Source organism: Achromobacter sp. UBA5777 (genome assembly GCF_002418565.1).
GTDB classification, from domain to species: Bacteria; Pseudomonadota; Gammaproteobacteria; order Burkholderiales; family Burkholderiaceae_B; genus Achromobacter; species Achromobacter animicus.
Genome location: NZ_DIEJ01000279.1, coordinates 1 through 43,485, shown reverse-complemented (window position 1 = coordinate 43,485; position 43,485 = coordinate 1). Strand labels below are relative to the sequence as shown.

General features: G+C 65.0%; 44 protein-coding genes and 1 tRNA gene. 28 read left to right on the top strand and 17 right to left on the bottom strand.

The features are described 5' to 3' along the window. Positions 1 to 232: 232 nt before the first annotated feature. Entirely contained in the window at positions 233 to 1,828 is a 1,596-nt protein-coding gene (gene ggt / locus B3446_RS24010) for a gamma-glutamyltransferase (protein WP_291385942.1), read from the bottom strand. 24 nt (positions 1,829 to 1,852) lie between these two features. Further along, on the bottom strand, positions 1,853 to 2,827 hold the full coding sequence (locus B3446_RS24005) for a Bug family tripartite tricarboxylate transporter substrate binding protein (protein ID WP_291385940.1): 975 nt from the start codon (positions 2,825 to 2,827) through the stop codon (positions 1,853 to 1,855). A 215-nt stretch (positions 2,828 to 3,042) separates the two neighbouring features. On the opposite strand from B3446_RS24005, the gene B3446_RS24000 reads away from it, so the two are divergent. Further along, entirely contained in the window at positions 3,043 to 3,699 is a 657-nt protein-coding gene (locus tag B3446_RS24000; protein WP_291385938.1) for a GntR family transcriptional regulator, read from the top strand. A 303-nt stretch (positions 3,700 to 4,002) separates the two neighbouring features. Here B3446_RS24000 and B3446_RS23995 read toward each other — a convergent pair. Beyond that, positions 4,003 to 4,078: transfer RNA gene (locus B3446_RS23995), tRNA-His, on the bottom strand. Positions 4,079 to 4,295: 217 nt separating this feature from the next. Between B3446_RS23995 and B3446_RS23990 the strand changes: the two genes are divergently transcribed. Further along, positions 4,296 to 5,753: a phospholipase D-like domain-containing protein gene (locus B3446_RS23990; protein WP_291385952.1), complete on the top strand. Its 1,458-nt coding sequence runs from the start codon at positions 4,296 to 4,298 to the stop codon at positions 5,751 to 5,753. 67 nt (positions 5,754 to 5,820) lie between these two features. Here B3446_RS23990 and B3446_RS23985 read toward each other — a convergent pair whose 3' ends face one another. Further along, entirely contained in the window at positions 5,821 to 6,249 is a 429-nt protein-coding gene (locus tag B3446_RS23985; RefSeq protein WP_056563788.1) for a PaaI family thioesterase, read from the bottom strand. A 196-nt stretch (positions 6,250 to 6,445) separates the two neighbouring features. Here B3446_RS23985 and B3446_RS23980 point away from each other — a divergent pair, with 196 nt between their 5' ends. Further along, positions 6,446 to 7,318: an NAD(P)-dependent oxidoreductase gene (locus B3446_RS23980; protein ID WP_191579344.1), complete on the top strand. Its 873-nt coding sequence runs from the start codon at positions 6,446 to 6,448 to the stop codon at positions 7,316 to 7,318. A gap of 57 nt (positions 7,319 to 7,375) precedes the next feature. Here the strand turns inward: B3446_RS23980 and B3446_RS23975 are convergent, their stop codons facing one another. After that, positions 7,376 to 8,647 carry an MFS transporter gene (locus B3446_RS23975; protein ID WP_291385933.1) on the bottom strand — a complete coding sequence of 424 codons (1,272 nt, stop codon included), beginning with the start codon at positions 8,645 to 8,647 and terminating at the stop codon, positions 7,376 to 7,378. 342 nt (positions 8,648 to 8,989) lie between these two features. Between B3446_RS23975 and B3446_RS23970 the strand changes: the two genes are divergently transcribed. The 7 genes from B3446_RS23970 (at position 8,990) to B3446_RS23940 (ending at position 16,387) form a co-directional block, all read left to right on the top strand. After that, on the top strand, positions 8,990 to 9,763 hold the full coding sequence (locus B3446_RS23970; RefSeq protein WP_291385931.1) for a response regulator transcription factor: 774 nt from the start codon (positions 8,990 to 8,992) through the stop codon (positions 9,761 to 9,763). A 478-nt stretch (positions 9,764 to 10,241) separates the two neighbouring features. Next, complete coding sequence (locus tag B3446_RS23965) at positions 10,242 to 11,120, top strand: Ig domain-containing protein (protein WP_291385930.1); 879 nt, start codon at positions 10,242 to 10,244, stop codon at positions 11,118 to 11,120. A gap of 262 nt (positions 11,121 to 11,382) precedes the next feature. Next, complete coding sequence (locus tag B3446_RS23960) at positions 11,383 to 12,906, top strand: ATPase domain-containing protein (RefSeq protein ID WP_291385928.1); 1,524 nt, start codon at positions 11,383 to 11,385, stop codon at positions 12,904 to 12,906. Between the two features lie 16 nt (positions 12,907 to 12,922). After that, complete coding sequence (locus B3446_RS23955) at positions 12,923 to 14,581, top strand: ATP-binding protein (protein WP_291385926.1); 1,659 nt, start codon at positions 12,923 to 12,925, stop codon at positions 14,579 to 14,581. A 150-nt stretch (positions 14,582 to 14,731) separates the two neighbouring features. Beyond that, positions 14,732 to 15,124, top strand: coding sequence for a phage holin family protein (locus B3446_RS23950; RefSeq protein WP_191579350.1), 393 nt, complete (start codon positions 14,732 to 14,734; stop codon positions 15,122 to 15,124). Beyond that, positions 15,099 to 15,689 carry a hypothetical protein gene (locus B3446_RS23945; protein ID WP_191579351.1) on the top strand — a complete coding sequence of 197 codons (591 nt, stop codon included), beginning with the start codon at positions 15,099 to 15,101 and terminating at the stop codon, positions 15,687 to 15,689. The genes B3446_RS23950 and B3446_RS23945 overlap by 26 nt, the downstream gene beginning before the upstream one ends. 110 nt (positions 15,690 to 15,799) lie before the next feature. Further along, on the top strand, positions 15,800 to 16,387 hold the full coding sequence (locus tag B3446_RS23940; RefSeq protein WP_291385950.1) for a TetR/AcrR family transcriptional regulator: 588 nt from the start codon (positions 15,800 to 15,802) through the stop codon (positions 16,385 to 16,387). A 49-nt stretch (positions 16,388 to 16,436) separates the two neighbouring features. On the opposite strand, the gene B3446_RS23935 is transcribed toward B3446_RS23940, so the two are convergent. Further along, positions 16,437 to 16,907 (bottom strand): low affinity iron permease family protein, encoded by a 471-nt coding sequence (locus B3446_RS23935; RefSeq protein WP_291385924.1) that lies wholly within the window; start codon positions 16,905 to 16,907, stop codon positions 16,437 to 16,439. Between the two features lie 117 nt (positions 16,908 to 17,024). Here B3446_RS23935 and B3446_RS23930 point away from each other — a divergent pair, with 117 nt between their 5' ends. Then, positions 17,025 to 18,110 (top strand): calcium:proton antiporter, encoded by a 1,086-nt coding sequence (locus tag B3446_RS23930; RefSeq protein ID WP_291385922.1) that lies wholly within the window; start codon positions 17,025 to 17,027, stop codon positions 18,108 to 18,110. An 11-nt stretch (positions 18,111 to 18,121) separates the two neighbouring features. On the opposite strand, the gene B3446_RS23925 is transcribed toward B3446_RS23930, so the two are convergent. The 6 genes from B3446_RS23925 to B3446_RS23900 all read right to left on the bottom strand — a co-directional run bounded on the left by B3446_RS23925 (position 18,122) and on the right by B3446_RS23900 (position 22,210). Continuing rightward, positions 18,122 to 18,430 (bottom strand): hypothetical protein, encoded by a 309-nt coding sequence (locus tag B3446_RS23925; RefSeq protein ID WP_291385920.1) that lies wholly within the window; start codon positions 18,428 to 18,430, stop codon positions 18,122 to 18,124. A gap of 42 nt (positions 18,431 to 18,472) precedes the next feature. Beyond that, entirely contained in the window at positions 18,473 to 19,567 is a 1,095-nt protein-coding gene (locus B3446_RS23920; protein WP_291385918.1) for a mechanosensitive ion channel family protein, read from the bottom strand. 223 nt (positions 19,568 to 19,790) lie between these two features. Beyond that, positions 19,791 to 20,090 carry an acid-activated periplasmic chaperone HdeA gene (gene hdeA / locus B3446_RS23915; protein WP_056563757.1) on the bottom strand — a complete coding sequence of 100 codons (300 nt, stop codon included), beginning with the start codon at positions 20,088 to 20,090 and terminating at the stop codon, positions 19,791 to 19,793. 192 nt (positions 20,091 to 20,282) lie between these two features. Further along, positions 20,283 to 21,140, bottom strand: a complete 858-nt coding sequence (locus B3446_RS23910) for a ZIP family metal transporter (protein ID WP_291385948.1) — start codon at positions 21,138 to 21,140, stop codon at positions 20,283 to 20,285. Positions 21,141 to 21,516: 376 nt separating this feature from the next. Further along, positions 21,517 to 21,768 (bottom strand): hypothetical protein, encoded by a 252-nt coding sequence (locus B3446_RS23905; protein WP_291385915.1) that lies wholly within the window; start codon positions 21,766 to 21,768, stop codon positions 21,517 to 21,519. A gap of 217 nt (positions 21,769 to 21,985) precedes the next feature. Then, on the bottom strand, positions 21,986 to 22,210 hold the full coding sequence (locus tag B3446_RS23900) for a CrpP-related protein (RefSeq protein WP_291385913.1): 225 nt from the start codon (positions 22,208 to 22,210) through the stop codon (positions 21,986 to 21,988). Positions 22,211 to 22,667: 457 nt separating this feature from the next. On the opposite strand from B3446_RS23900, the gene B3446_RS23895 reads away from it, so the two are divergent. The 4 genes from B3446_RS23895 (at position 22,668) to B3446_RS23880 (ending at position 24,535) form a co-directional block, all read left to right on the top strand. After that, on the top strand, positions 22,668 to 22,925 hold the full coding sequence (locus tag B3446_RS23895; protein WP_175124320.1) for a DUF1488 family protein: 258 nt from the start codon (positions 22,668 to 22,670) through the stop codon (positions 22,923 to 22,925). A gap of 132 nt (positions 22,926 to 23,057) precedes the next feature. Then, complete coding sequence (locus tag B3446_RS23890; protein WP_291385911.1) at positions 23,058 to 23,621, top strand: DUF4142 domain-containing protein; 564 nt, start codon at positions 23,058 to 23,060, stop codon at positions 23,619 to 23,621. A gap of 153 nt (positions 23,622 to 23,774) precedes the next feature. Further along, positions 23,775 to 24,281: a ferritin-like domain-containing protein gene (locus tag B3446_RS23885; protein WP_191579358.1), complete on the top strand. Its 507-nt coding sequence runs from the start codon at positions 23,775 to 23,777 to the stop codon at positions 24,279 to 24,281. A gap of 107 nt (positions 24,282 to 24,388) precedes the next feature. After that, positions 24,389 to 24,535, top strand: coding sequence for a hypothetical protein (locus B3446_RS23880; RefSeq protein ID WP_191579359.1), 147 nt, complete (start codon positions 24,389 to 24,391; stop codon positions 24,533 to 24,535). Positions 24,536 to 24,583: 48 nt separating this feature from the next. On the opposite strand, the gene B3446_RS23875 is transcribed toward B3446_RS23880, so the two are convergent. Next, entirely contained in the window at positions 24,584 to 24,871 is a 288-nt protein-coding gene (locus tag B3446_RS23875; RefSeq protein WP_191579360.1) for a hypothetical protein, read from the bottom strand. A 155-nt stretch (positions 24,872 to 25,026) separates the two neighbouring features. Between B3446_RS23875 and B3446_RS23870 the strand changes: the two genes are divergently transcribed. The 12 genes from B3446_RS23870 (at position 25,027) to B3446_RS23815 (ending at position 38,238) form a co-directional block, all read left to right on the top strand. Continuing rightward, complete coding sequence (locus B3446_RS23870) at positions 25,027 to 25,506, top strand: hypothetical protein (protein WP_191579361.1); 480 nt, start codon at positions 25,027 to 25,029, stop codon at positions 25,504 to 25,506. Positions 25,507 to 25,574: 68 nt separating this feature from the next. Then, a complete protein-coding gene (locus B3446_RS23865; protein WP_291385906.1) occupies positions 25,575 to 28,289 on the top strand; it encodes an ATP-binding cassette domain-containing protein in 2,715 nt (904 codons plus the stop codon). A 154-nt stretch (positions 28,290 to 28,443) separates the two neighbouring features. After that, the gene (locus B3446_RS23860; RefSeq protein ID WP_291385946.1) at positions 28,444 to 29,715 is read left to right on the top strand and encodes a glycosyltransferase family 4 protein; all 1,272 of its coding nucleotides are present in this window, start codon (positions 28,444 to 28,446) and stop codon (positions 29,713 to 29,715) included. Between the two features lie 12 nt (positions 29,716 to 29,727). Then, the gene (locus B3446_RS23855; RefSeq protein WP_218344438.1) at positions 29,728 to 30,456 is read left to right on the top strand and encodes an SDR family oxidoreductase; all 729 of its coding nucleotides are present in this window, start codon (positions 29,728 to 29,730) and stop codon (positions 30,454 to 30,456) included. Further along, positions 30,447 to 31,034 carry a D-glycero-alpha-D-manno-heptose-1,7-bisphosphate 7-phosphatase gene (locus B3446_RS23850; protein WP_191579365.1) on the top strand — a complete coding sequence of 196 codons (588 nt, stop codon included), beginning with the start codon at positions 30,447 to 30,449 and terminating at the stop codon, positions 31,032 to 31,034. The genes B3446_RS23855 and B3446_RS23850 overlap by 10 nt, the downstream gene beginning before the upstream one ends. Then, complete coding sequence (locus B3446_RS23845; protein ID WP_291385901.1) at positions 31,031 to 32,155, top strand: glycosyltransferase family 9 protein; 1,125 nt, start codon at positions 31,031 to 31,033, stop codon at positions 32,153 to 32,155. The genes B3446_RS23850 and B3446_RS23845 overlap by 4 nt, the downstream gene beginning before the upstream one ends. Then, positions 32,143 to 33,882 (top strand): carbamoyltransferase, encoded by a 1,740-nt coding sequence (locus tag B3446_RS23840; protein WP_291385899.1) that lies wholly within the window; start codon positions 32,143 to 32,145, stop codon positions 33,880 to 33,882. Before B3446_RS23845 ends, B3446_RS23840 begins: the two co-directional genes overlap by 13 nt. Then, complete coding sequence (locus B3446_RS23835; protein ID WP_291385897.1) at positions 33,879 to 34,865, top strand: glycosyltransferase family 2 protein; 987 nt, start codon at positions 33,879 to 33,881, stop codon at positions 34,863 to 34,865. Before B3446_RS23840 ends, B3446_RS23835 begins: the two co-directional genes overlap by 4 nt. Then, entirely contained in the window at positions 34,862 to 35,926 is a 1,065-nt protein-coding gene (locus B3446_RS23830) for a glycosyltransferase family 9 protein (protein WP_291385894.1), read from the top strand. The genes B3446_RS23835 and B3446_RS23830 overlap by 4 nt, the downstream gene beginning before the upstream one ends. A 201-nt stretch (positions 35,927 to 36,127) precedes the next feature. After that, a complete protein-coding gene (locus B3446_RS23825) occupies positions 36,128 to 36,889 on the top strand; it encodes a glycosyltransferase (RefSeq protein ID WP_414632419.1) in 762 nt (253 codons plus the stop codon). After that, complete coding sequence (locus tag B3446_RS23820) at positions 36,886 to 37,908, top strand: UDP-glucuronic acid decarboxylase family protein (protein ID WP_409558252.1); 1,023 nt, start codon at positions 36,886 to 36,888, stop codon at positions 37,906 to 37,908. Before B3446_RS23825 ends, B3446_RS23820 begins: the two co-directional genes overlap by 4 nt. A gap of 147 nt (positions 37,909 to 38,055) precedes the next feature. Next, positions 38,056 to 38,238, top strand: coding sequence for a hypothetical protein (locus B3446_RS23815; protein WP_291385892.1), 183 nt, complete (start codon positions 38,056 to 38,058; stop codon positions 38,236 to 38,238). 61 nt (positions 38,239 to 38,299) lie between these two features. Here the strand turns inward: B3446_RS23815 and B3446_RS23810 are convergent, their stop codons facing one another. The 4 genes from B3446_RS23810 to B3446_RS23795 form a co-directional block, all read right to left on the bottom strand. After that, the gene (locus B3446_RS23810) at positions 38,300 to 39,193 is read right to left on the bottom strand and encodes a manganese catalase family protein (RefSeq protein WP_175124313.1); all 894 of its coding nucleotides are present in this window, start codon (positions 39,191 to 39,193) and stop codon (positions 38,300 to 38,302) included. An 80-nt stretch (positions 39,194 to 39,273) separates the two neighbouring features. After that, complete coding sequence (locus B3446_RS23805; RefSeq protein ID WP_291385890.1) at positions 39,274 to 39,795, bottom strand: ferritin-like domain-containing protein; 522 nt, start codon at positions 39,793 to 39,795, stop codon at positions 39,274 to 39,276. 88 nt (positions 39,796 to 39,883) lie between these two features. After that, positions 39,884 to 40,348 carry a DUF2269 family protein gene (locus tag B3446_RS23800; protein WP_191579373.1) on the bottom strand — a complete coding sequence of 155 codons (465 nt, stop codon included), beginning with the start codon at positions 40,346 to 40,348 and terminating at the stop codon, positions 39,884 to 39,886. Continuing rightward, positions 40,336 to 41,733, bottom strand: a complete 1,398-nt coding sequence (locus tag B3446_RS23795; RefSeq protein WP_409558253.1) for an SDR family oxidoreductase — start codon at positions 41,731 to 41,733, stop codon at positions 40,336 to 40,338. The genes B3446_RS23800 and B3446_RS23795 overlap by 13 nt, the downstream gene beginning before the upstream one ends. An 11-nt stretch (positions 41,734 to 41,744) precedes the next feature. On the opposite strand from B3446_RS23795, the gene B3446_RS28520 reads away from it, so the two are divergent. Then, the gene (locus B3446_RS28520; RefSeq protein ID WP_313491979.1) at positions 41,745 to 43,322 is read left to right on the top strand and encodes an SDR family oxidoreductase; all 1,578 of its coding nucleotides are present in this window, start codon (positions 41,745 to 41,747) and stop codon (positions 43,320 to 43,322) included. Positions 43,323 to 43,485: the final 163 nt, after the last annotated feature.

Genomic DNA, 43,485 nt, shown 5'->3' with positions numbered 1-43,485 from the left:
GTTGCAGGGTCAGAAGAAAACGTTGCGCCGAGCGCGCGCGTTTGAGGCGGGGCGGTGAAGCCGGGTGGGGCATTTCGGTCCTTCATGCAGCGACGCGGCAGTATCGGGCGGCGCTGCTGCAGGGATGTGACGGCGCGCAAAGGCGGCTGGCTGCCAGCGCGCGGGCGCGCGCCGGCAGGTCACGGATTGTCGCCGAACTTCCGCAAGGGACGTCCCGCGTGCCCCGTCAGCGTCAGAAGCCGACGGCTTGCCCGTCACGGCGCGAGTCCGACGCCGCCACGTAGCCGCCTTGCGGCAGGCGGCAGATGAGCTGCGCCGAGCCGAACTCCAGGCTGTCCACCGGGGCCACCGCGACGTTGTGGCCACGCGCGCGCAGCGTGTCGACCACGTCGGCCGGCAGGTGCGATTCCACGTTCACGACCGGGCCCTTCTCGACGCGGAAGCGCGGCGCGTCGCTCATGGCCTGCGGGTTCTGGCCGAAGGCCGCCAGACGCGTGACCATCTGCAGATGGCCTTGCGCCTGCATCGAGCCACCCATCACGCCAAACGACATGACCGGCTGACCGCCGCGCGTCACGAACGCGGGGATGATGGTGTGCATCGGCTTCTTGCGCGGCGCGACCTGGTTGACGTGGTCGGGCGTCAGCACGAAATTCAGGCCACGGTTGTGCAGGCTGATGCCGGTGCCCGGCACGACCACGCCCGAACCAAAGCCGTGATAGTTGGACTGGATGAACGACACCATCGTGCCGCTGGCGTCCGCCGCGGTCAGGTAGACGGTGCCGCCGGTGGCGGGCGTGCCCGCGGTGGGCACGCTGGCGCGGTCCATCGAGATCAGGCGGGCGCGCTCGGCCAGATAGGCGCGGTCGAGCAGGGCGCGCGCGTCGGTGCGCATGTGGCGCGGATCGGCGACGTGATGGTGCAGGTCGGCAAACGCCAGCTTCATGGCTTCGATGCTGACGTGGTAGTAGTCGGCGCTGTCGCGGCCCATGCCTTCCAGGTCGAACTGTTCCAGCATGCCCAGCGCCATCAGCGCCGAGATGCCTTGGCCGCTGGGGGGGATTTCGTGCAGCTCGTAGTCGCGGAATGACTGCGAGATGGGCTTGACCCATTCGGCCTGATGTTCGGCCAGATCGACGGCGCTGAGCGCGCCGCCCGTCTTGCTGGCGAAGTCCGCGATCTTGCGGGCCAGTTCGCCGCGGTAGAAGCTTTCACCACCGGTTTCGGCGATGTCGCGCAAGGTCTTGGCCTGGTCGGGAAAGCGCCACCATTCGCCCGCCTGCGGCGCGCGACCCTGCGGCAGGAAAGCCTCGGCAAAGCCCGGCTCGGCCGCGAGCTTAGGCGCCTGGTTGGCCCATTGGCGCGCAATGGTGGGCGACACCGCAAAGCCTTCCTCGGCATACGCGATGGCGGGCTCGAACAATTTGGCGAAGGGCAGCTTGCCGAAGCGGTCGGACAAGGCCTTCCAGCCCGCGATCTGACCCGGCACCGTGACCGTGCCCCAGCCGGTGCCCGGCATGGCGTCGCGGCCCTTGAAGTACTCGGGCGTCCACGCGGCCGGCGCACAACCGCTGGAGTTCAGACCGTGAAGCTGGCCGTCGTGCCAGATCAGGGCAAACATGTCGCCGCCGATCCCGTTCATCACGGGCTCGACGACGGTCAGGGCGATCGCGGTGGCAATGGCGCTGTCAACGGCATTGCCACCGGCCAGCAGCATGCGTAGTCCCGCTTGCGCAGCCAGCGGCTGGCTGGTCGCGACCGCGTTGGCGGCCAGGACCGGCATTTTTCGGGAAGCGTACGGAAAAGACCAATCGAAGGGGGAGGACATGGGTGCTGGAACTCGTTGGAAAAATTACTGCGGGGTGATGCCGGCCTGGTCGATCAGCTGCTTGGTGCGCGGAATCTCGGCCTTGATGAACGCGGCGAATTCCTCGCGGCTGCCGCCACGCGGCTCGGCGCCGGCTTCGGCGAGCTTACCGCGCAATGCGGGGTCGGCGAGCACTTTGTTGACGGCTTTGTTGAGCCTGTCGAGGATCGGTGCGGGCGTGCCTTGGGGCGCGACCAGACCGTACCACGGCGCGATGTCGTAGCCCGAAAAGCCTTGCTCGGCGATCGTCGGGATGTCCGGCGCCAGCGCCGAGCGCTGCGAATTGGACATGCCCAGCGCCAGCAGCGAGCCGCTCTTGGCCTGGGGCAGTCCGGTCATGATGGTGTCGAAGTACATGGACACCTGACCGCTCAGCAGGGCGGGGATGGCTTCGCCGGCGCCCTTGTAGGGCACGTGCAGGATGTCGATGCCAGCGACGGACTTGAGCATCTCGCCCGCCATGTGCGAGGTCGTGCCCGTGCCGAATGAGGCATAGGTCAGCTTGCCGGGATTGGCGCGCGCATAGGCCACCATTTCGGGCAGCGTCTTGAACGGCTGCGAGGGATTGGCCAGCAGGATATTCGGCGTGTAGGCCACCATCGACACCAGTTCGAAAGCGTCGGGGTCGTAAGCCAGGCGCTTCTGCAGGAAGCGGTTGGTGACGACGGCAGCCGGACCGCCCATCAGCAATGTGTAGCCGTCCGCCGCCGACCGCGCGACCGACGCGCTGCCGATCGCGGCCGCGGCGCCCGGGCGGGCCTCGATGACGAAGGGCTGGCCCAGTTCGGCGGACAGCGCCGCGCCAAGCTGGCGCGAGATCAGGTCCGTGGCCGAGCCAGCCTGGAAGGGCACGACGATACGCACGGGATGCTGCGGCCAGTCCGTGGCTTGCGCGGCCGCTTGCGCCCCGAAGGCCATCGCGGCGGCGCCTGCCAGCGCCCGGATGAGACGAAATTTCATGGATTCCCCTTGATCGCGTTATGGAAAGCGTATGCGCCGGGTCGGGTCTGATGCCCGTTCCGGTCGAGCGGGCGCGGTCTGCCGCGTCCTGCCCTGGATTAAACGCAACGCGCGAACCCCCGGCCATAGGGATTTGCATCCATGGATCATTGGATCCAATTTGTGTTATTTTCGCCCTTATCTATCATGGCGGCTTTCCAAGCCCGGGGACGTCAGTGCTGCAATTCCAGAAGACAGCCATCAGCGCCGAAGACGAGGCGTACCTGCATTTACAGCGCGAAATCCGCCTGGGCCGCTACGCGCCCGGCCAGCGCCTCGTGCCCGACGTGGTGGCCGCCGAGATCGGCACCAGTCGCATGCCCGTGCGCGGCGCGCTGCGCCGCCTTGCGTCGGAAGGTCTGGTCGAAATCCGCGCCAATCGCGGCGCCGTGGTGCGCGGCTTGAATCAGCAGGAGATGCTCGAGGTCTTTGAGATGCGCTCCGTGCTCGAAGGACTGGCCACGCGCAATGCCGTGGAAAACATGGGCCCCGAACACATCCGCCGGCTGACCAACATGCTCGAGCAGTTGGACCAGGGGGCAAACGAAGACCTGGACTGGACCGCCGCGCACCGCGAATTCCACGAATACCTGTGCAGCTTCTGCAAGCAACCGCGCCTGCTGAACCAGATCTCGGAACTGCATTCGGTTGTCGAACCCTACATGCGCCTCTGGGCTGCCCAGCCCGGCCGCGTGCTGCGCGTGCGCGAATCGCACCAGGAACTGATCGACGCGCTACAGACCCGCGACGCGGCGCGTTGCGAGGCCGCGATGCGCCAGCATGTGCTGAATACGGTGCCCGCCTTGCAGGCGTTTCTGGAGCAGGCGGGCTGATCTACGTGTCGCCGCGATAGCATTCGCGAGGCGCGACCGCGCCGTGGGTTTCACACCCCGTTCATTCGTAACTTCGGCCGGCAGCGGGGCGCGCGGTCAAACTTTGCCTCGCGGTGCGCTTTGACGTGCGATTTGAAATGCGATTTGAAATGCGATTTGACGAGCGCTTAGTGGAGCACTTAGTCGCGCATTTTGGCCTGCGACTCGATACGCAAATTTATTTTCCAGCGCCTGGATTATTGAATTTAATTAGCGCCAGAAAAGAAAAAAGCCGCTAAAAGCGGCTGATTTCAAATGAATTCTTGGGGTGGCTGATGGGGCTCGAACCCACGACAACCGGAATCACAATCCGGGACTCTACCAACTGAGCTACAGCCACCTCTGGTACTGCTTTGCACTTCAGTTTCCTTCAGTGCTTTCGTCGTTTTGCGTCTTTGAATTTTGTTTCGAAAGCTGCTCAACAACGAAGAGGCCGAATTCTAGCACGTTTTTTTGAAGGGTGTGAAATCGCCTTTAAAAAGTAGTCTTGCCACAGGCGGCAGCCTTGCTATTCTTGCGCTGGTTAACCACCGGAGGCCGTGTCTCAAGCCATCGCCATGGATCGCGTACACGCATTTTTGATCGAATACTGGCCTCATGTCGCCTTTGCCATCAGCATCGTGGCGGGCACGGGCGCGGCGGTGCATGCCGCGATGACCAAGCAGGACGTGCGGGCGGCCATAGGCTGGGTGGGGGTGGCGATGTTCTCGCCGATCCTTGGGGCGCTTTTCTATTTCGTGGCGGGGATCAACCGCATTCGCAAGACGCGGGTGTCGCAGCAGCGGGACGACGCGATGCTCGAGGACGCTGGGCAGGTCGCGACGGCGCCGGTGGATGTGGTGCCCATATCGGGCGAGCAGTTTGCGTCATTGAAAGTGCTTGGCGACCGCGTGAGCCGGTTCGAGCTGCTGGGCGGCAACCAGGTGCGGCCGCTGGCGGGTGGCGACGAGACGTATCCCGCGATGCTGCAGGCCATCCGCGAGGCGCGGCACACGGTGGCGATGCAGAGCTACATCTTCGATAACGATCCGATCGGGCGCGAGGTGGCCGAGGCGCTGATCGAAGCGCAGGCGCGCGGTGTGCAGGTGCGGGTGCTGATCGACGCCGTGGGTTCCAAGTATTCACGCCCGCCGATCGTGCGCATGCTGGCGAAGGCGAACGTGCCGGTGGCGCGGTTCATGACCAATCCGCTGGGCGTGCTGCGCATGCCCTACGCCAATCTGCGCAGCCACCGCAAGGTGCTGGTGGTGGACGGACGTGTTGGGTTTACGGGCGGCATGAACGTGCGGGCGGCGTTTGTCAGCGCGCTGGCGGGGGAGGCCACCAACCACGACACGCACTTCCGCGTGGAAGGGCCGATCGTGACGCAGCTGATGTCGGTGTTCGCGCATGACTGGAATTTCACGACGCACGAGTCGCTGTCCGCCAAGCCTTGGTTCGATCCTGACTACCTGCCGCCGTCGGGCCGTGTGCCGATCCGCTGCGTGCCGTCCGGCCCAGACCGCGCGATCGGCAGCACGCACAACATGCTGCTGGGCGCGTTGGCGGTGGCGCGGCATCACGTGCGGATCCAATCGCCTTACTTCCTGCCCGACCAGACGCTGATCGGCGCGCTGGCCACGGCGGCGCGACGTGGGATCGTCGTGGACATCGTGATTCCGGGCAAGAACAACCTGCGGCTGGTGGACTACGCGATGACGGCGCAGCTTGATCAGGTGGTGCGAACGGGCTGCCGCGTCTGGCGGTCGAGCGGTGCGTTCGATCACTCCAAGCTGATGACGGTGGACGGCGCGTGGACTTACGCCGGCTCGTCGAACCTGGATCCGCGCAGCCTGCGATTGAATTTCGAATTGGACACCGAAATCTACGATCCCGAGGTGGCGCGCTGGATCGGCGCGCGCGTTGATGCGTTGATCGCCAATGCGCACCGCGTGACGCTGGAAGATCTGCTGCAGGCGCCTTTTGCGAAGCGCCTGCGCAACAAGGTGATCTGGCTGGCTACGCCTTATTTGTAGCGTGGGTCCCTTGTAGCGCGGGTCCCGGCCGGCAAGCCTGTGCCGCCGGCCATGCCCGCTTCGTCGATCAGCCGTCCGAAGCAGGCACCGCCGCATGGCGCACCGCGAACACGGCGCTCGCCTTGAGCATGACGCGGCCCTCCACCTGAAGGCGGCAGGTCGCGTAGATGAGCCGCTTGCCCTGCTTGTCGATCTGCACGTGAGCTTCGAGCCAATCGCCCGGATTGACGGCATTCAGAAACTCGACGGACATCTGCGCCGTGACGACGGAGACGTGGGCGTCTTCGGAAATGACGAGGCCCAGCGCACTGTCGGCAAACGTGGCCAGGAATCCGCCGTGTGCCATGCCGTGCATGTTGCCGTGCGCCGTGGTGACCCGCAGGGCCAACACGTTGTCGGCCTTGCGGCGGTAGAACGGGCCCAGGTCGTTCAGGTGGCGCATGAACTGGCTGCTGGGATACCAGGGTGTGAAACCGGCGGGAAGGGAGTCTGTCATGGCTGGCGATGCAAGAGTCCCGTAGGACGATTCGTGAAAGTATTCCAGACGCGCCCGCGCAGGCATAGTGCGGTGATCGGGGCGCGGACGTACGCGAAATTGTCACCACGCCGTGCAACCCCCCGGCCCAGCGCTCATCTTCTGAGGGTAAGATTTACGGCACAACAATCACCCTACATGGCAGGAGCATTTGAAGATGGCGAAAGTCGGCATGGTTGGTATCGGCCTCATGGGCCACGGCATTGCAAGCAACCTGGTCAAGCATGGTCACGCGCTGACCGTGCTCGAACACCCGGGCAACCAGCCGCTGGACGCGCTCAAGGCCGCCGGCGCGGTCAGCGTAACCAGCGGGGCCGAGCTGGCTGCGCAGTCGGATGTAATCATCCTGTGCGTCACCGGCAGCCCGCAGGTCGAAGCCGTGCTGCTGTCGCCGGCCGGTGTGCTAGAGGGGCTGCGTCCCGGCACCGTCATCATCGATTGCTCAACGGCCATTCCGTCGTCGACCGTGAAGGTCGCACAGGCCGTCACCGAAAGCGGCGGACGCTTTCTGGACGCGCCCATGACGCGCACCCCGAAAGAAGCCGCCGAAGGCCGCCTTAACCTGCTGGTGGGCGGCGACGCGGCGTTGTTTGACGAATGCAAGCCGCTCTTGGCCTGCTTTGCCGAAAACATCACGCATGCCGGCCCGGTGGGCGCCGGCCATCGCATGAAGTTGCTGCACAACTATGTGTCGCTGGGCGTGGTGGCGCTGCTGTCCGAAGCCGCGGCGTGCGCGCTGCGTTCGGACATCGACCCGGCCGTCTTTGCGGAAGTGCTGGCCAAGGGCGGCGGCGGCGGCGTGGCGTTGGAGCGCATCAAGCCGTATCTGCTGGAGCAGGATCCGTCGTCCCTGCGCTTTTTCATGTCGAACGCGCAGAAGGACCTTTCGTACTACAACACCATGGCCGCCGAGGCCGGGGCGGTCCGCGAGATCGGCGCCGCCGTGCAGCAAACGTTCGATCAGGCCGTTGCGCAAGGCGGCGGCGAACGTTATGTGCCCGAGCTGGTGTCGTTGCTGAAAGACCGTTAACGCCTGCGGGCCGGGGGGGGCAGCGCACCCTCGGCATATCGCCTGCGCGCGGGCGATTCAGCGTCCGGCGGCAGGCACCGCGCGTGGCGCGCGCAGGATTCCGCGCGGCGGCAGGCGCATCGAGATGAATGCGGCCAGGAACAGCAACGTACCGGCCGACCCGAAGGCCACCCAGTGGGTGCCAAAGGTCTCGAACGCCCAGCCGCCCAGCCACGAGCTGATCATGCCGCCGATCTGGTGGCCCAGATACGTCAGCCCGTACAGCACGCCGACCAGACGGATGCCATACACGTCCGCCAGAATCGCCGAGGACAGCGCAATGCTGCCAGCCCAGACGATGCCGCCGATGGTGGCGGCCAGATACAGTTCCCAATGCGCGCCCACCATGACCAGCGCGAAGAATCCCAGTCCCCGCACCAGATAGATGGCGGCAAGGATGTTGCGGCGTTCGACCTGATCGGACATGCGGCCCAGCACCAGGGTGCTGAAAATGGCGACCAGGCCAATCAGGCCGATGCCCAGCGAGCTGGTGGTGGCGTCAAAGCCGTGGTCCATCAGCATGGGCATGCCGTGCGTGCCCAGCAGGTTCATGCTGAAACCACAGGCAAACAGACCCAGCGCGACCTGCCAGAACGGCAACGTGCGCAGGGCATCACCCAGCCCCGGCGCGGGCGCCTTGGCTGTCGGCTTGGCCGCGCCGGTCTTTTCGATGATCTGATGGGGCAGCAGGTCGGTGTGCTCGGGCGCCTCGTCACGCATCACGAAAAGCGCGACCGGCACGGTCAGCAGCGCAAACAGCACGGCGAAGCCCAGCAGCGTTTCCTGCCAGCCGACCGCCGAGATCGCATAGGTGAGCGTCGGCGTCATCAGTGCGATGCCGGCCATCGACCCCGTGGACAGAAAAAAGAGCGCCATACCGCGCTGCCGCGTGAACCAGCGGCTGATCACCGGCGTCAGCGCGACCGGACTCGTGAAGGCCAGACCCACCGATAGCGCAACGCCAAAAGCCAGCAAAAATTCGAGGGGCCCGCGCGCGAAAACGGTCCAGATGGAAGCCAATACCACGATGGCCGTGCCGGTCAGCAGGACGAAGCGCGTGCCGCGGATGCTGACCAGATAACCGGCCAGCGGCATGCCCAGGCCATAGCACAGCATGCCGATGGCGACGATGCCCGAAAGCAGGCTGCGCGAAAAGCCCAGGCTCTCGGCCATGGGCAGAAAGAACGGTCCGATGCCCATGCGCAGGCCGACCGTAAACAGGGTGAGTACCGTGGCGGCGCCGACGATGTTCCAGCCGAAATACCAGCCGCCCGACTCTTGCTTGTCCAATCCGCTTCTCCTCGATGTCTTTTTATGGCCGCTTGTGCGCCAGGACTTGCAGACACCGAGGGCAGGCACGGAGGGATGCTCCGCTGTCGACAGGGGTGGGAAGGACCAGGCGTGAATCGGCTTGCTTGCGCCGGCGGGTTTGACGCCAGACGCGTCATATTACTCCTGGCTATAAGTCGATAGCGGCAAGATTGAGTAATCCTGTCCGGTGAACGGTCACCCAAGTTTTTAATAAATTTCCGATTTCGGGACGGGGGCTGCATACCTATACTCGCCTGCGCTGCGTGCAGGCAATTTGCCGGCCGTATCGGACACTTTTCAATTCTTCCTGGCTGTTCAACGATGCCGTATTCCGAACAACCGCTGCGGTGGAGGCAGTACCAATACCGGTCCCTTCCGGACGAGTTTCTGGCATCGCGCGATGCGGAATCAGTCATTGGCCAAGCCAGCGCATTGCCCAGCGGCTCCAAAGCCTACATCGTGGACGAGGACGAGTCTTCGGTGTGGGCGGTCCGCCGGACGCTCGCCGACTTCTCCATCGAAGTCGTGCAAAGCCGAACAGTCCGCGAATTCCTGTCCATTTATTCGGCGGGCGAGTGCGACTGCCTCATCATGGATTTCGGGAAGGCGGCTGCCGATACCGCGGTACAGCGCGATCTGGTCCAGGCCAACGCGGCGTTGCCAACCATCTTCATCAAGGCCGAGCCCGAATTCGGAGATGCCGTCGAAGCCATGCGGCGCGGCGCTGTCGATTTCTTCGCCAAGCCCTTGAACTCAAGCCGGCTCTGCCAAGCCATTCATTATGCGCTGCGCCTGAGCCGCCGTGCTCACCTGAATCGGCTCCGATCAGCCCAGGAAGAAGCACGCAAAGCCATGCTCACGCCGCGCGAACTGGTGATCGTCCAAGGCGTCATCGCCGGACATTCCAGCAAAGAGATCGCCGAGCATCTTCATATTTCAGTCCGTACCGTCGACAACCACAAGGCGCGCATTTACTCGAAGTTGAACATCAACACCTCGCTCGCCTTGGCCCGCCTTTTCGTTGGTCTGATAAAGCCGGTCAGCGACGGCAGGCCCACTGAGGCTTACCGCCATTTTGTGCCTGCAAAGAGGTAGTTCTACTCTGCATTTCGGCCGGTTGATCTTGAAATAATGTGACGCCCAGTTTCCAGATTCGTTGACGCAGAACGTGACCTGCAGCCTTGCGCGGCGCCGTGATGTAAATGCAAAGCGGCAAAGCGGCGCATCAAGGTCTGAATGAAGGGCACGAGGTAATTGGGGTCTCGCACGCCGGGCTGCCGCGCCTGGCCTGTAGAGAGACGTGTAATGCGCACTGCGCATCGTTGATTAAGTCACAAGGACCGTTATGAATAAAAAGTTAATCTCCCGATTCGCGTGTCTGGGAGCCGCTGTTGGACTGATCGCAGTCACGCCCGGCCAAGTCATCGCTGCCGAAGACTTCAAACCGCCCGTTGGAAAAATCACTCAGCGTGCCGCGCCCGCCAAGGGGGCTCCTTCATCCGGCACCAAGGCGCCGGCAGCTTCCGCGGCGTCCACGAGCGGTCAAGAAATCACCCGCGCCCGCCCGGCTGCCGTGGCACCGGACAGGGGGCTCTCCATCACTTCGGGCGCAACGCTCAATTCCCAGTTGATCCGGGTGCGCACGTCGGGCGGCACCGGGGCGTTGAACTTCCACCTGCTCGACACCAGCGGCAAACCCGCCGAACTGCCGGCCGGCCTGGTGTTCGGATCCGACGGTTCACTGTCTGGCGCCGCGCCCTCCGTGGCCAGCCCCAAGACGTTGACGTATCTCATCCAGGTCGAAGACAGCGGCGGCGGTAAGGCCAGCCGCACCGTGCAACTGACCATCAATCCGCCCTTGAACGTTGAGGGCGGCTCCATTCAAGCGACGGCGGGCGGGCGCATCAAGAGCCCCGTCAAGTTCATCAACGTCAGCGGCGGCACCGGCAACTACGCCGTTACCTATTCCAATCCCGACGGCAGCGCCATGCGCATTCCTTCCGGGCTGGTGCTCGACGGCAGCGGCCGTGTCAGCGGCGCGGTGCCCAAGTCCCTGGAAAAAATGGCGGGGCTTACGGCCACCATCAGCGACGAGGGCGGCGCCCGCGTTTCCATTCCCGTCGATTTCAACCTGGCGCCCGCGCTGGAGGTCTCCACTCTTCCGATCGAACTCACGGCGGGCGCCACGATGCCGTCGGCGGTGCCGGTGGTCAACGCCACGGGCGGAAGCGGTGCGGTGCGCTACACGCTTTTCGACAAGGACGGCACGACGCCTGCCCGGCTTCCGGAAGGCCTGAAGTTCGACGAGGCCACCGGCACGCTTCGGGGCCTGGTGCCGCCGACCCCGCAAGAAGGCCGGTATGTGGTGTTGGCCCAGGACGCCGGCGGCGGCGAGGCCAGCGCCCGATTCGAATGGAAGATCAATCCTCAACTTCAGATTTCGTTCGAATAACGGTTTGACCCGCAAGACGCCCGCCTTCTGCATTGCGATGCAGAAGGCGGGCGTTTCTTTTTTGGTTGACCCCCGTCCTGTTACAAGGCCGCCGGCATGCCAAGCCAGGCAGCCCTTTCCGGGCGTTCCACCGTGCGAGCGTCGGCCGTAAGTTCCCCTGAGAGCAGGGCGATTCAGTACGTAACATATCTTTCCGGCTGGATGCCATTGCGAATTGACGATAGCGATATGCTTCATGTCTCACTCGTATTACGGGAAAGCCATGAGCGCAACGACTGAAGAACAGACTGCGGCTTTCAAGCCAGACGCCCGAATCTCCACCGGAAATACCGGCATCGACGACATTCTTGGCGGCGGCTTGGATCCCAACAAAATGTATCTCTGCGAAGGGAAGCCGGGAACGGGAAAGACGACCATGGGAATGCAATTCCTGATGGAAGGCGTCCGCCAGGGCGAGCGCGCACTGTATGTCGCGTTGTCTGAAAGCCCGGCTGAGCTGAGCTTGGTCGCTCACCGCCACGGATGGTCGTTGGACGGTGTCGAGATCCTTGAACTGGTGTCTGAAGACGTATTGGATCCGGAGCGGGAGCTCACCGTCCTGCACCCCGCCGAAATGGAGTTGACCGAGACGACTCGCCTCATCCTGGACAAGGTCGAATCGCTTGATCCGGCGCGCGTCGTCATTGATAGCCTGTCGGAACTTCGCCTGCTGGCGCAGGGCTCCTTGCGCTATCGCCGCCAGATCCTGGCGATGAAGCACTTTTTCGCCAATCGCCGGTGCACGGTGATCCTGCTGGACGACCAGGCGGCCAAAGAGGACGACCTGCAATTGCACTCTATCTCGCACGGCGTCATCGCCCTTGAGCAATTGGCGGTCGACTACGGCGCCCAGCGACGGCGGCTGCGCATATTGAAAATGCGCGGCATGGATTTTCGTGGTGGCTACCACGACTTCACGATCAGGAAGGGCGGGCTGGAGGTTTATCCGCGGCTCGTTGCGGCGGAGCATCACAAAGCGTTTGCCCCAACGCCCACACCCAGCGGCAACGCCGAACTGGATAGCCTGCTGGGCGGCGGGTTGGACCGCGGTACGAATGTTCTGCTGATCGGCGCGGCGGGGGTGGGCAAGTCTTCGCTTGCGGCGACCTATGCGCTGGCATCGACGCAGCGGGGCGAGCACGCAGCCATCTTCGCGTTCGACGAGTCCCGGGCCACGTTCTTCGCGCGCTCACGTGCGCTGGGAATGCCGCTGGAATCCGCGCTGGAGGCAGGGCTTCTGACCTTCAAGCAAATCGACCCCGCGGAGATGGCGCCGGGCGAATTCACGGCGATGGTTCGCCGCGCGGTCGAAGATGATGGCGCGCGCGTGGTGGTGTTCGACAGTTTGAACGGCTATCTGAACGCCATGCCCGACGGGCGCTTTTTGATTCTGCAGATGCACGAATTGCTGAGCTACCTGGGGCAGCAGGGCGTGACGACGGTGATGATCCTGGCCCAGCATGGGGTGGTGGGGCCGATGGAGACGCCGATGGACATCAGCTATCTGAGCGACACGGTCATCATGCTGCGGTATTTCGAGTTTGATGGAAGCGTCCGGCGCGCCATCTCTGTCGTCAAGAAGCGCAGTGGCGCACACGAGCATGCCATCCGCGAATTCAGCATGTCCGAAGATGGCCTGGTCGTTGGGCCGCCGTTGACCTCGTTTCATGGAATATTTTCGGGAACGCCGCAATACACGGGCGATGACTTGCGCCTTCTGCTGAACAATCCCGATGCATCGACCTGAGGACGCCGAAGCACGCGTGCTTGTCCACGCACCGATAGGCCGCGATGGGGAGGCTGGCGCGAGGCTGCTGCAGCGCGCAGGTTTCGACACGTACGTCTGTCGGGATATCGAGGACTTGCTTGCGCAGATGGACGCTGGTGCCCTCACCGTCTGCCTGACCGAGGAAGCCCTGTTCGGCAAAAACCTGGAACGGGTAGCCGGGTGGTTGCAGGCCCAGCCGGCGTGGTCGGGGCTGCCCTTTGTCGTATTGACTGGCAAGACACAGAGCGGCCCCGTCGTGCGCTGGCGCGAGCGGATGACCGAATTGTTGGGCAACGTTTCGCTGCTGGAACGTCCCGTCCAGAGTCTCGCGTTGACCACGACGGTTCAAACGGCCGCGCGGGCCCGGACGCGGCAGTACGAAATCCGCTCGCTGCTTCAGGCGGAGAAGCAGGCTGCCCAGGCCCTTGAGTCCATCGTGGCAAGCCGAACGCGCGAACTGGAACTGGCCAATGCCGAACTCCAGCAGCAGATGCGCGAACGCAGCAGGATCGAAGAGTCGCTGCGCCAGGCGCAGAAACTCGAAGCGCTGGGTCAGCTCACCGGCGGGGTGGCCCACGACTTCAATAACCTGCTGATGGTCATCTCCGGCGGGCTGCAGATGCTGCAGCGTCCCATCGACGAAGCCCGGCGAACCCGGCTGTATGGCTCGATGCGGCAGGCCGTGGACCGCGGCGCGTCGTTGTCGCGCCAATTGCTGACGTTTGCGCGCAGGCAGGCCTTGCGCCCGGAGGTCCTCAACCTGAACACGGTCGTTCAAAACATGCTCGAGATGCTCGAGCGCAGCCTGCGCGGCGACATCGTCATTGCGCTGGCGCTGGCCGACGATCTCTGGCCGGTCGAAGTGGACCCTGGCGAGTTGGAACTCGTGATTTTGAATCTGGCGGTCAATGCGCGCGACGCCATGCCGGAGGGCGGCGTAATCGAGATCCGGACCGAGAACGTGGTCGCATCGGGAAAGGGTGAGTTGACCGTCGACCACATCGCCTTGCGGGTGTCGGACACCGGAACAGGCATGAGCCCGGCGGTGGCTGAACGCGTATTTGAACCGTTTTTCACCACCAAAGATGTCGGCAAGGGATCGGGCCTGGGACTGGCGCAAGCGTACGGCTTTGCCAAACAGTCGGGCGGCGCCATCGAGCTTTCCACGGAAATGGACGTCGGCACCACCGTTTCTGTCTGCCTGCCGCGGTCGAAACGGCGGCTGGCTGCGCCGGGCAGGTCGGCAGAGTCCGGCTCGGTCCAGGAGCAGCCTGCGGCACTGAACGTGCTGCTGGTGGAAGACGATGCGGAAGTCGCGACCCTGACCGCCAGCATGCTGGAAGAGCTGGGTTATGTCGTGACGCCCGCCGCCAGTGCCGCCGAAGCCTTGGACATCTTGAATGACGGCGCCGCCATCGATGTGATGCTGACGGATGCCATGATGCCCGGCGGCAAGAGCGGCATTCAACTGGCGCGGGAAGTGCGCGCCCAGAGGCCCGATCTTCCGGTGGCATTGATGACCGGCTATCTGGGCGAGGAAGTGAAAAGGGCGGGGCAGGAGGGGATTCCGCTGTTGTCCAAGCCTTACCGGCTGGAGCAGCTGGCCGGGCTTCTGCTGCGCCTGACGGGAAGACGCGCCGCCGGGCGGTCTTAAGACTGCGCATCCCTTCAGCAAGGCGGTGGTGGGGGGCCAAAAGTCGAACCTGGTGGGCCGTCCTGACCAGCTTGGCAAGATTTCCGGCCTGCGCGCGTTCCTGCCGGAATGCAAATTGCTGACTGGGGGGGCCAAGCCCAAGGAGACGCCATGATTTCAGAACGATTGCGCAGATTGCGCCGCATCGCGGCCTTTGCCGCCGAACGCTCGGGAGACTACGTAGAGTTGGTGGGTATCGAGTTGTCCCTGTACCGGGCGGCACTGGTCGCCACGGTGATCAGTAGCGTGGCCCTGGTTTTCTGCGGTCTGGGCACGTTGGGGTTTGTGTCGGTGGCCGCCATCGTGAGCTTTTGGGACACCGAGCACCGCAAACTTGCCGCGTGGCTCGTTGCCGGCGCGTGGTTGCTCATCACGCTCATTTCGCTCGCCATTTCGACACGTAGCGCACCGAAGGGATCGCCCTTTGCGGAGCTGAGCCACCAGGTGCGCCTCGATACCGCTGCTGCACGGAGCCACTATGCCCAAGATGACCACGTTAGCTGACAAGGCGGCCCTTCTGGCCAAGATGGAACGTGACCGCCAGGCGCTCTCCATTCCCATGGCGCGCAGCGCGCCTCGCAGCAAGGTCGGCGGGGCGTGGGCGCGGACGGCCGCACTGGCCGCGGGAGCGTCGCTCGGATGGCCAAAGTTTTTACGGCAGCCCCTGCGCGCGATGGCTGCCGTGGCGCTGCGCGATCGCGTTAACGAGTTGATGGGCCGCATGCAGGTGCGGCGCGTCAGCAATCCATTGCCTGATCCGGACATGGCGCGGCTGGAAAAGATGGTCGAGGAGGTGCGCGCCGCCGCGGTGCGCTCGGCCGATGACGCGGAGATCGAGCGCCTGCGGGCGCAGCTGGACGACCAGGTGAGGCGGCTGCGGACGGCGCGGGCGTTGCAGGCCACGCAAGCCTCGCGCGCGTGGCGGCCTTCGGATCCGGCGAGTGTGTCACGTTCGGGACGTCCGCCGATTCCTTCGACTCGGTCGAGTCCGGCGCAGTTGTCGCGGCCGGCGCATCCTTCGGGCAGTCTCGAGGCGCCTACTGGCCGGGACGTGTCAGCGATTCCATAGTCGGAGACGATCAAGGCGGCACAATCGCCGTCTTGACACGCAACCGACCAACTAGTAGATTGGCGCGCATTCGCATCGACTTGCCCCCGCCAATCGGAGTCATTTTGGCCATGAGCCCGGAACTTTCTACCCGCGCAGCCGAGATCGTCGCGCACACGAAACTGTTGCTCGCTGAAGGCGGTTATCACGGGTTCAGCTATGCCGACGTGTCAGAGCGTGTGCGCATCGGCAAACCCAGCATCCATCATCACTTTCCCACGAAGGCCGAACTCGTCCTGACCGTGGTGGTTCGCCATCGCGAAGAAGCGCTCGCGGGACTGGCAGCGCTGGATCAGCACGTGGCCGATCCCGTGGATCGCCTGACCGCCTACACGGACTACTGGGCCAAGTGCATCCGCGAAGGCAGCGCGTCGATGTGCATCTGCGCGATGCTGGCGGCGGAGGCGCCGATGATTCCCCAGGAAGTCGCGGCCGAGGTGCGGGCTTATTTCACAGATTTGACCGCGTGGCTCGCCTCGGTGCTTGAAGCCGGGGAGAAGGCTGGGCAGTTTCAATTGCGCGACAGCGCGCAGGTGGAGGCGCAGGCCTTCATGTCCACGGTGCATGGCGCCATGCTGACCGCGCGTGCGTTCAACGATCCGAAGGCGTTTGCCGCAATCACCCAGGCCGCGATCCGGCAAATGGCTGTGCGGGCGTGAAAGCAGCACGACGCGTGCGAAAGTGCGCGGCCGACGGCGCGGTAATGAGTCAATCGCGCCGTCGGCCGCGTGCCCGCTGACGATGTTGCTTGCGGGCGCGGGCCGTCAATGCGGACGCCAAGGCAAGCAGCTTGTCTTCATCCAGACGCTCGGCGTCGACCAGTTGCTCGTCGGCCCCCTTGACCGCAATCAGCAGCTCGTCCAGTTTCAGATGCAGCGCCTCGCTGTCCTTGTTCTGGCTTTGCTGAATCAGGAAAACCATCAGGAAGGTGATGATGGTGGTGCCTGTGTTGATAACCAGTTGCCAGGTCTCGGAAAAGCCGAACGCGGGCCCCGAGATCGCCCATACCACCACCGCGATCAGCGCGATGCCGAAAGCGACGGGTGAGCCCGCCCACTTGGTCACAAGCGACGCGAAGCGGTCAAAAAAATGGGAAACCGGATTCGGTTTGCCGGTCTTCCCGGATCGTGATTGCGGCCGGGATCTCGTTTGCCGCTTTGCTGCGTTCCTTTTCGGCATGGCGCTCCATCCATACATGCACGGACCCTATGGACAGCAAGCCGCATGCCCGATCCCGCGCGCCGCGGCTGGAACGGTGCGTGCTAGGCTCTCGGTGTTCCGGCCCGCCTCGTTGCGATGAAATCCCTACTGCATTCCGAAAAGTTCCTGCTGCTCGCCTGCGCGCTTGCGATCGCGGGGTTCATGATCGACCCGCAACTGGAGGGTCTGGGCCAAGCAGCAAGCCTGGCGGAAACGGCCGTGCTGATCGCGGCGATCCTTGCCGCCTCCCTGAGCGTTGCGCGCCATGCGGAACGCATCGCGCAGAAACTCGGCGACCCGTACGGCAGCATGATCCTGACGCTGTCAGCGGTGTTGGTGGAAGTGATCGTGCTGGTGATCGTGTCGTCCAAGGCGGGCTCGCCGACGCTGGTTCGCGACAGCATCTATTCGGCGGTCATGCTGGATATCAACGGCATTCTTGGCGTGGCCGCCCTGATCGGCGGGTTCAAGCACGGCGAACAGGCATACAACGACGACTCGGCGCGCACGTATAGCGTGATGATCCTGACTGCTGTCACGGTGTCGATGATCATTCCCGAGTTCGTGCCGCAGCCCAGTTGGCGCGCCTATAGCGCCTTCACCGTGGTGTCGATGCTGCTGATGTATGGCGTGTTCGTGCGCATGCAAACCGGGCCTCACAGCTATTTCTTCAGCTACAGCTATCCCGAAAAAAAGACGCGCACGTCAGTGCCGCCCGGCGGCGGTCCCGGCTGGCGCCAGTCGGCCGCCGTGATGGCGGTCGGGATCGTGGCGGTGGGCGCGCTGGCCGAGCTGATGTCGCATGCGCTGAACCGCAGTCTGGAAGGAATGGACGTGCCGGTCGGGCTGATCGCCCTGGTGGTGGCGGGCATCTCGGCCGCGCCCGAGATGTTGACGGCTTTCCGGGCGGCGCTTGCCAACCGCATGCAATCGGTGGTCAACATCGCGCTCGGCGCGTCGCTGTCGACCGTGATTCTGACCGTGCCGGCGATGGAGGCGATGGCCCTCTTCACCGGACAGCGGATCGACATGGCGATGACGCCGCTGCAGACGCTGATGATGCTGGTCACGTTGATCGTGGCGGCCATCAACCTGAATGACGGCCAGACCAACGCCATCGAAGGCCTGACGCACTTTGTGCTGTTTGGCGCGTTCCTGATGCTGCTGACCTTGGGGCTATAGCGACGGAAGGTTTATTCTTTCGGCCCGGATTTCTCCGGCAGCACGGCCGGCGTGTCGTCGGCCGGCTTGAACATGCCGCCTTCCACGTCGGGTTGCGGCGCGGGATTGCCATCAATGGCCTGTTGCTCCACTGACGCCTCTTGTCGGGCGCGCTCCCGGTCGTTGGCCTTGGCAAGATCCTTCTGCACACGATCCGCGATATCGACTTGGTCTTCGGTCGACGGCTCGGGGGCGGGATTGCCGTCTGCGTTCGTGGCGGCGCGCGCCGGATCGTGGGCGTCTGCGGCCGGATCGCGGCCGCCGGGATGGTTGGCATTCATGGTGTTCTCCTTGAAAACGCATTGCGGCTGCAAGCGGCGTGCCTATCCGCGCGCCGACGCCAACACCGGCTCGGCCGGTTCATCGGTTTCGGGCGCGTTGACGTGGACGATGCGCTCCGGCAGCGCCAGCGTGATGCCCGCCGCTTCGAGCGAGCGCATGATGCCTAGGTTTATCGCCTGCTGCGTGTCCATGTAGCGGTTGTAGTCCGCGCTCATCAGGTAATACACGGCCTCATACTCCAGCGCGCTGTCGCCGAATCGCGCCAGATGCGCGCGGTCGAATCGCACGTCGGCCTGCTCGTTGATCCGGTCGCGCAGGATGCCCGGGACGGTGGCGGCGCGTTCGACGTCGGTCTTGTAGCTGATGCGCACCGAGAAGACGATGCGCCGCTGCTGCATGCGCTTGTAGTTCTGGATGGTCTGCTTGAGCAGTTCGGTGTTCGAGCACACGATCTGCTCGCCGCCGAGGCTGCGGATGCGCGTGGTCTTCAGGCCGATGTGTTCGATGCTGCCTGCCACCGCGCCAAACACGATGAAGTCGCCCACTTCAAACGGCTTGTCCAGGCCGATGGAGATGGAGGCGAAGAGGTCGCTCAGAATGGTCTGCACCGCCAGGGCGACCGCGACGCCGCCGATGCCCAGGCTGGCGACCAGCGCCGTGATGTTCACGCCCAGGTTGTCCAACATGGCCAGCAACGCGACCGCCCACACGAAGGTGCGCAGCAGCAAGCCGAGGAGGGTGGCTGTGACGAGACTGGCTTCGCCACGCGCCAGGACGGCGCGGCGCACCATCACGTCCACGGCGCGTTCCAGCCACAACGCGCCTTGCAGCGCCATCAGCACGAACCACAGATGACTGATCGTGGCGCCGCTCCACGGCATGGGCGCATCGCTGATGTCGATGCCGGCCATCAGGCACAGCAAAGCCAGCAGCACCCAGTTGGTGCGGCGAAGGATCTGGGACATGGCATTGGCAAAGCCGTGGCCGGGCAGTTGCGCGCGCGCCTCCAGCCGCGCGCGCACCACCTTCAGCACGGTGGCGAGCACCGTGAACAGCACCGCGCCCACGCCCAGCGCGATGATCCACAGCGCCAGCGGATGTGCGTTGATCCAGTCACCAAAAATCCATGAATTCATCGTCGGGCCTCCAGTTGCAGGAAGCGCGACCGCAGCAAATGTTGTTCCTTGCAGCGCAGCACGGCGCGCACGGGCACCTGACACGGGGCGCGTGGGTTTAAGAAACAGGGGATATTGCGGAGCGCCGGACGGGCGCGGAAGGAGGGGAAGCGCAGTAGAAAAGCCGAGCAGCCGCCGATGCAGCCAAATCCCCTGGAGCGCAGGCTCCAGGGGAGCAGAGGCATTACTTCTTCAGACCCGCCAGGGCGTCACGCAGCATTTGCTTGGGATTTTCGTTGCACTGCTTGACCAGCATCGGGGTGCGGGTGCTGATGCCCTCGACGTCAAGCACGGCCTCTTCGGGCTTGCCCTTGTTGTTAAGCGCTTCTGCATAGCTGACGACGACGGGGCGATAGGTCTCTTGGACGCCCAGGAAATCCTGGCATTGCCATAGGGCGAGAGGCTTTTTCGCATCAGCTGCCTGGCCGGTGACCGCGAAGGTCATTGAGCCAATAAGACCAATCATCAGTAGGTGCTTCTTCATATTCGAGCTCCTGGGGTTGGCTTGCAGACGAAACGGCTTACTGAAAAACGGACAAAAACGGCATATACAAATACCGTGAGCGCAGGCTCACCGGCCTAAATTACTGAAAACGGATGAGCGTCGTCAACGCGTCATTGCGCTAAAGGGCGGAATGACGCGTTTATACCGGTTAAGCCGTGTCTGCGCCGGGTGTCACTGCAGGGCGGTGTCCAGCACCATCATCAACACGAATCCCAGCATCAGGCCGCAGGTGGCGGGCACCTCGTGCCCTTTCCGATGGGTCTCGGGAATGATTTCGTGGCTGATGACGAACAGCATGGCGCCCGCGGCAAAACCCAATCCCCACGGCAGCAGCGACGCCGACCAGCCGACGATTGCCGCACCCAGCACCGCGCCAAGCGGCTCGACCAGGCCAGAAGCCATGCCGAATCCCACCGCGAACGCGCGCCGGTAGCCGGCGGCCAGCAGCGCGATGGCCACCACCAGGCCTTCAGGCACGTCCTGAATCGAGATCCCCATGGCCAGCGAGCCGGCCTGCACGGGGTCTGCACCGGCATAGCCGACGCCGATCGCCAGGCCTTCGGGAAAGTTGTGCAGCGTGATCGCAAACACAAACAGCCACGTGCGCCGCAGGTTGCGGGCGGGCTTGCCTTCCTTGCCCTTGATGAAGTGCTCGTGCGGCAGGACGCGGTCCAGAATCAGCAGCGCCGACGCGCCGAACAGGATGGCGCCGGCGATGGAGAGTCCGGCGCCCCATGGCCCTCTGCCGAGCTCGCGGGCGGCGTCCAGGCCGGGAATGATGAGAGAAAAGGCGCAGGCGGCCAACATGATGCCGGCGCCGAATCCCAGCAGCGTGTCCTGGACCCGTTCGGGCACTCGTTGCGAAAAGGCCACCGGCAACGCGCCCAGCGCGGTGGCGCCGGCGGCAAGCAAGCCGCCCAAGAGCGCCGCACCCACCGCCGGATGCGAGGCGTCCAGGTATCGCCACAGCGCGAAGACGCCGAACGCGCTGAGGGCAAACAGACAGGTTCCGAGCAAGCCCTTCAGCATGGACGCGCGCGGATCAGGGAGGGTTTGGCCGTCCTGCACGGCGGGGCGGGGCACTTAAGGCGATCCCGGAAAACGTCGCGGCGTCAGCGCCCAGGATGGCCATGCGTATGCCGTAAGCGCTGAATCTTTTTGCGTGCGGTGGCGTGGCCGTTTCATGATGCTCCTCGGTTTGAAGGGCCGGCACCTCGTTGCTGGGGCTGCCGGCCATATCGTGCTGTGGTCCTGCGATGGTGCGACAGCGCACTGACGCTACAGGCCCGTGACGCCAGAGCAATGCGCGTGCCCGGGCCCCGGGGCGGGGGCAGGGTCAACGAAAAAGAGCGCCCGAGGGCGCTCCAGTAGGCTTACGCGCGCAATGCGCCGGGTCTTGCAAAGATCAGGTCAGGCAGAATTGCGGGGCGCCGCTGGCGTCGACGCGCCGGATGCCTTTGAGGATCCATCTGGCGTGACGCTCGGCCTCGTGCTGCGCCGAGAAAAGCTTGCCGCTCGGGATGGGCCAGACGGCCTTCCCGTCGTGTTCGCCGTCACGCCGGGTCGTGACGTCGAGCCGATACTTGCCGCTCGGCAACTCAATGACATCGCAGTGGACTTTGAATCCATCTACGCAAATACCCGTTTCAGTATTCATCGTGCGCTCCAGAGCGTGGTGTTCGGAAAATTTCCTGCCCGGGATTTTCCAAAAAGAGCCTCCGTGCGGGTGCAACAAAGTGCAAGAATTCCCGACCAAGGCCGGCAGGCGCTTTCTTACCATGAACAACGCGCCACCAAGCCGCCGCCGGTTCTCCAAATGAACGGGCCCTGGACGATGTCCAGGGCCCTGGCGGGACATGCACCGCAGGCAGTGGCTACCTGCGGGTGATCGTGAAGGGGGATGACGGCGCGCGGCCGACGACGCGAGATCTGACGCCGTCTTTCCAACCGGCCTTCCACATCTCGACGCGGTTGCGCCATTCATGGACTGATTCGCCGGTCTGCGCAGGCATGGCTGCGGTGCGAAGGTAGGGGCAATCCAAAAGGGTCAACCCTTGGCGCGCGGCGTCTGCTCCCAACTTCTGGATATCCACTTGCATGGCAACTCTCCCAAAAGATGCGAGCAGCTAGTGTGCCGATGGCATTGCGCTCGCGCAACGGAGGGCGTGTAACGCTGCGTTTCTTTGTTACATCGCCGTAAAACTCGCTATTTCTGACGCAAAAAAGCGCCCCGCGCGATGCGGGGCGAAGACTCACGGTCCAACAAAACGCAAAGGTCACAGCGACGTGGCGAGGCCGTGCCAGCCACCGGACTCCCCAACCAGAGACCGGTAACCCTGCCGCTGTGACACCCGGATCGCCGCAACTATTGTTCCCGTCGCGCGTGGCGGAAAGATGACGGCGCGTCGCGCGTGTTGATGCGCACGCACTGATGCGATTTCTACACGATCGGAAGATTTGACGTGCGCGGTGTGACGGAACACGACTTGCTGCCTTTGCCGCAAGCGCGCCGCCGTGCGGCGCGTCTCCGACAACCACGCGCGAGGAGGGACCGAAATGAAATTCACCAAAGCGACCAACGCGAAAGCACAAGGCGATGCCATCGTTTTCGAGATGGAAACGGCCGGTGTGACGCGGCAGTTCGAGATATCGGGCGATGTGCTGCGCCAGCGGTTCGGCGCAGCGGATGACACCGCGCCGGAATTGCTGCGCGCATTCGAAAGCGGCGCCGACGCGTTGCGCGAATTGGCGCACCGCACGCAGTGGGTGCCGACCGATGGCCCCATCCAGGTGGGCGAGGGCGATTTCGGCTGATGGCGAACGTGGTCACGTCGCTTGCTGAGCACGCTTCGCGGCTCCTATGGGCATGACGTTTGCTGGATGTTCCTTGTTCGCCGGGCGGCATCAGGCCGACAGCCGGCGACTTATTTTCTACTGGAGGTCCGAATGAAAAACCGTCTTTTGAAGGCAGGGCTTGGCGCTGCGATTGTCCTCGGCATGAGTTCGGTGGCGCTTGCGCAAACCCCGGCAGCCCCTGGCGCCCAGGTGCCCGCTGCAACGAACAAGCTCGACAGCGAGGCGCGCGGCTTTCTGACAGACGCCGCGGAGTCCGGCCATCTCGAGGTTGCCGGCAGCAAGATGGCGCTGGAAAAGTCGCAGAACGCCGAGGTCAAGCAATTTGCGCAGAAGATGATCGACGATCACACCAAGGTGGCCCAGCAGCTCGAAGCCTTGGCCAAGAGCAAGGGCTTCGAGCCGCCCAAGGATCCTTCGATGATGCAGACCGCCAAACTCAAGGCTTTGGGACTGCGTGACGAAGGGTTCGACAAGGCGTACGCCGACGAGATCGGCGTCGACGCGCACGAAGACGCGGTCAAGCTGTTCGAGAAGGCCTCGAAGGAAGTGAAGGATCCGGAGGTCAAGCAGTTTGCGATCGAAACGCTGCCCAGCCTGCAGCAGCATCTGCAAGCGGCGAAGGCGTTGCAGCAAAGCGTGTCGGCCAAGAAGTAAATACGTTGAGACGCGCCGGTGTCCGCACCGGCGCCTGATTGATCAAGCGGGCCTGCCCGTCCGCTATTGCAGCAGCGCTCACCGGCATGCGCCTTGCTGTTCACCGCACGGGCAAGGCCCGCTTCCCACATCGATCCACACACAGGAGTGATCATGAGCCAGAAGACGTTGAAGGACCTGTTTATTCACGAGCTATCGGATGTGTATAGCGCCGAAAAGCAATTGACGCGCGCCCTGCCGAAGATGGCTCGCGCCGCCACTGACCCCACACTTGCCGAAGCCTTCACCACGCACCTCGAAGAGACACGCGGACAGATCGAACGCATCGACAAGATCGTCGAAGGTGCGGATTTCCGGCTGAAGCGCATCAAGTGCGCCGCCATGGAAGGCCTGGTGGAAGAAGGCAAGGATGTCATCGAAGACGTTGAAGAGGGCCCGGTGCGCGATGCCGCGTTGATCGCGGCGGCGCAAAAGGTGGAGCATTACGAGATCGCCAGCTACGGCACGCTTTGCACCTTTGCCAAGCAACTGGGCGAAACCGAAGCGCTGACGCTGTTGAAGGAAACGTTGGCTGAAGAAAAGGCCACCGACGAGAAGCTGAGCATGCTGGCCCTGCAGCAGACCAACGCTGAAGCGGCCAAGGCGGGCAAGGCAAAGTAAGTGCAACCTGCATGAAGCCGGTAGCGATACTGGTGCGGCCCTGTGTCCTTCGTGGTTCAGGGCCGTCATCGCGTCACCGGCCGGGCTCGGATATCCGGGAGCGAATCATGAAACCTGTTGACGATACTTCCACCCGCGCCCGCCCGGCGCGGCGCGGCGCCAAGACTGGCCGGGGACCCTGGCTGATGCTGGCCGTCTGGATTGGCGCCGTGGCCGTGCTTTTCATTGTTGGGCTGTTGATTCGCGGGATGTAGCTGCGAGTCCGCGCGAGGCACGCCGCAATCAGGCGCGCCCCTCGTGCCCTATTGGCAGAGTCTCGACGCCACCATCGTGACGATCGTGCCATCCGGCAGCTTGTAGTGCCCATCGCCTTCCCATGTCACAAGCTGCCCGTCGGGCAGGCAGCAATAGGAACTGGTTTTCGCATCGCCCGGGGGCTGCGAGCAGTATCTGTCTATACGGTATGTGCTGCCATCGGCGGCGGCCGCCACCACCTCCATGACACGCTTGTATGCTGGGTTCGCCATGTGAGCCTCCTGTTCGCCGTTCGGGGTATTGGTGCATGCGCGCTGTACGTGGTCAATACGCATCGCAGCATCCGCCGTTGACGCGCGCGAAGCAGCAAGCTTCGTTCCGAAGCGCCGGCCTGTCCTGCAGGGGCTGGAGCGGCGATTTGCAGGTATGCAGTTTGCTGCATGCGCTCCGCTTTGAATCCTACAGCGGCATTCACCAGGAGAAAGTCCCCATGCCAGCCACCCCTTTGCCAGCCTATTGGGAGCGCGATGCCGCGCAGGAGGCCGTGCAGCTCGCGCGCCCCATGCTGGATGCCGCGCTGTCCAACACCAGCGTCGGCGAAAGCGGCTTTCTGCATGTAGTGGTCATGAATCCGCTTGCGCAGCCCGGCAGTTGCGACTTCGCAGACGCGATTCTGTACGAAGAGAGCATCGGTGATCCTGCGGGCTGGGACGCGGATTATGGCGCCTACGCACGCGGGAAGGCGCGCGTGAGCTGGCGCACCGGACTGGCCACGCACGAAGTCATGGCGCTCAAACCGCATCTGTTGCAGGCAAAGGACAGTCAGGTCTGGGGCAGCGTGTGCCTGGACGGGATCGTCGTCGCGGTCAGCGGCGCCAACCCCTGGTTCGATGAGGCCTTTGCCGCCGCCGTGGCATCGCTGTTCAAGGCGGTGGTGCAGGGGCGCCGCGACCGGTTGCGCGCGCGCTGACGTCGGCATGGCCGGCTGCCCGGTACGCCAATTGCTGGCCCGCCGGGCTTCGCAGGAGGGCGTGCACCATGAGCGAGCCGGACACCAGCACCAGTGATTTCTCCCGCAAGGAGGTCAATCGGACCATACTGCGGGCACTATGGAAATACCGCGGCCGCACTGCCGCCGCCATTGCGCTGCTGGTCGCGGCCAAGCTGTTGATGGTGGCGGTGCCGGCGGTCCTGAAGGCCATCGTCGACCTGTTCAGTGCGCCGGGCCCGCTGGTGCTGCCGGTGTTCCTGCTGCTGGGTTACGCGCTCATGCGGTTTGGTGGCGGGGTATTCACCGAACTGCGCGATGTGGTGTTTGCGCGCGTGGCCCTGCGCACCGTCGCCGATTTCACCGTCAGCGTGTTCTCGCGGCTGCAACAGCTGGGCGCCCGATTTCATGGCGGCCGGCCTACCGGCGCGCTGGCGCGCGACGTGGAGCGTGGCACGGCCGGCGTGGGATTCCTGATGGGCACCGCGCTCTTCACCTTGCTGCCAACGCTGGTGGAAATCGTATCGGTGGTGCTGATCCTGGTGATGGGCTACAGCGTCTGGTTGGCGCTGATCGTGATCGTCTCTTTTATTGCCTACTTTTCCTACACGACGGTGCTTGTGCGCAAACGCGTCGCTTATCAACGGCGACTCAACGAACTGGATTCGCGCGCCAGCGGGCAGATGGTCGACAGTCTGCTCAATTACGAAGCCGTCAAGCTCAACGCCAACGAAGGGTTGGAAGCAGACCGCCTGTCGCGCGTGCTGAACGAATGGACGCGTGTCGGCGAACGCAATCAACGCTCGCTGTCGCGCCTGCATGTGGGGCAGAGCGGCATCATCGCGTGCGGCGTGGCGTCTGTGATGCTGCTGGCCGGACAACAGGTCGTGGGGCGCGAGATGACCGTGGGTGATCTGGTGCTCGTCAACGCCTACATCATCCAGATCTGTCTGCCCCTGAATATGCTGGGGCTCATCTTTCGGCAGGCAAAGGAAGCGTTCGTCAACGCCGAGCGCGTCTGCGACCTGTTGCGCTATCCGGCAGAAACAGGCGACGACGACAATCTGCCTTCGCTGCAAGCCGGTCCGGGAGAGGTGCGCTTTGAAGGCGTGGACTTCGGCTATGACCCGGGACGGCAGATTCTGTGGGGTGTCGATCTGACGGTGCCGGCCGGCACGACGCTGGCCGTCGTGGGCGGCAGCGGCTCGGGTAAGTCGACGCTGGGCCGGCTGCTATTGCGCTTCTATGACCCCGACGCGGGGCGGGTGCTGATCAATGGGCACGACCTGCGTGCGGTCAACGTGCGCAGCGTGCGGCGATCGGTCGGCATCGTGCCGCAGGACACGATGTTGTTCAACGAGACCATCGCCTACAACATCGCCTACAGCCGGCCCGAGGCCACGCGCGATCAGATCGTCCAGGCGGCGCGGGGCGCGCGCATCCACGAGTTCATCGAGAGCCTGCCCGGCGGCTATGACACGCCGGTGGGCGAACGTGGCGTAAAGCTGTCCGGGGGCGAGCGCCAGCGCGTGGGCATCGCGCGGGCGATCCTGAAGGATCCCGCGATCATGGTGTTCGACGAGGCGACCTCGGCGCTGGACACGCGCACCGAGCGCGCAATCCAGGCGGAACTGGAGCGGCTGTCGCGGGGCCGCACGACCCTGATCATTGCGCACCGGTTATCCACCATCGTGCATTCGGACAACATCATCGTGCTCGACCGCGGCAGGGTGGTCGAGCAGGGCCGCCACGAAGACCTGCTCAAGTTGCAGGGCATCTACGCGCAGATGTGGACGTTGCAGCGCCAGCAATCGGCCCTGGAGGAAGCGATGGGCCGCGACACCCGGCAGCCTGTCAATCTGGTGGCCGTGGTGGCGGGCGTGCTGGACGGCTCGCGCGAACTGGCGCAGGAAAAGGGCGTGAACGTGTACACGCTGATCGGCAACGAGGCCGCGCGCATCACGGGCGATCCCAGCGCGTTGCAGCAGTTGGTGTGGGACCTGTGCCTGCATGCGATTGCGGTCACGCCTCCGGGCGGGCGCATCGAAATCAGCCTGCGCCGCGAGGGACCGTTGGCACGCCTTGCCGTCACCGATGGCCGCACGGAGCACGAGGCCGATCCTGCGATTGCGGATGAGGACCCCTTGGTGAACCCGACCGACGGACTGCGCGTGGCGGCCGCGCTGGATCCTGCAGAACTCGCTGTGCGCGCGCAGCGGCAGGGGGGCGCGTTCCACAGCCTGGCCGCGCCTTCGGGCGGCCTTTGCTATTGCGTCGACTTCCCGGTTCGCGCCGTCGAGCCCACGCCGCTGCGGGTGGATGTGGATTTGCCGAACCTGACGGGCGCGCACGTCATGCTGGTGGACGACCAGGCCGAGGCGCGCGAAATGGTCGCCGAAATCCTGAAGGAAAACGGCGCGCAGGTGACCGAGTATGGGGACGGGGGCAATGCGATCGCCGCGTTCGCGTACGAGCCGGCGGCGCAATGGCCGCAGGTGCTGATCTGCGATCTGTCGCTGGGGGACGTGGACGGCTACGAAGTCGTGGCGCGTGTGCGTGCGATGGAAGCGGAGCGCGGTGCGGCGCTGTCGCATCGTTTGCCCGCCATTGCACTGTCGGGCCATGTCAGCCAGGAGTACCGCCTGCGCACGCTGTTGGCCGGCTTTCAGGTGCACTTGTCCAAGCCCGTCGATCCGAACGAATTGCTGGCAACAGTCGGTGCGTTGTTGCCGGCCACGCGTGCGCAGCGGCGACGCGAGACCTGATGACAGCGCGGCCTCGGCACTTCTTACGTGCGCTTGTAAGAAGTGCCGGATAGAAGCGCTGTTCCGCATGCGTTCTGGCAGCAGCGTCTCGGCACACCACTTGCTCTCGACGATGTGTATGCCGGGCACCCGCTCGACGAACGGAGTTGCCCTCATGAAGAAGATTGCCATCATCAGCGAACACGCCTCGCCTTTGGCGCTTGCGGGCAGCGTGGATAGCGGTGGACAGAACGTGTACGTCGCGCATGTGGCGCGCGAGCTGGCCCGCGCCGGCATGGAGGTCGATGTCTTTACCCGCAGGGACAATGCGGCGCTGGAAGCCGAGTTTCGGTGGATGCGCGGCGTCAAGGTGATCCACGTTCCCGCGGGACCCGCGAGCTTTCTTCCAAAGGAACAGATGCTTCCATACATGGACGAATTCTCTGCCTACCTGATGCGCTACTTCAACCGGCAGGTTGTGGGCTATGACGTCATTCACGCAAATTTCTTCATGTCGGCCATGGCGGCCCTGCCGGTGGCCCAGCAACTTGGCGTGCCGCTCGCAGTAACGTTTCACGCGCTGGGCAAGGTGCGCAGACAGTATCAGCAGGAGGCGGACCTGTTCCCGGATTCACGCTTCGGGATCGAAGACGACATCGCGCGGCGCGCGGATCGCCTGATCGCCGAATGCCCGCAGGACCGGCGCGATCTCATCGAACTGTATGGCGCGGATCCGCGCCGCATTGACATCGTGCCTTGCGGTTATGACGCCGCCGAAATGACGCCGCAGCCGATGGCGGCGGCGCGGCGGGCACTGGGGTGGAACGACGACGTGTTCACCGTGCTGCAGCTTGGACGGATGGTGCCGCGCAAAGGCGTCGACAACGTCATCCGGGCGCTGGCGCGCTTGCGTCAGCGGCATGGCGTCGAAGCACGGCTGTGCGTGGTTGGTGGAAATACCGAGGATGCGAACGTGCAGGCCACGCCGGAGATCGGCCGCCTGCGCGCCATTGCCGCGCAGGAAGGCGTGGCCGAGTGGGTCGAATTCGCGGGGCGTCGCGGTCGAGAGGCCCTGGGCGCTTACTACAGCGCCAGCGACGTGTTCGTGACGACGCCGTGGTATGAGCCGTTCGGCATCACGCCTGTCGAAGCCATGGCGTGCGGCAGGCCCGTGATCGGCGCGGACACCGGCGGCATCCGCAGCACCGTCGTGCATGGAAAGACAGGATTTCTCGTGCCCCCCAAAGATCCCGACAGCTTGGCGGACAGGCTCGCCGAACTGGCGGCGGATCGGACGTTGTGCGCGCGGATGGGTGGGGCGGGGCGCATGCGCGCGCGTCGCCTTTACACGTGGAAGCGCGTGGGTCAGGACCTGCTGTCCGTCTATGGACGCATGGTGGCCGATGTGCCTCGGGAAGATCGGATCGCCGCACGTATCGCGGCTTAAAGGAGCGGAACCATGCACGAATTCGAGAGCCTGGACGGGCGGGTAATCCTTGTGACCGGCGGTGGCAGCGGGCTGGGCGCGGCACTCTGCGAGCAGCTTGCAGCGGAAGGCGCGCGCGTCGCGGTCAGTGATATCGACGAGCAGCGCGCGCACTCGGTCGCAAGCAAGCTCAAGGAAGGTGGCGCCGACGTCATGGCCTGCGTCATGGACGTCGGCGTGGCGGCTGACGTGGCCGAGTGCATGGACGCCGTCGTGCGGCAATTCGGCAAGCTGGACGCCATCGTGAACAGCGCGGGCGTCGATGTGACGGCGCCCATCGATCAGCTCGACGCGGATGTCTGGGAGCGCGTGCTGCGCACCAATCTCACGGGGCCATTCTTGATGGCAAAGCTGGGCAAGAACCGGCTGAGCCCCGGCGGTCATATCGTCAACGTGGCGTCCACCGCGGCGCGGCGCGCCTGGCCCAATGCCAGTGCCTACCATGCCAGCAAGTGGGGGCTGATGGGCTTGTCGCATGCGTTGCACGCCGAACTGCGCGGCATGGGCATCAAGGTCAGCGCGGTCATCGCGGGCGGCATGCGCACCCCGTTTCTGCTGGATCGGTTTCCGGATATCGACACGGGCACACTGCAAGACCCGGCCAACGTCGCGCGCGCGGTGCGCTTTGTGCTGACCCAACCGCCGGAAACCGTGGTGCCGGAAGTCATGGTGCTGCCGATGAAGGAAACGTCATGGCCTTGAGGCCGGCCGTGTTCCTCGACAAAGACGGGACCGTGTTGGCGGACGTGCCCTATAACGTCGAGCCCGAGCGCATGGCTTACGCGCCGATGGCGCTGGCCGGGCTGTCGCGGCTGGCGCAGACGGACCTGAGTCTGGTGGTGATCAGCAACCAGCCGGGCGTCGCGCGCGGGCTGTTCGCCGCCGACGCGCTCAACGCCGTCAGTGTCAAGCTCGCGGCCATGTTCCATGCGGCTGGCGCGCATCTGGACGGCTTCTACTGGTGTCCACACCATCCCGAGGGCGTGGTCGAGGCCTATGCGATTGCGTGCGACTGCCGCAAGCCTCAGCCCGGGCTGCTGCTGCGGGCTGCACAGGAACTGGAACTGGATCTGCCCGCGTCCTGGTTCATCGGCGACATCCTGGACGATGTGGAGGCCGGCAATCGCGCCGGCTGCCGCACCATCCTGCTGGACGTAGGCAATGAAACCGAATGGCGCACCGGCCCGCACCGCGAGCCGACCTGCCGCGCCCCGGACCTCGACGCAGCGGCGCAGATCATCACGGCCGGCGCGACGCTCAGGCCCGGAGCGCAATCATGAATACCGATCCGGCGTGGCCGCGTGACGCGCACGTGCTCTGCATCCGGCTGGACAACATGGGCGATGTGCTGATGTGCACGCCGGCGATGCGTGCGCTGCGGCAAGCGGGCGCGCACCGGATCACACTGCTGACGTCGCCGTCGGGCGCGCGCCTGGCGCCCTTCATGCCGGAGGTGGACACCGTCATGGCGTACGACGCCGCTTGGGTGAAGAACGGATCGCAGGGGCGGGATCAAGACATCGACGCGATCGGCCGGTTGCGCGCGCTGCGGCCGGATGCGGCCGTGATCTTCACGACCTTCAGCCAAAGTCCGTTGCCGGCGGCGCTGCTGTGCCATCTGGCGGGCGTGCCGCGCGTGCTGGCGCATTGCCGCGAAAACCCATACCGGCTCATCACCGACTGGGTGCGCGAGGTCGAGCCGCAGGACGGCATCCGCCACGAGGTGCAGCGCCAGCTTGATCTTGTGGCCACCGTGGGCGCGCGCAGTGAAGATGATGTGCTGTCGTTCCGGGTGCGCGAGGCCGACCGCGCGTCGCTGCGTGAAAAACTGCACCACGCGGGTGTGACCGAAACCGATGGCTGGATCTGCGTCCACGCGGGCGCCACCGCATCGTCGCGCCGCTATCCGGCCGAACTGATGGTCCAGGCGCTGATCGACCTGCGCGGCGATGGCCGCCGCATTCTGCTGCTGGGCGGACACGAGGACCCGGCGCTGTCTGCGGCGTTGGCCAGCGGGCGGCGTCTGTTGCCGGGGCTGATCGACCTGTCCGACGGCCTGACGCTCGGCGAATTGGGCGCGGCGCTGGAGGGCGCGGCCGTGGTCATCTGCAACAACAGCGGCCCGGCGCATATCGCCGCGGCAGTGGGCGCACCGATCGTGGACCTATACGCCTTGACCAATCCGCAGCATACGCCCTGGCGCACCGACGCTCGGGTGCTCAGCAACGATGTGCCGTGCAAATACTGCTACCGCAGCGTTTGTCCGGAGGGACACCAAGCGTGCCTGTCCGGCGTCAGCCCCGAGCGTGTCGCGTTTGCGGCCCGGGAATTGCTGGGGCGAAGCCACAGGTTTCAGACGGGCCCGCGCGCCGTCAAGGAGAAGATTTCATGTTCACGCTAGGCATCAATGCGGCTTATCACGACTGCTCTGCCACGCTGGTTCGCGACGGCGTGGTGGTGGCGGCGGCCGAGGAAGAGCGCTTCACCCGCGTCAAGCACGGCAAGCGACCGGTCCCGTTCACGACGTGGCAACTGCCGTACTTCGCGATCGACTACTGCCTGTCCGAAGCGGGCATCCGGCTGCGCGACGTGGATCACATCGTGTACTCCTATGACCCGTCGCTGCTGGCCAACGGCGCGGCGCTGCCGCAGGAGATCGTGCTGCCGCTGGAGCCCTCGCGCGCCGGCGCCGGCGCAGAAGGCGCGTCGCCATGGGATCCCCTGTTTCTGTCGTACCTGGTGAACGCGCCGCGCCAGTTGCTTGACGGCGCCCCGCTGCACCTGAAGTCGCCGCGCTTTGACGATCTGACGCTGCAGCACATCATGGATCGCTGGATCTACCTCGACCATCACCTGTCGCACGAAAGCAGCGCCTTTCTGGCGGCGCCGTGCGCGGAGTGCGCGGTGCTGACCATGGATGGCCGCGGCGAGCGCACGACGACCAGCTACGGCCACTTCTCGGGCGGCGAGTACGCGCGGCTCAAGCAGATCGACCTGCCGCATTCGCTGGGCCTGCTGTACGAAGAGGTCACGACCTGGCTGGGTTTCCTGCATTCGTCGGACGAGTACAAGGTGATGGCGCTGGCCTCGTTCGGCAAGCCCGAGTACCGCAAGGAATTCCGAGAAATCCTTCGCCTGGAGGAAGAGGGCGGGTACTCGTTGCAGCCGGCCCGCCTGACCGAGCGATTCGGCCCGCCAAGGCGGCGCGGCGCGCCGTTCGAGGACCGCCACAAGAACGTGGCCAGCTCGCTGCAATACGTGCTGGAAGAAACCGCGCTGCACATGGCGCAGTGGCTCTACGAGACGACCGGCGCCAAGAGCCTGTGCATGGCGGGCGGCGTGGCGCTCAATTGCGTAATGAATGCGCGCATCGCGCGGGATGGCCCCTTTGACGAGGTGTGGGTGCAGCCGGCCGCCGGCGACGCGGGCACGTCGCTGGGCGCGGCGCTGTACGTGGACTACCACCGGCGCGGCGGCAAGCGCGCGTGGACGATGGAGCATGCGTATCTGGGGCCGTCGTACTCGGATGATGAGATCGAACGCTTCCTGGACAAATCGCATCTGACTTATCGCCGGCTGGACGACGTGGCCGGCGAGGCTGCGGCGCTGCTCGCCGATGAGAAAGTGCTGGGCTGGTTCCAGGGGCGCATGGAGTTCGGCCCGCGCGCGCTGGGCGCCCGCTCGATCCTGGCGTCGCCGCGCGACAGCGCGATGCAGGCCCGCCTGAACGGCCTGAAGGACCGCGAAGACTTCCGCCCGGTGGCGCCCGTGGTAATGGAAGAGCGCGCGGCCCAGTGGTTTGACGGCCGCGGTGCGGCGTCGATCTGCGCGCCGTTCATGCTGTTCGTCTATGACGTGCTGCCGCACCGTGCCAGGCAGATCCCCGCCGTGCGCCACATTGACGGGACGGCGCGCGTGCAGACCGTGCGTCGCGACCAGAACGAACGCTACTACGACCTGCTGGCCGCCTTTGAGAAGCTGACCGGGGTGCCGGTGCTGGTCAATACGTCGTTCAACACGCGGGGCGAGCCCGTGGTGTGCACGCCGCGCGATGCGATCGAGTGCTTCTGGACGTCGCCGCTGGATGCGCTGGTGATTGGCTCCTACCTCGTCGAGAAGCCGCGATGACGGCCCCTGGAGAAACGATCGCCGTGTCGGTGGTGGTGCCGACGTACAAGCGGCCCGACCTGCTGGCGCGGTGCCTGGACGCGTTGGTTCGGCAGCAGTTGCGCGCCAGTTACGAGATCCTGGTGTGTGATGATGCGGCCAGCGAGGCCACGCGCCGTCAGGTCGAGGAATTTTCGCGGGGTCGCGTGGGTGCGCCCGCGCTGCGCTATCTGGCCGTAACCGGCACCCGCGGCCCCTCCGGCGCGCGCAACCTGGGCTGGCGCAGCGCCAAGGCCGAGATCATCGCCTTTACGGACGACGACACCATTCCCCGTCCGGACTGGCTGGCGCAGGGATTGCGTGGGTTCGGGGCGGATGTGGCCGCGGTGACCGGGGTCACGGAAATGCCCATCCCCGACCCGCCCAGCGACTACGAGCGCGACGCGTCGGGGCTGACGCGCGCCGAGTTCATTACCGCGAACTGCTTCGTGCGGCGCTCGGCGTTGCTGGCGGTCGGCGGATTCGACACGCGCTACACGATGGCGTGGCGCGAGGATTCCGACTTGCAGTTTGCGTTGCTGGACTCGGGGTTTCGTATTGCGCGGTGCGAGCGCGCGCGGGTGGTGCATCCGGTTCGGCCCGTGCGCTTCGCGGCGGGGCTGGGCATGCAGAAGAAGGTCATGTTCGACATGCTGCTGCGGCGCAAGTACCCCACGCTGTATCAGGAGCGCATCCGCCGCCACGGCCCGCGCTTCTACCTGAGCGTGACCGGCGCGTTCGTGCTGGCTGTGGGCCTCTTAGCCACGGGTCATTCGACGGCAGCGATACTGGCTGCGGGCGTCTGGGCTGCGTTGACGGCGCACTTTTTCATGCGGCGGCTGCGCGGAACCAGCCGGACGGCGCGCAATGTGATCGATCTGGCGATCACGTCGGTGTGCATCCCGCTCTTGTCCATCTTCTGGCGCACGGTGGGTCTGCTGCGCTTTGGCAGGAGCGCCGCATGAACGCCCCGCTGCTTGCATCGTCGCCCGCACCCGCGAGCATCGCGGTTTTCCGGGCACTGCAACTGGGTGACATGCTCTGCGCCGTGCCCGCGCTGCGTGCGCTGCGCCAGGCGTTTCCGGATACGCATATTGCGCTGATTGGCCTGCCGAACGCACGGGAGTTCGTCAGCCGTTTTCGCGCCTACGTGGACGAGCTGATCGAGTTTCCGGGGGTGGAAGCGTTTCCCGAGCAGGCTGCCCGCGAAGACGAACTGCCTGGGTTTTACACCTGCGTGCGCGGCGCGCAGTTTGATGTGGCGCTGCAGATGCACGGCAGCGGCGGGCAGAGCAATCCCATCGTGGGACAACTGGGCGCCAAGCGATGCGGCGGCTTCGTCGCGCGGGCCGATCAGGGCGTTCCCGGACAGTGGCTGCCCTGGCCGGACGAGCTTCCTGAGCCGCATCGCTACCTGGCGTTGCTGCGGCATCTGGGGCTGCCTGCGGAGGACGACGCGCTGGAGTTCCCGTGTTCGGAAGACGACCAGCAAGCCGCCGCCGACCTGCTGCGCGAGCACTCGCTTGATCCAACGCGCCTGGTGCTGATGCATGTCGGGGCGCGCCTGCCGTCGCGGCGATGGCCACTGGAGCGCTATGCGCGGATGGCCACCGCGCTCTTGCTACAGGGCTGGCAGGTGGCGCTGACCGGCACCGCCGCAGAACGGCCGCTCACGGCCGACGTGCGGCGCCTGTCGGGGCGCAACCTGCCCGACCTGTGCGGCAAGACCACGCTGGGCAGCCTGGCCTCGCTGGTGCAGGCGAGCCGGCTGCTGCTCTGCAACGACACCGGCATCTCGCACATTGCGGCGGCCGTGCGCGCGCCCAGCGTCGTCATCGCCAGCGGCAGCGACGCGCGGCGCTGGGCGCCAACCAACCACGACCTGCATGTTGTGCTTGCCGGCGATACACCGTGCCGGCCCTGCGCGCATGAGCACTGTCCCATTGGCCACCCGTGCGCGCTGGCCGTGACGGTGCCCCAGGTGCTCCGCGAAGTGAACCGCCAGCTAGCAAGGGGAAGACAATGACGCCCGCCGCCCGCCCGCAGCGCCGCCTGCGTATCCTGACGTGGCACGTCCATGGCAATTATCTGTATGCGCTGAGCCAGGCGCCGCATGATTTCATCGTGCCCGGCTTGCCGGGCCGCGTGCCGCATTACGGGGCGCTGGGCAGCCGCATCCCCTGGGGACCGGGTCTGACGCAGGNNGTCCGCCTATGCGTTGCGTGACATGCAGTTCGATTGCGTGCTGTACCAGTCCCGCCAGAATCTGGAGGATGCGCGGCTGCTGCTCAGCGACGCGCAGCGCGCCTTGCCGTCCGCGTACCTGGAGCACGATCCCCCCATGCCGCATCCCACGGAAACGCGCCATGTGTTCCGCCACGACAAGGGCATGATCGTGCACGTCACGCCGTACAACGCCGTGATGTGGGATTGCGGGGACATGCCCAGCCGCGTGGTGGAGCATGGCGTGCCCGTGCCGTCGGTGTCTTACGACGGCAGCTTCGAGAAGGGCATTGCCGTGGTGAACCATCTGGACCGCCGCGGCCGGCGCATCGGGGTCGACGTGTTCGAGCACGTGCGCGCGCGCACACCGCTGGATCTGATCGGCATGGAGTCCGAGAAGCTGGGCGGGTTGGGCGAGGTGCCCAACATGGAGGTGGCGGCGTTCATGACGCGCTATCGCTATTTTTTCAGCCCTATCCGTTACGCGAGCCTGGGCTTGTCGCTGATCGAGGCCATGCTCTGCGGCGTTCCCGTCGTGGGGTTTGGCGGCACGGAGCTGCCCGTGCTGATCCGAAACGGCGAGAACGGCTACGTCGACAATCGGCTGGACCGGCTGGTGGAGGTGGGCCGCCAACTGCTGGCCGAGCCGGAGCTTGCCCGCGCCTGGGGCGCGGCCGGACGTGACATGGCGCTGCAGCGATTCGGCATGGATCGGTTCGTGTCGGATTGGGTGGACGTATTCGAGACGTTGATGGAGACGGCATGATGGATGCAATTCCCCGTACCGGCCGCGCGCTGGTGGCCGGCGGCGCCGGCTTCCTGGGATCGAATCTCTGCGCGCGGCTGCTGAACGACGGTTGGCAGGTGGTCTGCGTGGACAACTTTCAGACCGGCAGGGCCTGCAACGTTGCGGCGCTTGCGTCGCATCCGCGCTTCACGGTCATCCGGCATGACGTGGTGGACCCGCTGGGCGACATGGAGGTGGACCGGATCTACAACCTGGCTTGCCCCGCGTCGCCCGTGCATTACCAGGCCGATCCGCTGAAGACGCTGCGCACCTGCGTCCTGGGCGCGATGCAGTTGCTGGAACTGGCGCGGCGCACCGGTGCGCGCGTGTTGCAGGCATCCACCAGCGAGGTCTACGGCGATCCGCGCGAGCATCCGCAGTGCGAGAGATACTGGGGCCACGTCAACCCCGTCGGCCCGCGCTCCTGTTATGACGAAGGCAAGCGTTGCGCCGAGACGATATTCATGGAATACGCCCACCACGAAGGCGTGGTCGTCAAGATCGCGCGCATTTTCAACACCTATGGTCCGCATATGTCGCCGGACGACGGCCGGGTCGTGTCCAACTTCATCGTGCAGGCGCTGGCCGGCCAGCCGCTCACCGTGTACGGGGACGGGACGCAGACGCGCTCGTTCTGTTACGTGGACGACCTGATCGACGGGTTGGTGCGCCTGATGGAAAGCGCCGACAACGTCGCCACGCCCGTGAATCTGGGTAACCCGGTGGAACTGACGATGCTGGAAATGGCCGACATGGTGCGAGAGCTGACCGGATCGCGCGTGCCTGTCGTGCATCGCGCGTTGCCGGTGGATGATCCGACCCACCGCTGCCCGGACATCTCGCTGGCGCAGCGCAGCCTGGGATGGTCGCCGCGCGTGCATCCGGTCGATGGCATCGCGCGCACGGTGGCGTACTTCTGGGCTGACCGGGACCGGGCGCGGCGAGAGGGGCGGATGCCCGCCTTGCAAGCCCAAGCAGTGGCGCAGCAGCTTCCCTGAACCCTGGCCGCCAGGGCCGCGGCACAGGGCTTGCTGGCCCGGACGTTTCCACCTCAAGGAGATGCGCCATGAGCACCAAGCCCCATTCCCACCNNCCCAAACCCCCATCCCCCCCAAGACGCCCCCGCCGACGCGGACCGCAAGCCGGTGCCGCCCGGCGAGCGCACGCTGTCGGACCGCCCGGCCGATCCGAACCGCACCGGCGCGGGGCGCCAGTTTCCGCCGGGGATGGACCCCGCGGATGTATGGGACCCGGGCCGCGCCACGCCGGACGCGCCGCCCGTGGACAACCGGTCCGGAGAAGGTCAGCCGCCCGACCGCAAGAAATAAAAACCCGCCCGGCCGAAAGGGCGGGGCGGGCAAGGGATGCGCCGTGCTGCGGCGCGTCGCGTTACGGCTGCTTCAGTTCGTCGGCCGCATTCACCTGCCCGAGCTCCGTACCCGTCACCGGGTCGCTGCTCGGGTCCGACGCCGTGCGGGCCGCCATGGCCTGCAGGGCCAGCACTTCGTCTTCAGTCAGGTTCACATTGGGCATACCGTCGCCGTCGATAGCGCCCTGTTCCTCGCGATCCGAGATGTACTCGAAGTTGGCGTCGCTGTTCCACGGTCCGCGCGTGTCGCCGTCGCCTTGCGACATGTTGAAGTACACCGAGGCAAAGCGCGGATCACCCGGCAGCTTTCCGGGCGGGAAGTTCGGCTCGATTGAATACAGGGCCTTTTCGAAGGAGCGCTGGTGTGACACCTCACGGGTCATGAGGAAGCCCAGCGCGTCCTTGACGCCCGGATCATCGGTGGCGTTGATGAGGCGCTCATAGATGATCTTGGCGCGTGCCTCGGCGGCGATGTTGGACCGCAGGTCCGCCGACGGATCGCCGATGGTGTCGATGTAGCCGGCATTCCAGAGTTGGCCGCCCGAATTGATCAATGCCGGGCCGCCGCCGTACAGCACCTGCGTGACGTGCGAGTCGTTGCCCGGGCCGTTCAGACGCCGGTAGATCTCGGCTTCGGATTCCGTGGCTTCGGCCAGCACGCCCTTGGCGCCCTTGTTCAGCATGGCGACGAGCGTGCCGATGACTTCCAGATGGCTCAGTTCTTCCGTGGCGATGTCGAGCAGCATGTCCTTGCGGCCCGGATCGTCTTCGGCCAGCGCCTGCGTGAAATAGCGACAGGCCGCCGCCAGTTCGCCCTGCGGGCCGCCAAACTGTTCCAGCAACAGGTTGGCAAGACCAGGGTTGGTCTCGCTGACACGTACCGTGTATTGCAGTCGCTTGTTGTGTGCAAACATAACGTTCTCCTGATACCCGGCGCTCCACCGGGATGCGTGTTGCGCGGCCGCCGTGAAAGCATTGCGCGCGGGTTGTAGATTCAGCGCTTCGCCTGGCTTTCGGGGTCGTCCGCCCGCATGAGGAACTGGCGCATGAGGCCTGGCGCGTTGTGTTCGATCCACTGCGCCATGGCGCGCTCTTCCTGCAGGATGCGCTCGCAGACTGCGGCCGTTTCCGCATCGCCGACGAACTTGGCGGCCTCGACCAACTGGCTGTACGCGGCGATCTCAAGATTCTCGAAGGCGTAACTGAACATCGCGCCCTTCATGATCTCGTCGCTGGCAAAGACGCCAGAAAATCCCTGGAACGTCGCCATCATCTTGCCGGTCAGGTCCTTGAACATCGACGTGTCCCCGCCCAGCCGCTCGATGCAGCCGCGCACCAGGCGTTGCTGTTCGCGCGTTTCGACAATGTGACGCTCGATCCGCTGCTTGACCTCGGGATAAGTCTCGATGCGGCCCGCCAGGCTCGTCAGCATGGTTTCGGCTTGCTCTTCCATGGCGTGGGCGTCACGCAGCCAATCCAACAGATGCTCGGCCGCTTTACTGGTATCACTTTCCATAGCGTTCTCCTGAATGTGTCGCCCCGTGTGCGGCGGACAGCGAACCGATGCCGCAACAAATGTTCCTGACGGCCTGGTTCTTTCACGATCACGCTTGCTTGAAGATCATCAGATAAAAGATCGCCAGGAATGCCACGAAGGCGATTGCGCCCAGCGCGACCCACCAGGCAAACCAGCGCCAGAACGCTGCGGGCAACGGAGTTCCTGCATGGTCCGCCGCCGCCGCGGCATCACGCATCAGCATCTGCAAACGCACCACGGGCAACCAGCACGCGATGGCGACGGCATACAGCCCCAGCGACCACGCGATCCACGGCGTGGATAGCGGCATCTGCATGAGGTGAACCAGATACAGGCCGGTAAGCGGCTGCAGCACGGCGGTTGTCGCGGTGAAGAGCCAGTCGGCCACGACCACGAGCCGTCCTACGACGGCGATTACGTGGACGTCCCTGCGCAGCACGACGCATAGCAGGTAGAACGCGGAGCCGATGCCGGTGCCAAAAAGCAGCGTCGACGAGAGCACGTGGATCAGCTTGAAGATCAGGTATTCCATTCGCGTTTCCTGGGCGTGACGGGTTCATGCAAATACAAGAGCACCAACGCTGCCAGCATCGGTAAATTTTTCGACAACGGTCCGAATGGGTGCATCCAGAACTCGGGCAGGCGAACGGTGATGATCGCGGTGTAGCCCGCGATAAGCACGGCCTGTGCAACCCACAACCATTGCCGCGCGCGGCCGCGTAATAGCAGGGTCAATACGCCGAAGCTCAGGTCGAGCGTTGCCGCGCCGTAAAGCGCCACGGGCGCAAGGACTGCGGGCACGCCGGTTCGATGCAGCAGGTCGAGACTGGCGGCGACCGGATACAGACCGAAGGACACGGCGGCGGTCCACAGCCACACCAGTGCGATGCTGAACCGCAAGAGCGGCAGCGTGATGTCCAGTAGCGCGCTTGCGCGCAGGCCGTCGCGGGTGGGCGGCGCGACGAAGCGGCCGGGCGCGCGCGGGGGACGGTTGAGCAACGCGCAAAAAGGGGCGGGGTCGGCGGTGTTGCCGCGTTCGAGCATCGACAAGGCCGTGGGGTCGATCAGGCTGCGGGGCAGCATCGCCGCGGCGGTGGCGAGGCCCGTGGCCAGGCGCAAGGGGATGGCGATGACGCGTTGACGCGAGTCAACGCCCAATGCTCGGCGCAGCGCGGCAAGGTAATCGCGCACGGTGATGGGCGCAGGCCCGCAGAACGCAATGGTGACGGGTGCTTGTGGCGGCGAGCGCAACAGAGCGAGCACGCCGTCGATGACGTCGTCCAGATGCACGGGTTGCACGGCCTGCCGCCCGCCGCCGGGCAGCGGCACCGAGGGCAGTACGGCAAGCCGGTTAAAGAGCGAGGCGCTGGCGCCGCCAGGTCCGTAAACCAGGGAAGGCTGGATGATCGCAGCGGGTAGGTTGGCCAGGCGCAGGGCGTCGTCGGCTGCCCGCTTGCTGAGGTGAAAGTCACTGGCGGCGTCGTCATCGGCCCCCAGCGCCGAGAACTGGATCACGCATCGGACGTTCTGCCGCTGGGCGGCGCGGAACAGAGCCTGTGGCGCGCGCACGTGCACGGCGGCAAAATCCCCGGCCTGTCGCTCGCGAAAGATGCCGACGGTGTTGATGACGGCGTCGATGTTTTCAAGCAGCGGCATCCAGTTGTCCTCGGACTGGGCGTTGCCGAACTCCATGGGTATGAAAGTTGCGTCGGGCATGGCGTTGCCGGTTGGCATGCGGCGCACGGGGCACACAAGGGTGTGTCCCTCGGCCAGCAAGGCGCGTGCAAGACTGCCGCCGATAAAACCGCTTGCTCCGGTCAACAAGATCCTCAATGCGATTCTCCCTGGCGGTTGCGGGAACGCCGCGCCGCCGTTGCGATGTCGGGCGCCGCAAGCTCCGTGCCCGTCGACTATCACAAGGAATGCTCATGAACCCATGGCTCACGGCGTTGCGCGAGGGCGCAATCAGTGGATCCGCCGCCAGTGTGCTGTCGACGCTGGTATTGGCGGTTGCGGGCCGCAAGGAGGCCGACAGTTGGACGGCGCCCACCAATTCGACCAGCCACTGGATATGGGGACGACCGGCGTTGCACGCCGATGCGCCGACATGGCGGCATACGGCAACCGGCTATGCGATTCACCATTCGGCGGCGGTGTTCTGGGGGGTGCTGCATGCGCGGGGCACGCAGGGGATGCCGGCGACTTATCGCACGGGGCCGGCAGTGGCGGCGGGGCTGACGGCGGCGGCGATCGCGTGCCTGGTTGACTATCGCGCGACGCCGCAGCGCCTGACCCCGGGGTTCGAGCATCGGCTGAGCACGTTGGCGCTGGTGTTGGTGTATGGGGCGTTCGGACTTGGGATGGCGTTGGGATCGCTGGCGTGGCGGGCGCGGGAGCGGCGTCGCGCAGAAGGGGCGGATGCGGACGGGGTGGCGTTCGGGGCGCGTTTCAGGAATGGGGATTGCTGGCCCGATTCGCAGCGCGATTTCCGCGTTGGCAACCGGGAGCACTCAATGAAATTGAAACTGAAACCGCTACGTGAGCAGGTGATGGTGATTACGGGCGCGAGCAGCGGCATCGGCGCGGCGACAGCGAAGATGGCGGCTGAACGCGGGGCGAAGGTGGTATTGGTGGGACGCCAGGAAAACGGGCTGAATAGCGTGCTGAACGATATCGTGCGCGGCGGCGGATCGGCGATCAGCGTGGTTGCGGATGTGGGTGTGCAGGACGATCACGATCGTATTCTGGAACGCGCGATTGATAGTTATGGGCGGGTTGATACGTGGGTGAACAACGCGGGCGTTTCGATTTTTGGAACGCTGGAGTCGGTGCCGGTTGAGGATCAGCGCAAGCTGTTCGATACGGATTACTGGGGCGTGGTGTACGGGTCGATGGTGGCGGTGCGGCACATGAAGGCAAGTGGCGGTGCGTTGATCAATGTGGGCAGCGAGGTGTCGGATCGGGCTGTGCCGCTGCAGGGGGCATATTCAGCGGCCAAGCATGCGGTGAAGGGGTTTACGGATGCGTTACGGATGGAGCTTCGTGAAGAAGGGGCGCCGGTGTCGGTGACGTTGATCAAGCCGGCGTCGATCGCGACGGGGTTTACTTCGCACGCGCGCAACTATATGGACGTTCAGCCTAGCCTGCCGGCGCCGGTGTATGCGCCTGAGGCGGTGGCTGATGCGATTCTGCACGCGGCGGAGCATCCGACGCGGGATTTGTACGTGGGGAGCGCGTCGCGGGCTATTTCTACGCTGGGTCAGAATATGCCGGGGCTGGCGGACCGTATGGCTGGATGGCTGTTTCGGCAGCAGCGCGGTGGCGCGGTGGCTGACGGCGGATCTGATTCGCTGTATGAAGGCGGCGGGTCGCATTCCGCCGAGCAGCAGGTTGGTCGTCGGAGCATGTACACCAAGATGGCGGTGAATCAGCCTAGTACTTCGCTCGTTGCCGCTGCCGTCGTGATTGGTGGGGCGGCTTGCTGGTTGCTGCGGTCGCGGCGGTGAGTCGTCTTTCCTTCCGATGGGCTTCTTATGCTCGGCTTGGTTCTTTGGACGTTCTTCGTGGTTCGTTTGACGCGCCGGCGGCGTTCTATTGACGCCCGGCGCGGCGGCGGCCTGGGACGCGCGGGGCTACGATTGCGGTCCGGAGCCTTCGCTCCGGACTTCC

Bases quoted from the DNA above. Each gene is read 5' to 3' on its own strand.
- ggt (WP_291385942.1), bottom strand. From the start codon at position 1,828: ATGTCCTCCCCCTTCGATTGGTCTTTTCCGTACGCTTCCCGAAAAATG.
- B3446_RS24005 (WP_291385940.1), bottom strand. From the start codon at position 2,827: ATGAAATTTCGTCTCATCCGGGCGCTGGCAGGCGCCGCCGCGATGGCC.
- B3446_RS23990 (WP_291385952.1), top strand. From the start codon at position 4,296: ATGGATCGCGTACACGCATTTTTGATCGAATACTGGCCTCATGTCGCC.
- B3446_RS23985 (WP_056563788.1), bottom strand. From the start codon at position 6,249: ATGACAGACTCCCTTCCCGCCGGTTTCACACCCTGGTATCCCAGCAGC.
- B3446_RS23980 (WP_191579344.1), top strand. From the start codon at position 6,446: ATGGCGAAAGTCGGCATGGTTGGTATCGGCCTCATGGGCCACGGCATT.
- B3446_RS23970 (WP_291385931.1), top strand. From the start codon at position 8,990: ATGCCGTATTCCGAACAACCGCTGCGGTGGAGGCAGTACCAATACCGG.
- B3446_RS23960 (WP_291385928.1), top strand. From the start codon at position 11,383: ATGAGCGCAACGACTGAAGAACAGACTGCGGCTTTCAAGCCAGACGCC.
- B3446_RS23950 (WP_191579350.1), top strand. From the start codon at position 14,732: ATGATTTCAGAACGATTGCGCAGATTGCGCCGCATCGCGGCCTTTGCC.
- B3446_RS23945 (WP_191579351.1), top strand. From the start codon at position 15,099: ATGCCCAAGATGACCACGTTAGCTGACAAGGCGGCCCTTCTGGCCAAG.
- B3446_RS23940 (WP_291385950.1), top strand. From the start codon at position 15,800: ATGAGCCCGGAACTTTCTACCCGCGCAGCCGAGATCGTCGCGCACACG.
- B3446_RS23935 (WP_291385924.1), bottom strand. From the start codon at position 16,907: ATGCCGAAAAGGAACGCAGCAAAGCGGCAAACGAGATCCCGGCCGCAA.
- B3446_RS23930 (WP_291385922.1), top strand. From the start codon at position 17,025: ATGAAATCCCTACTGCATTCCGAAAAGTTCCTGCTGCTCGCCTGCGCG.
- B3446_RS23925 (WP_291385920.1), bottom strand. From the start codon at position 18,430: ATGAATGCCAACCATCCCGGCGGCCGCGATCCGGCCGCAGACGCCCAC.
- B3446_RS23920 (WP_291385918.1), bottom strand. From the start codon at position 19,567: ATGAATTCATGGATTTTTGGTGACTGGATCAACGCACATCCGCTGGCG.
- hdeA (WP_056563757.1), bottom strand. From the start codon at position 20,090: ATGAAGAAGCACCTACTGATGATTGGTCTTATTGGCTCAATGACCTTC.
- B3446_RS23910 (WP_291385948.1), bottom strand. From the start codon at position 21,140: ATGCTGAAGGGCTTGCTCGGAACCTGTCTGTTTGCCCTCAGCGCGTTC.
- B3446_RS23905 (WP_291385915.1), bottom strand. From the start codon at position 21,768: ATGAATACTGAAACGGGTATTTGCGTAGATGGATTCAAAGTCCACTGC.
- B3446_RS23900 (WP_291385913.1), bottom strand. From the start codon at position 22,210: ATGCAAGTGGATATCCAGAAGTTGGGAGCAGACGCCGCGCGCCAAGGG.
- B3446_RS23895 (WP_175124320.1), top strand. From the start codon at position 22,668: ATGAAATTCACCAAAGCGACCAACGCGAAAGCACAAGGCGATGCCATC.
- B3446_RS23890 (WP_291385911.1), top strand. From the start codon at position 23,058: ATGAAAAACCGTCTTTTGAAGGCAGGGCTTGGCGCTGCGATTGTCCTC.
- B3446_RS23885 (WP_191579358.1), top strand. From the start codon at position 23,775: ATGAGCCAGAAGACGTTGAAGGACCTGTTTATTCACGAGCTATCGGAT.
- B3446_RS23880 (WP_191579359.1), top strand. From the start codon at position 24,389: ATGAAACCTGTTGACGATACTTCCACCCGCGCCCGCCCGGCGCGGCGC.
- B3446_RS23875 (WP_191579360.1), bottom strand. From the start codon at position 24,871: ATGCGTATTGACCACGTACAGCGCGCATGCACCAATACCCCGAACGGC.
- B3446_RS23870 (WP_191579361.1), top strand. From the start codon at position 25,027: ATGCCAGCCACCCCTTTGCCAGCCTATTGGGAGCGCGATGCCGCGCAG.
- B3446_RS23865 (WP_291385906.1), top strand. From the start codon at position 25,575: ATGAGCGAGCCGGACACCAGCACCAGTGATTTCTCCCGCAAGGAGGTC.
- B3446_RS23860 (WP_291385946.1), top strand. From the start codon at position 28,444: ATGAAGAAGATTGCCATCATCAGCGAACACGCCTCGCCTTTGGCGCTT.
- B3446_RS23855 (WP_218344438.1), top strand. From the start codon at position 29,728: ATGCACGAATTCGAGAGCCTGGACGGGCGGGTAATCCTTGTGACCGGC.
- B3446_RS23850 (WP_191579365.1), top strand. From the start codon at position 30,447: ATGGCCTTGAGGCCGGCCGTGTTCCTCGACAAAGACGGGACCGTGTTG.
- B3446_RS23845 (WP_291385901.1), top strand. From the start codon at position 31,031: ATGAATACCGATCCGGCGTGGCCGCGTGACGCGCACGTGCTCTGCATC.
- B3446_RS23840 (WP_291385899.1), top strand. From the start codon at position 32,143: ATGTTCACGCTAGGCATCAATGCGGCTTATCACGACTGCTCTGCCACG.
- B3446_RS23835 (WP_291385897.1), top strand. From the start codon at position 33,879: ATGACGGCCCCTGGAGAAACGATCGCCGTGTCGGTGGTGGTGCCGACG.
- B3446_RS23830 (WP_291385894.1), top strand. From the start codon at position 34,862: ATGAACGCCCCGCTGCTTGCATCGTCGCCCGCACCCGCGAGCATCGCG.
- B3446_RS23825 (WP_414632419.1), top strand. From the start codon at position 36,128: ATGCAGTTCGATTGCGTGCTGTACCAGTCCCGCCAGAATCTGGAGGAT.
- B3446_RS23820 (WP_409558252.1), top strand. From the start codon at position 36,886: ATGATGGATGCAATTCCCCGTACCGGCCGCGCGCTGGTGGCCGGCGGC.
- B3446_RS23810 (WP_175124313.1), bottom strand. From the start codon at position 39,193: ATGTTTGCACACAACAAGCGACTGCAATACACGGTACGTGTCAGCGAG.
- B3446_RS23805 (WP_291385890.1), bottom strand. From the start codon at position 39,795: ATGGAAAGTGATACCAGTAAAGCGGCCGAGCATCTGTTGGATTGGCTG.
- B3446_RS23800 (WP_191579373.1), bottom strand. From the start codon at position 40,348: ATGGAATACCTGATCTTCAAGCTGATCCACGTGCTCTCGTCGACGCTG.
- B3446_RS28520 (WP_313491979.1), top strand. From the start codon at position 41,745: ATGAACCCATGGCTCACGGCGTTGCGCGAGGGCGCAATCAGTGGATCC.